The sequence below is a fragment of the Myxococcus sp. CA056 genome, from assembly GCF_013336715.1.
Classification (GTDB): Bacteria; Myxococcota; Myxococcia; order Myxococcales; family Myxococcaceae; genus Myxococcus; species Myxococcus llanfairpwllgwyngyllgogerychwyrndrobwllllantysiliogogogochensis.
Genome location: NZ_JABUMT010000015.1, coordinates 153,196 through 210,866, shown reverse-complemented (window position 1 = coordinate 210,866; position 57,671 = coordinate 153,196). Strand labels below are relative to the sequence as shown.

Annotated in this window: 44 protein-coding genes (1 of these 44 running past the window's edge); 31 read left to right on the top strand and 13 right to left on the bottom strand. The window is 67.8% G+C overall.

All coding sequences use genetic code 11. The features are described from left to right. The 4 genes from HUA76_RS37715 to HUA76_RS37700 form a co-directional block, all read left to right on the top strand. A protein-coding gene (locus HUA76_RS37715; protein ID WP_174455631.1) for a DUF1585 domain-containing protein crosses the window boundary here: on the top strand, positions 1–1,330 show its 3' portion. It extends 128 nt beyond the left edge of the window; the window shows 1,330 of its 1,458 coding nt (coding positions 129–1,458); its start codon lies beyond the left edge, outside the window; it ends in the stop codon at positions 1,328–1,330. Beyond that, the gene (locus HUA76_RS37710) at positions 1,327–2,127 is read left to right on the top strand and encodes a hypothetical protein (protein ID WP_174463615.1); all 801 of its coding nucleotides are present in this window, start codon (positions 1,327–1,329) and stop codon (positions 2,125–2,127) included. The genes HUA76_RS37715 and HUA76_RS37710 overlap by 4 nt, the downstream gene beginning before the upstream one ends. 5 nt (positions 2,128–2,132) lie before the next feature. After that, on the top strand, positions 2,133–3,473 hold the full coding sequence (locus HUA76_RS37705; RefSeq protein ID WP_174455633.1) for a DUF1501 domain-containing protein: 1,341 nt from the start codon (positions 2,133–2,135) through the stop codon (positions 3,471–3,473). A gap of 116 nt (positions 3,474–3,589) precedes the next feature. Beyond that, positions 3,590–4,507 (top strand): SDR family NAD(P)-dependent oxidoreductase, encoded by a 918-nt coding sequence (locus HUA76_RS37700; protein WP_174455634.1) that lies wholly within the window; start codon positions 3,590–3,592, stop codon positions 4,505–4,507. A gap of 54 nt (positions 4,508–4,561) precedes the next feature. Here the strand turns inward: HUA76_RS37700 and HUA76_RS37695 are convergent, their stop codons facing one another. Next, entirely contained in the window at positions 4,562–5,731 is a 1,170-nt protein-coding gene (locus HUA76_RS37695; protein ID WP_174463614.1) for an acyl-CoA dehydrogenase family protein, read from the bottom strand. Between the two features lie 220 nt (positions 5,732–5,951). On the opposite strand from HUA76_RS37695, the gene HUA76_RS37690 reads away from it, so the two are divergent. After that, positions 5,952–6,959, top strand: coding sequence for a hypothetical protein (locus HUA76_RS37690; protein ID WP_174463613.1), 1,008 nt, complete (start codon positions 5,952–5,954; stop codon positions 6,957–6,959). 170 nt (positions 6,960–7,129) lie between these two features. On the opposite strand, the gene HUA76_RS37685 is transcribed toward HUA76_RS37690, so the two are convergent. The 3 genes from HUA76_RS37685 to HUA76_RS37675 all read right to left on the bottom strand — a co-directional run bounded on the left by HUA76_RS37685 (position 7,130) and on the right by HUA76_RS37675 (position 12,691). Beyond that, positions 7,130–8,719, bottom strand: a complete 1,590-nt coding sequence (locus HUA76_RS37685; protein ID WP_174463612.1) for a DUF6119 family protein — start codon at positions 8,717–8,719, stop codon at positions 7,130–7,132. Between the two features lie 100 nt (positions 8,720–8,819). After that, positions 8,820–11,567, bottom strand: coding sequence for a hypothetical protein (locus HUA76_RS37680; protein ID WP_174463611.1), 2,748 nt, complete (start codon positions 11,565–11,567; stop codon positions 8,820–8,822). After that, entirely contained in the window at positions 11,564–12,691 is a 1,128-nt protein-coding gene (locus tag HUA76_RS37675) for a DNA repair exonuclease (RefSeq protein WP_174463610.1), read from the bottom strand. Before HUA76_RS37675 ends, HUA76_RS37680 begins: the two co-directional genes overlap by 4 nt. Positions 12,692–13,145: 454 nt before the next feature. Here HUA76_RS37675 and HUA76_RS37670 point away from each other — a divergent pair, with 454 nt between their 5' ends. Then, complete coding sequence (locus HUA76_RS37670; protein WP_174455640.1) at positions 13,146–14,240, top strand: LuxR C-terminal-related transcriptional regulator; 1,095 nt, start codon at positions 13,146–13,148, stop codon at positions 14,238–14,240. A 64-nt stretch (positions 14,241–14,304) separates the two neighbouring features. Here HUA76_RS37670 and HUA76_RS37665 read toward each other — a convergent pair whose 3' ends face one another. The 3 genes from HUA76_RS37665 to HUA76_RS37655 form a co-directional block, all read right to left on the bottom strand. Continuing rightward, positions 14,305–14,565: a DUF3892 domain-containing protein gene (locus HUA76_RS37665; RefSeq protein ID WP_174455641.1), complete on the bottom strand. Its 261-nt coding sequence runs from the start codon at positions 14,563–14,565 to the stop codon at positions 14,305–14,307. A 90-nt stretch (positions 14,566–14,655) separates the two neighbouring features. Then, a complete protein-coding gene (locus tag HUA76_RS37660) occupies positions 14,656–15,339 on the bottom strand; it encodes an iron-containing redox enzyme family protein (RefSeq protein ID WP_371745690.1) in 684 nt (227 codons plus the stop codon). A gap of 78 nt (positions 15,340–15,417) precedes the next feature. Next, positions 15,418–16,224 (bottom strand): GNAT family N-acyltransferase, encoded by an 807-nt coding sequence (locus tag HUA76_RS37655; RefSeq protein WP_174455642.1) that lies wholly within the window; start codon positions 16,222–16,224, stop codon positions 15,418–15,420. Between the two features lie 270 nt (positions 16,225–16,494). Here HUA76_RS37655 and HUA76_RS37650 point away from each other — a divergent pair, with 270 nt between their 5' ends. The 8 genes from HUA76_RS37650 to HUA76_RS37615 all read left to right on the top strand — a co-directional run bounded on the left by HUA76_RS37650 (position 16,495) and on the right by HUA76_RS37615 (position 26,634). Beyond that, positions 16,495–17,079, top strand: a complete 585-nt coding sequence (locus HUA76_RS37650) for an RNA polymerase sigma factor (RefSeq protein WP_174463609.1) — start codon at positions 16,495–16,497, stop codon at positions 17,077–17,079. A 1-nt stretch (position 17,080) separates the two neighbouring features. Next, on the top strand, positions 17,081–17,455 hold the full coding sequence (locus HUA76_RS37645; RefSeq protein ID WP_141647513.1) for a hypothetical protein: 375 nt from the start codon (positions 17,081–17,083) through the stop codon (positions 17,453–17,455). Then, positions 17,452–18,180 (top strand): ImmA/IrrE family metallo-endopeptidase, encoded by a 729-nt coding sequence (locus HUA76_RS37640; RefSeq protein ID WP_174463608.1) that lies wholly within the window; start codon positions 17,452–17,454, stop codon positions 18,178–18,180. Before HUA76_RS37645 ends, HUA76_RS37640 begins: the two co-directional genes overlap by 4 nt. Before the next feature lie 2 nt (positions 18,181–18,182). After that, positions 18,183–19,364 (top strand): hypothetical protein, encoded by a 1,182-nt coding sequence (locus HUA76_RS37635; RefSeq protein WP_141647515.1) that lies wholly within the window; start codon positions 18,183–18,185, stop codon positions 19,362–19,364. Between the two features lie 12 nt (positions 19,365–19,376). Beyond that, the gene (locus HUA76_RS37630) at positions 19,377–21,566 is read left to right on the top strand and encodes an ATP-binding protein (protein ID WP_174455643.1); all 2,190 of its coding nucleotides are present in this window, start codon (positions 19,377–19,379) and stop codon (positions 21,564–21,566) included. A 105-nt stretch (positions 21,567–21,671) separates the two neighbouring features. Further along, complete coding sequence (locus tag HUA76_RS37625; protein ID WP_174463607.1) at positions 21,672–21,959, top strand: hypothetical protein; 288 nt, start codon at positions 21,672–21,674, stop codon at positions 21,957–21,959. Between the two features lie 376 nt (positions 21,960–22,335). Then, positions 22,336–25,254: a S8 family serine peptidase gene (locus HUA76_RS37620; RefSeq protein ID WP_174463606.1), complete on the top strand. Its 2,919-nt coding sequence runs from the start codon at positions 22,336–22,338 to the stop codon at positions 25,252–25,254. Positions 25,255–25,479: 225 nt separating this feature from the next. Then, positions 25,480–26,634, top strand: coding sequence for an alkaline phosphatase PhoX (locus tag HUA76_RS37615; RefSeq protein ID WP_174463605.1), 1,155 nt, complete (start codon positions 25,480–25,482; stop codon positions 26,632–26,634). Positions 26,635–26,693: 59 nt separating this feature from the next. Here HUA76_RS37615 and HUA76_RS37610 read toward each other — a convergent pair whose 3' ends face one another. After that, a complete protein-coding gene (locus HUA76_RS37610; protein ID WP_174455646.1) occupies positions 26,694–27,395 on the bottom strand; it encodes a hypothetical protein in 702 nt (233 codons plus the stop codon). Positions 27,396–27,832: 437 nt separating this feature from the next. Between HUA76_RS37610 and HUA76_RS37605 the strand changes: the two genes are divergently transcribed. From HUA76_RS37605 to HUA76_RS37590, 4 genes are all read left to right on the top strand, one after another. Further along, a complete protein-coding gene (locus HUA76_RS37605; RefSeq protein WP_174463604.1) occupies positions 27,833–29,551 on the top strand; it encodes a radical SAM protein in 1,719 nt (572 codons plus the stop codon). An 80-nt stretch (positions 29,552–29,631) separates the two neighbouring features. Then, on the top strand, positions 29,632–30,522 hold the full coding sequence (gene folD / locus HUA76_RS37600; RefSeq protein WP_141644972.1) for a bifunctional methylenetetrahydrofolate dehydrogenase/methenyltetrahydrofolate cyclohydrolase FolD: 891 nt from the start codon (positions 29,632–29,634) through the stop codon (positions 30,520–30,522). Positions 30,523–30,699: 177 nt separating this feature from the next. After that, entirely contained in the window at positions 30,700–31,215 is a 516-nt protein-coding gene (locus HUA76_RS37595; RefSeq protein WP_174455647.1) for a hypothetical protein, read from the top strand. A 299-nt stretch (positions 31,216–31,514) separates the two neighbouring features. After that, on the top strand, positions 31,515–32,936 hold the full coding sequence (locus tag HUA76_RS37590) for a VCBS repeat-containing protein (RefSeq protein WP_174455882.1): 1,422 nt from the start codon (positions 31,515–31,517) through the stop codon (positions 32,934–32,936). A gap of 13 nt (positions 32,937–32,949) precedes the next feature. Here HUA76_RS37590 and HUA76_RS37585 read toward each other — a convergent pair whose 3' ends face one another. Further along, entirely contained in the window at positions 32,950–33,957 is a 1,008-nt protein-coding gene (locus HUA76_RS37585) for a zinc-binding alcohol dehydrogenase family protein (RefSeq protein WP_174463603.1), read from the bottom strand. 269 nt (positions 33,958–34,226) lie between these two features. On the opposite strand from HUA76_RS37585, the gene HUA76_RS37580 reads away from it, so the two are divergent. The 10 genes from HUA76_RS37580 (at position 34,227) to HUA76_RS37535 (ending at position 46,556) form a co-directional block, all read left to right on the top strand. Further along, complete coding sequence (locus HUA76_RS37580) at positions 34,227–34,643, top strand: peptidase inhibitor family I36 protein (RefSeq protein WP_174455649.1); 417 nt, start codon at positions 34,227–34,229, stop codon at positions 34,641–34,643. Positions 34,644–35,065: 422 nt separating this feature from the next. Then, a complete protein-coding gene (locus HUA76_RS37575; protein ID WP_174463602.1) occupies positions 35,066–35,908 on the top strand; it encodes an enoyl-CoA hydratase-related protein in 843 nt (280 codons plus the stop codon). Then, entirely contained in the window at positions 35,905–36,591 is a 687-nt protein-coding gene (locus tag HUA76_RS37570; protein ID WP_174463601.1) for a TetR/AcrR family transcriptional regulator, read from the top strand. Before HUA76_RS37575 ends, HUA76_RS37570 begins: the two co-directional genes overlap by 4 nt. After that, entirely contained in the window at positions 36,588–37,415 is an 828-nt protein-coding gene (locus tag HUA76_RS37565) for an NAD(P)-dependent oxidoreductase (RefSeq protein ID WP_174463600.1), read from the top strand. The genes HUA76_RS37570 and HUA76_RS37565 overlap by 4 nt, the downstream gene beginning before the upstream one ends. Before the next feature lie 49 nt (positions 37,416–37,464). Continuing rightward, positions 37,465–39,303 carry a long-chain fatty acid--CoA ligase gene (locus HUA76_RS37560; RefSeq protein WP_174463599.1) on the top strand — a complete coding sequence of 613 codons (1,839 nt, stop codon included), beginning with the start codon at positions 37,465–37,467 and terminating at the stop codon, positions 39,301–39,303. Positions 39,304–39,335: 32 nt separating this feature from the next. Beyond that, a complete protein-coding gene (locus HUA76_RS37555) occupies positions 39,336–40,475 on the top strand; it encodes an acyl-CoA dehydrogenase family protein (RefSeq protein ID WP_174463598.1) in 1,140 nt (379 codons plus the stop codon). A gap of 29 nt (positions 40,476–40,504) precedes the next feature. Then, positions 40,505–41,653 (top strand): acyl-CoA dehydrogenase family protein, encoded by a 1,149-nt coding sequence (locus HUA76_RS37550; RefSeq protein WP_174455653.1) that lies wholly within the window; start codon positions 40,505–40,507, stop codon positions 41,651–41,653. A gap of 34 nt (positions 41,654–41,687) precedes the next feature. Then, positions 41,688–42,899, top strand: a complete 1,212-nt coding sequence (locus tag HUA76_RS37545) for an acetyl-CoA C-acetyltransferase (protein WP_141644963.1) — start codon at positions 41,688–41,690, stop codon at positions 42,897–42,899. A gap of 42 nt (positions 42,900–42,941) precedes the next feature. Further along, the gene (locus tag HUA76_RS37540; protein ID WP_174463597.1) at positions 42,942–45,119 is read left to right on the top strand and encodes a 3-hydroxyacyl-CoA dehydrogenase NAD-binding domain-containing protein; all 2,178 of its coding nucleotides are present in this window, start codon (positions 42,942–42,944) and stop codon (positions 45,117–45,119) included. A gap of 30 nt (positions 45,120–45,149) precedes the next feature. Beyond that, entirely contained in the window at positions 45,150–46,556 is a 1,407-nt protein-coding gene (locus tag HUA76_RS37535) for an aldehyde dehydrogenase family protein (protein ID WP_174455655.1), read from the top strand. 92 nt (positions 46,557–46,648) lie between these two features. Here the strand turns inward: HUA76_RS37535 and HUA76_RS37530 are convergent, their stop codons facing one another. Beyond that, the gene (locus tag HUA76_RS37530) at positions 46,649–48,670 is read right to left on the bottom strand and encodes a hypothetical protein (RefSeq protein ID WP_174463596.1); all 2,022 of its coding nucleotides are present in this window, start codon (positions 48,668–48,670) and stop codon (positions 46,649–46,651) included. 260 nt (positions 48,671–48,930) lie between these two features. Here HUA76_RS37530 and HUA76_RS37525 point away from each other — a divergent pair, with 260 nt between their 5' ends. Both HUA76_RS37525 and HUA76_RS37520 read left to right on the top strand, forming a co-directional pair. Further along, complete coding sequence (locus HUA76_RS37525; RefSeq protein ID WP_371823575.1) at positions 48,931–50,055, top strand: hypothetical protein; 1,125 nt, start codon at positions 48,931–48,933, stop codon at positions 50,053–50,055. Between the two features lie 102 nt (positions 50,056–50,157). Further along, the gene (locus HUA76_RS37520) at positions 50,158–51,159 is read left to right on the top strand and encodes a cyclopropane-fatty-acyl-phospholipid synthase family protein (protein ID WP_254614740.1); all 1,002 of its coding nucleotides are present in this window, start codon (positions 50,158–50,160) and stop codon (positions 51,157–51,159) included. Between the two features lie 75 nt (positions 51,160–51,234). Here the strand turns inward: HUA76_RS37520 and HUA76_RS37515 are convergent, their stop codons facing one another. Together HUA76_RS37515 and lysW are read right to left on the bottom strand one after the other, a co-directional pair. Beyond that, positions 51,235–52,098 carry a family 3 encapsulin nanocompartment shell protein gene (locus tag HUA76_RS37515; RefSeq protein WP_174463595.1) on the bottom strand — a complete coding sequence of 288 codons (864 nt, stop codon included), beginning with the start codon at positions 52,096–52,098 and terminating at the stop codon, positions 51,235–51,237. A gap of 13 nt (positions 52,099–52,111) precedes the next feature. Continuing rightward, entirely contained in the window at positions 52,112–52,309 is a 198-nt protein-coding gene (gene lysW, locus HUA76_RS37510) for a lysine biosynthesis protein LysW (RefSeq protein ID WP_141644957.1), read from the bottom strand. A 218-nt stretch (positions 52,310–52,527) separates the two neighbouring features. Between lysW and HUA76_RS37505 the strand changes: the two genes are divergently transcribed. Beyond that, positions 52,528–53,784: an MFS transporter gene (locus HUA76_RS37505; protein ID WP_174463594.1), complete on the top strand. Its 1,257-nt coding sequence runs from the start codon at positions 52,528–52,530 to the stop codon at positions 53,782–53,784. Between the two features lie 232 nt (positions 53,785–54,016). Here HUA76_RS37505 and HUA76_RS37500 read toward each other — a convergent pair. After that, positions 54,017–57,671: amino acid adenylation domain-containing protein (locus HUA76_RS37500; RefSeq protein ID WP_174463593.1), on the bottom strand; the 3,655-nt coding region annotated here is incomplete at its 5' end.

Sequence of the window (57,671 nt, the reverse complement as noted above, 5' to 3'; positions counted from 1 at the left end):
GCTGGAGCCACAGGAGCGGCGCGACCTGGAGGAGCGACTCGCGCGCGGAGAGACTCCGTCCCGCATCTACGAGGAGGTCCTGGACCGCTGGTTGACGCGGGACTTCTACCGGAAGCTCTCGAGCGCGTTGGCGTTCACGCCTGCGGCGACGAACTTCTTCGTCGGGACGCTGTCACGCTTCCGTGAAGACGGTCAGTGGGTCTACTACCTGCCCCACACCGTGGGCGCCTCGCGTCCGGAGGGGACCGCGCCTTGTGCGCCCGCCGAACGCAAGTCGGCGCCAGCCTGGTGGGGGCGCGGACAACGCATCTCCATCTGTCAGGACAGCTACCGCCCGGAGAACGCCTTCGACGCGGTCGGCTACTGCGGTGGACAACCCGAGCCCACCATCCCCACGCCGCCCAGGCCGGGCTGCGGTTGCGGTCCCCTGCTGTTGGGCTGCCTCCCTCCGGACGAGGAGGCGCCGCGCATGGACCAGCGCTTCGTGGAGGCGATGATGAGCGAGGTGACCGAGACCGGCGCTGAGCTCATGTCGAAGGGGCGCCCCTTCGACGAGTTGATGACGACCTCCTCCACCTGGCAGTCCGGCCTGACGCGCTTCCTGTACCTGCGGCGGGAGATGCTGGCGAAGGTGTCCCAGAAGCCCTTCTCTCCCGCGCGGGAGCAGGAGCTGGTGCGGATGCTGGCCACGGTGGACCTGGAGGCCCCGGGCCAGTTCGTCGAGCGCAAGGGCGAATACCAGGGCAGTGGCCTGTTCCTGAACACGCCCGTCATGGCCGCGTTCGTGGGGACGTCCCGCGCGACGATGCAGTTGATGTTGTCGCAGTTCCTCTGCGTGGACTTCCCGGCGAACACCGTGGACAGCGAGACGCTCCTCACCGTCACCGGCGGGCAGCACGAGGGCGTGCGCTTCGAGGTGTACGAGTCCCCCATGCGCAACCAGGGCGCGTGCAGCGGATGCCACGCGCCCATGGACTCGGGCTCGGGCTTCCTGGTGGGCTTGCGTCCGCCCATCTTCGGCTCCATCCCCACCGGCAGACAGGTGGAGGGGGCGCTGTACGTCCACGGCGCCGAGGACTTCCGGGGCAAGGGCAAGGGCACCGCCGCGCTGGCCCGGCTCCTCACCCAGCAGCCGGAGTTCCCCCGCTGCGCCACCTCCCGCATGTTCACCTTCCTCGTGGGGCGACCGCCCCGGAAGACGGCCGAGGAGCGGCGGCTGCTGGAGGAGCTGACCCGGACCTTCGAGCAGAACGGACGGCGGGTCGATGTCCTCATCCGCGCCATCCTGTGGAGCAAGCCGCAGACGGAACCGATGGTGCTCGCGCAATGACCTCCCTCGGTCTGCTGTTCCTCGTCCTGGCGGCGGCGCCCGCGCGTGACGCCGCCGAGGTGCCTCCCAACGTGGCGGTCCTCCTCCAACGCCACTGCTCCGGCTGCCACGACGAGGACAGCTCGCTCGACCTGCGTCAGGTGCCCGGCCCGAGCGACCTGGAGACGTGGCGGGACATCCACAAGGCCGTCGAGACCGGCCGCATGCCTCCCTCCGCGAAGGACGCGGAGGGGCTGTGGAAGGGCCCTGGGAACTCACCCGTCCCGCTGGGGCCCGGATACCGGCAGGAGCTCGCCAGCTCCATCGCCGCGCTGCTGGAGGCCCAACAGCACCCCGCCCCGCCGCGCACGGCCATGCAATTGTCCCTGGACGACTGGCTGCTCATCGTCCGCGAGGTGGCGCATCCGTACATGAGCGCGGGCGCGCTCGAGGCCCTCGTCGCTCCTCGGCTGGAGCTCGAGCCCTCCGCACGCCATCCGCTCATCGCCATGGACGTCTGCACCCGGGTCATCGACACGGACCTGGGGCGCCCCGCCGGAAAGCGGACCCTGGTGGACGTCGCGGAGGGACCTGCCTCGGAGAAGGCGACGGAGGCCATCACGCAGCGCCTGTTCCGGCTCGTGTACCAGCAGGAGCCCAGCGCCGCGGACACGAAGGATGGACAGGCACGCTTCCGCCGCTTCCAGCGCATCGCGCCGGCGACACGCGACGCGGCGGCGGCGCTGTGCACCAGCTATCTGGCCGGCATCCGGGTGCTGCGGCTGGAACTCGCCCCCGCCCCCACGACAGCGAGATGACGACCATGGCCCGTTCCTCACGACGCGAAGTCCTCCAGGCCCTGGCTGGCGTCAGCGGGCTGGCCCTGCTCCCGGCCTGTGGCCTCCACCGCGCGGGCGCGCCCGACGTGAAGTCGACCTCCACGCCACCCGTCGCCCTCCCGCCGCCGTCCACCGCGCGGCCCCACTACTTCGTCCGCATCACCCTCGACGGTGGCTTCGACAGCGTGATGACCGTGGACGCGAAGGACCCCGCCACGGCCGGAGAGGTCGACACCGGATACCGGGCGGCCGAGCGCCTCCAGGGCACGCGCCGCCTGTTCGGGCCGCTCATCGGCGGGCTGCTGCGCCACGACGACGCGCTGTGCCTGGTCCACGGCGTCCGCTACGACACCGTCGCGCACGAGACGGGCGAGGCCATCCTGCGCGCGGGCCACCAGCGACATGGCGCCAGCACCCCGCCCTTCGGCGACGTGCTCGGAGGCCTGTTGCCGGGCAGCGCCCCCATCCCGCACCTCCACATCCAGACCGGCTTCCCGCGGCCACCGCGCCCCCTGGACGCGCTGCCGCTGCCCGGCAATCCGGAGGGCCGCGCCATCCCTTTCGCGGGAGGACTGAGCATCGACCCCGCGACGGTGGAGCTGCTCACGGGCGAGCCTCGACAGGGCCTGTTCGACACGCCCCCCTGGTTCGAGGAGATGCAGGCCCTGCGGCACGAGGAGGCCCGCCAGTGGCTCGGCGGGAGACCGGAGGAGCTCGCCGCGCACGAGCAGACGCTCCAACAGGGCCAGCACCTCCAGCGCCTGCTATCCACCGCGGACCGCCACACGGCGCTTCGTGGAAGTCCGCTGGGGCCCGGCCTCCAGCTCGCCTTCCATGCCGTGCGTGGCAATCACGCCCGCTTCGTCACCGTGCGCTCGCCCCGCGTCTGGTTGGACACGCACACCGACAACGTGGCGCTCCAGTCAGCGCGCACGCGCCCCATCTTCGACGACATCGCCGGCTTCCTGGACCTGCTCCAGCGCGAGCGCAACGCGTTCGGCACGCTCCTGGAACAGACCACCATCGTGATCGCCTCCGAGCTGGGCCGCTTCCCCAAGCTGAACATGGTGCGGGGCAAGGACCACTGGCCCGAGAACAGCTGGATTCTCCTGGGGCGTGGCATCCGCGCGGGCGCGACGGTCGGACAGACGGACGCGAGGTTCCGCGGCGTCTCCATCGACTATCGCAGCGGCAGCACCACCGAGGGGCAACGGCGCCCGCTCGAAATCGACGCGCTCTTCGCCACCCTGCTGCACCTGGCCGGAGGAGATCCGCTCCGCCACGACTACGGGCGGGACATGCTGCTGCACGGCATCCTCGCCTGACGAAGACGACGAACCCCGACAGCTCGCGCGCCCTCCCCGGTGGGTCTCGTCTTGCCTGACGTTCGCTGAACAGAGCCCGAAGTCCACCCGCTGCCCCAACCTATCCGGAGACGTTCATGCAAGGAGCCAAGCAGCCCATCGCGAAACACCTGAAGACCCTGACCGGCCGTGTCGCCGTGGTGACCGGCGCCAGCCGCGGCGCGGGTCGCGCCATCGCCCTGGTGCTCGCCGAAGCCGGCGCCACTGTCTACGTCACCGGTCGAAGCGCCTCTGCCGGACAGACCACCGAGGGGCTCCCCGGCACGGTGGAGAACGCCGCCGAGGAGGTGACGCAGCGAGGGGGGAAGGGAATCGCCGCTCGGGTGGACCACACGAACGAGCAGGACGTGGCCGCGTTCTTCGAGCGCGTCAAGCGCGAGTCCGGGCGGCTGGACCTGCTCGTCAACAACGTCTGGGGAGGTTACGAGCAGTATGACGGCCCCGACTTCGACCTGCCGTTCTGGGAGCAGCCCACGGAGAAGCGCTGGCAGGGCATGTATGTCGCCGGCCTGCGCGCGCACTTCCTGTCGAGCCGGTTCGCCGCGCCGCTGCTCATCGGGCGCAAGGCCGACGCGCCTCCGGGCCTCATCGTCAACACGGTGGGCTGGGCCTACGGCGAGTACCTGCGCAACCTGTACTACGACGTCGCCAAGTCCGCGATCATCCGCATGAGCTTTGGCATGGGGCTGGAGTTGAAGAAGCATCACGTCGCGGCGGTGGCCCTGGCACCGGGCTTCATGCGCACCGAGCGAGTGATGGCCGAGCACGCCAAGGGTCCCTTCGACCTGAGCGGCACCGAGTCACCCGAGTACGGAGGCAGGGCCGTGGCCGCGCTGGCCGGGGATCCGCGCATCATGGAGCGCAGCGGGAAGCTGTTCACCTCCGGCGACCTGGCGCGCGAGTACGGCTTCACGGACGTGGATGGCAAGCAGCCCGAGGGCTTCCGCATCCCGCCCTACGGGGAGGACGAGGCCCCCCAGAGCACGGGGACCTGAGCACTTGCTCCGTGGGCCCGCCCCGCCATGACGGGACGGGCCCGCCTCCGAGCCTCAGGACTCCAACGCGAAGTCGAACCCCAGCAAGGTGCTGCCCGCCTGCGCGAACCATCCATCCGTGGCGGAGGCGTGCTGGGTGAGCACATGGATGTCGCGGAAGCGCCGCTGGAGGGTGGAGCCGTCCCGGACGGGGCTGGTGCCGCTGGCGCGATAGCAGGCGCTCACCACCTCGGCGGCGGTGTCCACGAGCCACGCGGTGGTGCTTAGAATCTCCGGTGCGAAGCCGGAGGCGGAGTCCGGCGCCTCGACGCAGGTGGTCCAGAAGCGCCCCGAGAGTTCCTGGAGCAGGGCGCGCGCCGCGCGCAGGTCGGATTGGGCGCGCCCCAGCCGGTGCTGGAACTGGGGTGACTCGCGCAGGGTGTGGCGCGCATACAGGCGCTTCTTCCCCGCCTTCGCCAGGGCGACCACGTCGTCGAGCGCCGCCTGCGCGATTCCGACCGCCACCGCGCCGATGTGCAGGCTGATCTGGAGCGGAGGGGCCACGAAGTGGGGGCTGGGGTGGCAGGGGCGGGCCGCGGCGACGTCAAAGGCATACGCCTCCGGCACGAAGACATCCTCGACGGAGATGTCGTGACTGCCACTGCCACGCATCCCGAGGACCTGCCAGTTGTCGAGGATGCGCGCGGAGGAGGCGGGCACCAGCACGGTGCGCAGCGCGGGTTTGCCATCCGTGCCCATCACAGGCTTTCCCGATTCGTCCTTCAGGGCGCAGCTTCCGTAGAACCAATCACTGTGATGGCATCCCGTGGCGAAGTTCCACCGCCCCGTGACGCGATAGCCTCCCACCACCGTCCGCGCCTCTCCCTGCGCCGCCATGGCGCCCGCCGCGACGATGTCCGGGCTCGCCGCGTGGATGGCATCGAACTCCGAGCGTGGCAACACCGCGAACAGATGGGGGCTGCCCACGCCAATCATCGTGGTCCATCCGAGGGAGCCGTCGATTCGACCCAGCTCCTCCAGCACTTCCAGCCCCTCCAGGAGCGGCAGGTCGAGTCCGCCATGACTGCGCGGCACGAACATCCGGAACACCCCCGCTGACTTGAGCAGGCCAATCACATCGGCGGGAATCCTCCTCGCCAACTCGATTTCCGCGCCCCGCGCGGAGAGGGATGGTGCGAGTTCGCGTACCGCCTGGAGGACCGCGGACCGACTGTTCGTCTTCACGTGCGACTCCCGGGAACGAGGGACACGAGGCCTTCCACGCAGCGCACGTCAGGGACATCTCCACACCTGGCGCGTGCCTCTGACGCAACTCCTATCATAGACGTGACTAACTAGTAATTCGAACCAGACAGACAACAACAGCAAAACATTGCCATGTGGGCATAGCCCCATTCCAGATGGACAGGTCCCAACGCACTCCATTCCCGGTGCAGGATGGGGCATGCATGTCACCGAGGACGCACTCCGAAGGTTCGTCGTCTCCCTGAGGAAGGGCGCAGCCGGGACGGAGTCCTCTCCCACCGTACGGGACTTCGCCGAGCGCGCCCACAAGCTCGACCCGCGCAGCCTGGTTCGTGAAGGCACGGCGCTCCTGAAGCAGGAAGAGGACGCCGCCATCGCACGCGTGGTGCTGCGCGCACTCCGAGGCCTGCGGGGAGACATCGAAGAGCATGGCGACCACAGCGAATTCGCCGACGAGGCCTCCTTCGTGAGGCACGCTGTCTCCACCTGGGAGAAGCGGGTGGATGACGACGGGGAAGACGTGCTGCTCGCCGACAACCTCGAGTCGTACCTGGTGGCGGTGGTGCCGTCGTCCAACATCACCCCCGCGGGGGAGAAGGACTGGAAGGTGCTCGTCAAGAGCCGCCGCCTCGCCACGGCGCTCACGGCCCTCGTGAAGAAGCCCGTCACGCCGTGGTTCGCCGAGCTGGCGGCGGCGTACATCGGGCGCGAGGTGACGCACATCGCGAAGAGCTCGCGCGCCGAGTCCTGGCAGTCAAAGCTCGACGACGTGCCGGTGCTGCTCGGTCTGCTGCCCGAACTGGGCAACCCACCCATCTTCACCCCTCGCGTGCTGCGCGCCGCCAACCTCGTGGTGCTCTGTCACAAGCACGCACCGACGCGTGAGGCACTGGCCGCGATGGGCACACTCGGGGCTTCCGCCGCGGACACGGAGGGCGTCGCGCGCATCAAGCGACGGGCCGCGGTGATGGAGGCTGCCCGCGCCGCGAATGCGCGACGGACAACGAAGGCGGCGCCACCGGACAGGAAGACGACGCCACCGGCCAGGAAGACGGCGTCACGGGCCAAGAAGGCGGCGCCACCAGTCAATCAGGCGGCGTCACCGGCCAGGAAGACGGCGTCACGGGCCAAGAAGGCGGCGCCACCAGTCAATCAGGTGGCACGACGGAAGACGACTCGCTCCTCGACGCGTCCGGCGCCCCGATAAGAGTGGGCCAGCTTGCGAGGCGGGTGGCCACCGCGTGAGGAATCAGGGCGATTCGCGGCCAGCCGCTGTCGACGCCTATGGAGGACCCGTACGCCTCTCCACGGGAGCGGCGCACCGCCCTGCCGAACGGCGAGGAAGGGGTCACCCGCCTGCGATCAACCCAGCCGCTGTCAAACCTCATCAATTCTCAGCAGCGAGACTCGGTACCCCATCCGCTCCAGGCGGTCATGTGCGTAGCTCAGATTGAGCTGACTGAAGAACGGGAGGGAATGCGGCCACTTGGGGTTGCTCTTTGTGATGACCGCGAACACAACTTCAAACTCCGCCGGATTCGGGCGCTCCTGCGGGATCAGACTCTTCAACGTCGGATGGATCTTCAGTACATGATTCCGGGCGTGGTTCCTGAATTCTTGATCCATCCAGAACGCATCCGCCGAGACAACGCCTTGAGAAAAAAGATGGCTGAGTGTCGAGGACCGTGTCTTCCGCTTCACGTGCACGAACTGCCGATCCTTCGTGAGCAGGTCGCAGACCTCGATCGACGTCTTGCCCTCCGCGACATATGAGTTCTTCTTGTCCATCAAGATGAACCCTCGCGACTTGGCGACGTTGAAGTTGTAGTCGTCCTCCCGGTCCGTGCTCTTCGCGGCAGGAAGAACGAGCGTCGACTTCTTGATGGTTCCGACCCGGTCTCTCACCTCATCAGCGAAACGCTTGGCGACTCGGAACCAATCGCCCCCGGAGAGCACGAAGACCTCTCCCTTTTCCTCCGCCTCGAACACAATCGAGTCATACACACTCCACTTGGACACGGGCGCATTCGCCGCGCCAAAGTGAACCTGAACATGGTCTCGCTTGAGGTCGGCGACCGACACCGTTTCATCCTTCGTCTTGAGATAGTCCTCCATCAACAGGTCATGGCGCGGCGTCGGGTCCGCTTCCGTCGAGAACGAAAGCCCCGATGATTCACTCCAGTCGATGACCTCGGGCGTGGCCAGATGGAGGGCGTCGGCTGAGCCTGCCTGAATCTTTTCGATCAACCTGCGATTCAACTCCCCCATCACTGCCTGGTCTCGAACCGACCGGAGATGATCGAACCAGGGGAAGTGCTTCTTGTACTCCTGGCTCTGATAGGCGGCGAAGAGCTCCTCGCTCTTCTCCCCAAGCTGTTCGACCTCCACTTTGGCGCTCAGCGAAAGCGAGTCAGAACCGACTATCAACTTCGCGAACTCCTCACTCTTGGGCTTCCCCGCGATGACCCGGAGGATGTCCTGATTCAGATTGAGAGCGAATGCATCCATCGGTGAGTTTCGACTCAGTTGCTTTCGCGTCTGCGTCGTCAGGTCCTCGACCTTGCGAGCATCCACGCTCCGCAACTGGGTAGGATCGACCGAGTTCAAGACCACCTTGAGGCCGAAGTCCCGCTCGAAGCAGTCGGCTCGAAGGAGGTTGCGGCCATGTCCTTGCGTGAAGGCGACGATCCTTTTCTTCAGCCGGACAAAGAATACCCCGCACACGTTCTGGTTCTTGAGCGTCGGCAGCTTCTTCGCCACGATCGTCTCCAGGAACTCCATCCACGGAGGTGAGCGCGCCTTCTTCGCCTGGAGGTAGAAGTCAGCCGAATAGGAAAGCCGCGCTGACAACTCCACCTTCTCCACCGCGCTGACGTCCTTGAGACAGTCCTCGGGCTTCTTGAATTCGTCCTTGATCAGCAGCGCGGTCAGATGCCTGACACGTGCCCGACTCTTCTGCATAGCCATACGTCCCCCTATCTGGCGCGCCGCACCTCGACGCGCCAGTTGCACTCGTCATGAACCGAGAAGCACCACGCGGCGAACGCCACGCTCCGTCAACACGACCTCACCCGGCGGGAGTGGACTCCTGAGCCAACTCCCGCAGGTCGAACTCCTTCATCCCTCTCAGGGTGCGATAGCGCTCCGGAAACGCGGTCAGGATGAGCACCTGCAGCGACTCCCCCGCCTTCTCAATCAACTCCAGCGCGCGCCGATGGCGGACCGCGTCCGTGTTGACCAGGGCATCATCCAGGACCACGAGCTGCGGCTCCGGCTTCGTCCCTTGCTTCGACAGCATCTCCCCGAGAGCCAGGCGCAGCGCGAACAGGGTCTGCTCCTGCATTCCCCATGAGAAGCTCGCCAGCGACCTCGCCCCGTCGGGAGTCTCCATCGCCGCGTCGATGAACTCCGGCCCCAGCGAGAGCACCTCGTTCCGCCCATCTCCACGGATGTGCTCCAAGCGCGCATGAACCGCGTCCTGGATAGGTGCCACGAACGTCCGGTTCACCTGCTCCTGCCAGTGGCCCACCAACTTTCGGAGAATCTCTGCCGCCTCGGCCCGGGTCTTGAGTTGCAGGTGCTCCTCCGTCGCAAGCACCAGCCGCTCCTCCGCCTCCCCCCATCGCGAGTACACCCCTGCCTCCGCCGCCCGCCCCAGCAACGTCTCCGCGCGGATGATTCGCTCCTGGGCCTTCTTTTCCGCGCCTACGACTCGCTCCCTCGCCTCGTCGAGCTGGCGGCGCTGCGTGGCCGCCCGCTCCTCCGGACGGGGAAGCCGCGCCCTCAACCCCGTCACCATGTTCTTCAGGCGCTCCAGCTCCCCATGAGCCCGTTCGACCTCCGCCCCCAGTTGCTCCAGCGACATGCCCAGCGCATGGAGTTGGGCCTTCATTGTCAGCTCCAGCTCTCGCGCTGTCTGCATCGCGGAGTCCCGCTCCTGGGCCAGACCCCGTACCTGCCTCTCCACCTGGCGATACACCGCCTCCGCGTCGTCCTTCGCCTTCTCCCGCTCCTTCACCTCCTGCTTGCGGAGCCTCAGCTCCTCGGAGAGCACGACGAGTTCATGGGTCGGGTACGTGGCCAGGGCAGCCACCGCGAGATTGAGCTGCCCCGCCAGGGTCCCCACCTTCCCCGCCTGTTCGCGACGCTTCTCCCGGAGAGCCTCCACGCTCTCAAAGCCCGCGGCCTCCAGAAACGTCTCCAGCGCGCCTTCGTGCTTCGCCTGCTCCTGGAGTACCACTTGCTGTGATTCCCACTCCCCACGCAACCGCTGCGGACTCTCCACACCATGCTCGTGGAGCCGGCGTGTCAGCTCCTTGCGGAACTTCTCCACGTCCGCCTGGAGGTTCCCGATCTCCTCGGCCCCGGTGCGAACACGCACCTCCCCGACGCCCTTGATGCGCAGGCTTCCCGCGCTCACGCCCGCGAACAGCTTCTGCTCGGCCTTCGCCAGTTCGTGCCGCTGGACCTGTCCCTCCGCCTCCCACTCGATGCTCCGAGACCCTTCCGCCTTGAAGACGACCTCGATTCCCCGCGCCTCCAGTTTGTCCTGCGCCTGCCGCAGCTTGCGCTCGACGTCCTCCGCGCGCTTGACGTCGGATTCGGACAGCGTCTTCAACGCCGCTGTTCTTCGCCGCAATCCCTCCACGGCGGTCTCCAGCCGCTCCCCCTGCTTGAGCTGTCCATCCAGCCGCTGCTGCTCCACCAGCGCCTGCCGGGCCTTCTCCAGCAGACGTCCGCGCTCCTGCCGCTGCTCCGCCTTCTCCTGCTCTCCGAGCTGCGCCTGGAACAGCTCCCGGGCCTGTCGGAACGACGCTTCCTGGCCAATCAACCCCTCTCGCGCCTTCTGGAGGACCGGCTCCTTCTCCGCCACGACAGCCTGATGCCGAGCCACGTTCTGGCGAAGCGCGAGCAGCTCTCGCTGCTTCCCATCCAGGTGCTCCCATTCCTGGTGCTGGCGCTCCACATCCTTGTCCCGGAGAGCGATCTGCTGCTCCAACTGCGTCTCCGCCTCCACACGCGCCTGAAGCGCGGAGAACCGCGCCTCGAGGGCCCCCCGCTCCCCAGCGAGGTCGCCCAGCGCGCTCCTCGCCTCCTCCATGTCCCGGGCGTGCTCCGCGCTCGCCTCCTGCTGGGCGCGAATTCCCCGCAGCTCTTCCTCGAGAGACGCCACGAGCGCCGCCTTCAACTCCAGCTCGCTGCCGGTCACCACCTTGCCTTTCTTCAGCGTGAAAAACTGGCGATAGGCGTCCTCCACCCGCTTCAACACCCCTTGCTCCTGCTCGCTCAGCACCGCGACGCCCACCGCCTCCATGAGCCGAGCCTTCAGGGGCGTGTCCAGACCGGGCAGCACATGACGCTCGGCGGATTGACCCAGCCAGAGCAGGCGGGCCAGTCCCCACTGGCCCGGCTTCGTCGCACCGGCCTGCGCTCCTCCGGAGAAGAGGAACCCTCGCGCCATTTCGTCTGCCCGCTGCGAGTCGGCGAGCCGCTCGAACCGCGTCCCCGTCCATTCGTCCAGCAGGCTCGTGGCGTCATCCAGGAACGCCTTCTCCAACCGATAGCGCTTGCCACCGGAGTCCAGCTCCAGTGTCACCCGCGGCGACAGCGTCGTCCCCCAGGGCCGCAGGTTCTGTATCTCCCGGTCCCTCGTCGAGTTCCGGTCGAACAGTGCCCGCGCGAGGGCCAGGACGAGACTCGACTTCCCTGTCTCGTTCGGCGCATGGACGACATGGATGCCCACCCCCAGCCCGGACAGCTCCACGGGATTGCGGAAGCAACGGAAATGCTGAACTCGAAGCCTGCGCAGAATCATCGCCACGCCTCCATCACCAGCTCCGACAAGAGACACCTGGCCGCGATCCGCCCCGCTTCCGAGGCGTCGACCAGCCCGGGAGACAAGGGTCGCGACAACTCCTCCAGGAGCGAAGCCACCAGGGAGCTGGAGGCGACCACCTCGGCGAGCCGTCCCTCCACCTCCGCCTTCGGAATGTCGCGACGCTCGACGGAAACATGCAGGAACGCCCGCCCCAGCAATCCTTCCTTGAGACGGTCCACGACCGGTGTGGCGGCATCCGAGGAGGCGCCCGTGGTGCGAATCCGCAGCAGGGTCCTGGCCGGCTGGGCCGCGTCCTTCATGAGCCCCAGGACACGCGCCGCCTCCCGCTCCGGGTCCTGGCCCAGATCCAACTCCAGGGTGCGCCACACCAGCGAGCCGGTGGGAACGGGGGTCAGCCGAGGCACGTGGCCCCGCGAGGCAATCTCCACGAGCAGCGCCTGCCCCGAGCCATCCTCACCGAACTTCGTCGTCTCATGCGCCCCCGCATAGGCGGTGCGCTCCTCGTGGACGTATTGCCCGTGCCAGTGACCCAGCGCGAGATAGTCGAGCCCCACTCGCGCCACCGCATCCAGGGCAATCGGGAAGTCGTCCAGGGCGTGCTTCCCCTCGATACGAAGGGAGCCATGGGCCACGCCAACGCGGATGGCGTCCACGTCCGCGCGGGCCCGCCACTCGCCCGTTGGATCCTTCATTCCCTTCTTCTGTCGAAGCGGGGCGGCGAGCAGCACCGCCGCCGTCCCTGGAATGGGAACCGGCGCATCTCCATCCAGCATGCGGACATGCGCGGGCCGCTGCTTCCAGGAAGCGCGATGGTAGACGGCGTCAGGCGTCAGCGCGTCATGGTTGCCCGGCAGGACGAACACCGGCGCGCGCGCTCCCTCCAGCACCGCCACCACCTGATGCACGAGCCGGTCCTCGACCAGGTTGTCCTCGAAGATGTCACCCGCGAGCACGACGGCATCCACCTGATGGCTGTTCGCCGCCTGAATGACATTGCGTGCCGCCTCCAACCTCGCCTCGCGCACCGCTGACGCCACCTGGGCGACGTGTCTCGCCCGAAGCCCCATCTGCCAATCCGCGGAATGAAGAATCCTGACCATGACTCACCGATGTGCCGCGAAGTCCAGACGCGGCGGAAGGAGTGTCGCCCCGAACTCGAGCGCGCTCTCTCCACACACCGTACCGACGCACGGGATGGCCAGGACATACCTCCCGAGGAGTAGGCGCCCCGTCCCCGCGACCCACCGGATGAGTGAGGACGCACCCACCCGGGTAGTCAATATCAGACGCATCAATCCATCCTGAGGGTGTTTCATTGTCCGGTCGGCTCCGCTAGGATCGACACCCGCAAAGGCTCACCGCCAGAGTGCCTCGACTCCGACCTGTCCGGCGGAGCTCGGTCCCTTCGCGCGTCCCGAGCCTGGGAGGTAGGGCCTCGGGCAGCGAGGGCACCTACCACTGGAGTGGTAGGGACAGCGTTCTCTCTCTTGTCTATTGAGAGGGCAGACGGTCTGGGCAATCGCGGGGCGCGCTCCCGCATGCAGGGGGATGGACATGGTTTTCGACTCTCGTGAATTCCTGCTGAGGGACAAGGTCATCGCGGCGCTCAACAGCTCCCTGAACCTCTCCGAGGTCATGGAGAGGGTCCGCGGCCTCTTCCTGGAACTGATTCCCGCGGAGTACATGGGGCTGTGCATCGTCGCCCCTGGCCAGCCCATCCCCTACCGGTGGCTGGTTCCCGGCCCTCGCGTTCCGCTCCTGGAGCAGTCCGAATACGACAAGGTGGCCGACGACGACTTCGTGCGCAGGGCGCTGTTGCGCCAGCTCGACACCGTCCTCCGGGACTCGGAGATGGTGTCGCGCAGGGAGCTGGAAGCAAGCCAGCTCTACCAGCGCAGCCAAGAGCTGGAACTGCGACTGGAACACGTCATGGCCGTTCTCATGAACGTGCGCCCGGGCGTCTTCGGCGGCTTCACGCTCTACCGCGACCGCCGACACCCGTTCTCCGAGCGCGCCGTCGCCCTGCTCACCAGCCTCACGCCGCACCTGGCCAACACGGTGCGCAACTGCGGCGAGATGTGGGTGGCCTCCACGGGCGTGCGCCTCCTGGAGCAAATCCACGAGAATGACCGCTCCGCGTTCATCGTGGTGGACCCGCCCGCCCTCGAACGACTGCGCTCACCCCGGGCCACCACGCTGCTCGAGCAGTGGTTCACCCGCTCCGACCTCCACGGTTCCGGCCTGCCCGAGGTCCTCGTGGACCGGCTGGTCGCCCTGACTCGCATGTCCCCGGACGAGCGGCTTCAGGCGAACGTCTGGGTGAGGTCACTCGATGACTCGCACCGGGTGGTGAAGTTCATCGAGCTCCCCGAGCCCCAGGGCCCCAGCCCCTGGGCGCTCATCCTTCACGAGATTCCCCACTCGATTCCGCTCCCCGAGCAGATGAAGCGGCGGCTCACCAGTCGCCAGGTCACCATCGCCCAGGCGCTGCTCAGGAACTGGTCCAACGAGCAGATTGCCCGTGAATACGGCCTCTCCATCGACACGGTGAAGACACACATCCGGGACATCTTCAGCACGGACCGGCTGAACTGCGACAGCCGCGCCGACTTCCTCTACCAGGCCGCCCGCCTGATGAAGCCCATCTGACCCACCACGGGCGGACCCGGCCCTTCCTCCGGACCCGCCCGTGGCGCCCCGTGTCCCTGGCGGCTCAGAACTCCGGCAGGGACAGCAGATTGTCGAAACGACTGCCGTTCGGCACCGACCGCAGATAGGGCGGTCGCGCATTGACGACCTCTACCCGCGCCTCCACGGGCAGGGCCTGAACCCTCGCGTCCCCACCGTCATCAATCCATTCCACCATCTGCTGCCGCGTACTCGTCCCCGTCATGAGGCCCTCACGCCAGCGAACCAGCGCGATGTGCTCGAGTCGTCTGCCGCCCTCGAGGTGGATGTGAGTGATGTAACGCATGAAGCGCCCCCTGGTGTGGATGCCTTGTGTCGACTGGGAGAATGGCGCTGGCCAGGAGGGTCGTCTCTACCTCGCCAGGGGTATGGGAGTTCACCGCTCGCGGAAGAAACCTGGATACACGACGCGCGTCGTGCGAGCAGACAACAGCACGGCGGACTGTTCCTCCACATCCGTCAGCGTCCGGAGCACGGACGTCAGCTCCGCCACATGGTCTTCATCCAGACCTCCGTGGCCGCGCAGGAACGTCACCGCCTTGCCGATGTTCGCAATGGCATCCGCCTGAATCAGGTGCTCCGCGGCCCCGGTCGCGCGCGTCACGGAGAGGTATTCCAGGACATACGCCGTGCCCAGGAACGCGGTGGGAATGCCCGCCCGGGAGGTGAAGAAGTTCCAGCTGGTATAGGCCTCCACCGCCGGAGACGGGCCCGTGGACAGGACCCGCTCCTCCGAGCACCCCAGGTTCTTCAGGTCCGTCAGCAACCAGCGCTCGTGGCCGCGCTCCTCCTCGGCCTTCTGGAGCAGCAGGTCCGCCAGCCTCGGGTGCCGCCCCAGGTGCTTCAGGCGCGTCCCCGCGCCCTTCAGCAGCGGCAGGCTCCAGCGGACGTAGTGATACGTCTGCACCAGGTAGTGGACATAGCCCTCCCGGTCGAGCGTGCCGGCGAACAGGCGGCTTGCGTCAGGATGCGCATCCAGCGCCGCCACGAGCGCGCGGCCCTCCTGCTCCAGCAGGTCCACCCAATCCATCGACTTCGGGCTCTCCATCGTCGTCTGCACGGACGTCTCCTGTCCGGGGCGTGGGCTCCCGGCTGTTGCGCGTTGAAGGTGAAGGAAGAAAAGCGGGTCGCCCTGGGGCTAGCCGGCGCGACGCACGATGCCGTCGAGCGCGCGGAACCGCTCCAGGGTGCTGGCGGGAATCTCGTCGAGCGCGGCGAGGAGCGGCAGGGTGAAGCGGCGGAAGCTCGCGTCGTAGAGTGGCTCCGCGATGAACCGCGCGCCCATCTTCCTGGCGAACAACGAGGGCGCCCTCGGCATCCGCAGCCCGCCCAGGTTTCCCTGTCCCGCGCGCTCACGCTCCATGGGCGTATAGAAGGGGCTGCTGGGGAGGACCGGAGACTCCGAGGGCTCGGAGACCCTCACCCGCCAGCGAGGGCTCACCCAGCCCCGGTGCGCCGCCACCCGGGCGATGAGACTCGCGTCCTCCCTCGAATCCGTGTCCAGGTTCGCCGCGGCGATCCAGTGCGTCACGCCGCGTCCGCGGCTCTCCGCGTAGATGCCCGCCTGCAGGTGCGCCACCGCCTCGGAGTGCCTCCAACGCTCGAGCACACAGAAGCGCGCGGTCTCCGCGAACACCATCCCAGGTCCGCCCAGACCCGACAGGTCCAGCTTCTGCTCCAGTTCGATACCCAGCCGGCCCCCCGTGGCGAGCGCCACCTCCGGGCTCGTCATCAACATCCGCAACGTCGCCACCGGCTCGCGGTCCGCGTAGACCACCAGATGCACCGTGGTCTCCAGCGTGTCGAAACAGCTCACCTCCCGCCTCGACGGCGGCGCCTTTCCGGAAATCAACCTCAGTTCCCCCCCAAAGACAGCCCAGCGGACACGAAGCGCGTCATCGAGCTCTCGCTGGGTGGTGGCTACTCGGCAGTGCATGGACGTCATGGGCTCCCTCTCGAACTCGGGTCGGTCGCGGCGACTCACCGTCTCCTGTCCATTCATTCGTTGCCGGGATCCAAAGTGCGCGGGGCGTTCATTTTCTCCTCTCGCGCGCGGCGGCATACCACCTGGGAGGTACAGACTGACGGACTGATCTCCAGCAACCTTTCATGGAGATGCACAAACCCGCCTCCGTCGAACTCGCCAGGGTGGGAACGAACATACATGTCGCAGTCAACCCGAGAGCGGGCAGGAGTTTCCCGGTGAGGAGTGGGGATGAGTTTTCCATCACAAGCGGAGGAACAGGCACTTCATGAGCGCGTCCTTCAAAAGAATGAGTCACTGGCCTCCCAGGACGTCTTCAGGGTCTTCATGGCCCCCATCACCCGAGTGCTTTGCCGCAACCGGAGAAAAACCAAAGAGGAGGCGCACGACGCGGTCTGCGACGTCCTCATGGAGTATTTGGAGAATCCCGAACGGTACCTGGCCCACAAGAGCAAGCTGTCCTCGTATTTGACCCGGAACGCCGAAATGCAGGTCCGGGACATGTACCGCTCCCAGGAGGCCCGCCAGCGCCGAGAAAGGGAATTCGGGGAGGCAATCGAACTTCGCGCGACGGCTCCGAATAGAAGCCTGGAGATCATCGTGGAGGCACGACACCTCGTGGGACAACTCGAACAGGCCATTCAGGAGCAGGACCGGGCCGCCCTCGGGCTCATCCTCCAAGGTGAGCGCTCCACCGACGCCCTGGCCAAGGCCATGAACCTGCCGCAGCTGTCGGAGAAAGAGCTCCGCCGCGAGGTGAAACGGAACCGGGACCGCCTCATGAAGACCCTGGGACGGATCGGGAAGGAGGAGTGAGATGTCGAACCCTGATTGGCTCGAACGGGCCGCCCTGCGTGCCCAGCGCGCGTCCTGGACGCTTGCCTATACACTCGAGAGGTATCGCCAACTGGAGGATCGGACCGAGGCTGAACTCGCGCGGGATCTGGGCTGCACGCGGGAAGTGCTCTACTGGCTGTGTCTGTGCCGCAAACCCGAGGGCCCGGACTTCGATACCCAGGTCACCGCCATCACCGAACGTCATGAAGTGGATCTCCGGGCGCTCGTCGACGTGATTCGACACGTCGAAATCGTGGATGCCCTGTCCGAGCGGGTCGCGGACTCCAACGGAGAGGAACGTCCCATCCAGATGGCCGCGAGAGACCGCGTCCCGGGCGAGAAGACGAGTCCATGACGCCGCTCTGGCTCGAGGAGGCCGTGGAGGAGTGTGGCTTCACGGCCCCCTTGCGCTTCCCACGAAACCTGTCGACGGAGATTCCCTCGCGGCTCTCCGTCAAGGTGGTGGCCCTGCCCCACCTGACGCCGCAAGCCGTGCGGGACTGGCTCTTGCGCCGGGGTATCCGTCAGCCCGTCGAGGGTGACGCCAGTGATTTCCATGGCTGCATGGTGGCGAAAGCCGGACACGGATTCCTGTTCGTGGACAGGTCCGAGGAGAACGCCGAGCAACGCTTCACCGTCGCGCACGAGCTGTCGCACTTCATCCTGGACCAATGGCTTCCACGTCAGCGGGCCCTGCGGGTGTTTGGCGAGCAGATACTGCCGGTGCTCGACGGTCTGCGTAAGCCCACGCCGGACGAGGCCATGACGGCCCTCTTCGAGAAGCTCTCGCTGGGGCCTCCGGTGGACCTCATGGCTCGCGATGCCTCCGGACACTACGCCCGTCGAGCGGTGATGGACTCCGAGTGGCGCGCGGACCTGCTGGGCCTGGAGCTGCTGGCTCCGGCGAAGCTCGTGGTGCCACTGGTGATGGACCTCCCCGCCGAGGAGGCCACGGGCCTGCTGTTCTTCCGGTACGGGCTCCCCCGGGAGAAGGCGGACACCTACGTCCAGGAGTTGCACCGCCGCATGCGCACTCCGCGATTTTCAATCGAGCAGTTCCTGGGAGTGGAGGGAGGGTAGACATGTCGAGCAGGATTCCGCCGGAAGAGATGGGTGAGTTGTTTGGGGATGACGACTATCGGGAGGCATTCGGGGAGGACATGGCCTCCACGCTGGACCTCGACCGATGGTCCACGGGGCTCGACCTGGACAAGGTCATGGAGCGCTTCCGGAGCGAGATTGCCGGCGCCCTGCACAAGGAAGGGCGGCTGCGCACCCTCGTCCGCAACGAGATTCTCCCCCGACTGTCTACCCGCAGCGGCATGCTTCCCGAGGCGGGAGTCTACAAAGTCACGCCAGAAGAGCTGACACTCATCCACGAGCGGCTGCTCTTCCAAGGCAAGGTTGACGCCGTGGCCGGCAGCCATGCGAGCCATGACAGCCTGCCCATCGGCATCTCCCAGATTGGGGTCGGCATCGTCGGCTACCAGGGGAACTCCGGCGCCTTTTCAAAGCGGCTGTTCCGCAAGGAGATGGCCGCGCGGAACGCGAATCCCGCCCAGGAGGCGATGGATTACATCAACATGCGCCAGAACCGCTTCCAGGGGCACAAAGACACCCTGTCCCGGATGGCGCGGCGGGGCATCCGGACCTATGCGGAGCGGGCCGCGCTCTTGAGCAAGTCCTCGGCGGAGTGGCGGATGGGCATCGGGAATCCCTGCGCGCACGAGCTGCTCTCCGGCTCTGGGTACATGACCCTGCTGGAGCGCTCGCTGTCCGTGCTCCAGCGGGTCATCCATGAACACAAGAAGTTCGTCTTCGTCTCCGGCTCACTCCAGGACCGGGGCTTCCTGACGATGGGCTTCGCGCTCGACGCGGGCGAGTACGCGCTCCTCGAGACGCTCCAGAGCGATGGCGAGCACATCGTCAGGGGCTGGGAGTACGGAGGACGCAGCAAGCGCATGGCCTGGGACTTCGTGCGCGACTCGAGTTCGTGCGTCGTGAAGGGGCTGTTCCGAATTTCAGACCACTCCCCTCCCCGCCTGTTCTACGCGCACCGTGAGCACGTGCACGAGGCCGCCTGGGTGGCCATGGCCGACAGCGTGCTGCGTCCCGAGCGGGGCTTCCCCCTGCTGCTCGACGTCGCGGAGATGTCCTGCCGCAGTGCCTTTGGCGACGACGGCTTCCTGGGGCTGGTCCATGACGCCTACGCCCAGGCGGGAGCCAACCTCCAGTTCTTCAGTGAGCGCGGGATGCGCCGGTAGGGGGAGACAACCATGTCCAATGATGGCAAGGGACCAAGGCCACCAGGTCCGGGGCTGTTCGAGAACATTCCGAGTCGTCCACCGCACGGACTGAACGGACACACGGCGCCACTCCCGTCGCTCGGAGGACCTCGGGGTGAGTCGCCACATCAGACTCCGCTGCCCTCGGGCGGTGAGGACAGAAGACTTGTGCCTCCAGGTCAACCGTCACGCGCGGCCCCCACGACGGTGCGCAGGCCCGCTTCGCCCCCGGAGACGCCACCGGCGTCCGCGCGGGAGGGGCGCGGCGACGTCGTCCGTTCGACGCCACCCGAGGCCCGTGCCGCGCTCGAGGAGCTGAGGAACGACACGACGGCGTCGCAGCTCGACCCCGAACTGGAGCTGGCCGCGGGCTTCACCCACTTCGACACCGCGTCCAGCGAGGACAACCTCGTGACCATCCTGCTGGCCCGCGACGACCTCCACCTGCTCGCCTCGCAGACGCTGGTACGGGTGAAGTCGCGCGAGGACAAGCGCACCTATCTGGGTGTCGTCGTCCGAGGCCCCTTCACGGAACCCAACGCCGTTCCCGCCAACTCGACGATGGCCATCGGCGTGGTGACGCACGGAAAGAAGCTCACCTACACGTTCGACTATCACGGCCGCGCGGAGGTGGAGCTGTTGGGTGAGGAAGTGGAGGGAGTCCTGAAGCCTCCCCGCTTCCGGCCACGTCCCCAGAGCCCCGTGTTCGTGCTGGATGACAAGGAGAGCGAGCGCGTTCTCGGTGTGGGCGGAGACCTGTGCCTGGGCGTCGTCGTGGGCTACGAGCGCATGGAGGCCCGCCTCAATGCGCGCGACAAGTCCGTGCTGCCGCGGCACACCGGCATCATCGGGACGACGGGCGGCGGCAAGTCCACCACCGTGGCCACGCTCATCCACCGCGCCCAGGCAGAGGGCATCGCCACCGTCGTCTTCGACGTGGAGGGCGAATACACGCATGTGGATGAGCCCACGGACCACGCCGCCATGCTGGAGGCCCTCAAGCGAAGGGGCCTGCGACCTCAGGGCGTCAGGGACCTGCACCTCCACCATCTGACGGGCCGATCCAGCCGCAACCCGCGCCACAAGAACCTGCACCGCTTCGCCCTGAACTTCTCCAGCCTGTCGCCCTATGCCCTGGCCGAAATCCTGGACATGTCGGACGCGCAGCAGGAGCGCTTCCTCAAGGCCTATGACGTCACCAAGCTGCTCCTGGAGGACTTCAAGATCTTCCCGCTGAGCGACCAGGAGAAACAACAGGCGCTGGACGTGGACGAGCTGTCGACCGGCTACCCCCGGATGACCATCCAGCACGTGCTGGACGTCGTGAGCGCCTACATCTACAGCCTCAGTGACGAGGGCCGCGCAGAGGCAAAGCCCCGTGCTCGTGCCTCGTCACGACGCAAGGAGCCGCTACTGGAGGCGCTCGAGGGACTGGACCCGGCGCCCGAAGAGGACTCGCCTCCGCCAAGCCACGCGCTCTCGCTCCACAGCGAGTTCAAGAGCAACCCGGGGATGGTCATGCGCCGGGTGATGGCCCAGAGCAGCAGGGCCGAAATCAGTTGGAAGGCCCTGGCCAGCAAGCTCCACCGCCTGCGACGGCTCAACATCTTCGACGTGGGCACCGCGCCGGGCGTGGCCTACAACTCGATGCTCGCGCCGGGACGCGTGTCGGTCATCGACCTGTCGGACACGGACTCGCCCCAGCTCAACAACCTGGTCATCGCGGACATCCTGCGAGGACTCCAGGAGGCGCAGGAGGCACGCTACGAGAAGGCGAACAATCAGGACCAGGCCGTCACCCCGGTGCTCATCATCATCGAGGAGGCGCACGAGTTCCTGTCGGCCAGCCGCATCAGCCAGATGCCCGTCCTCTTCGAGCAGGTCGCCCGCATCGCCAAGCGCGGACGCAAGCGTTGGCTCGGGCTCGTCTTCGTCACGCAGCTGCCTCAACACCTCCCCAATGAGGTGCTGGGCCTGCTCAACAACTTCATCATCCACAAGATGACCGACAGCTCCGTCATCTCCCGCATGCAACGCACAGTGGGAAGCATCGACGAGAGCCTCTGGAATCGGGTGACCCGGCTCGCCCCAGGGCAGGCGCTGGTCTCCTTCAGCAATTTCGCCCGTCCGCTGATGGTGGCAGTCGACCCCGCCCCCGTGAAGCGCCTGCTCGTCGACTGAGCAGCGCGAGGGAAACGCAGTCGACGAAGTTCAATCATCATCAACCAGGTCGCAGCCAGCGACCGTAACAGCCCTCGGACACCGGATCCCCGAGAGGCAACAGAGATGATTCACCTTCGAAACATTCCACTGGCGGACGACCGTGAGGCCAGTTGGGGGCGCGCCTCCAGGCTCCTCGCGAGCCTGGGGCCCGCCGTAGCCGCGCCCCGCTCCGAGCGCGGCGGCCTCCAGTCCACGTCTCTGGCCGACAGTCCTTTCCCCATCGCCGCGACGCCGAAACCGTTCCGCTCGCTCGTCACCGACGAAGCGTCGATGGCCACCGGCCCCCCGCAGATGATGGTCGACCAACTCGTGAGCCAAGCCGACAACACCGGCCTCACCTCCAATCGTTGACCATCACCTGCGCCCCGCCGCTCTCGTGCGGCTCCTGAGTGCCCGGGCTCGCCTTCGAGAACAACATCGTTCCCCAGGCCGAGGAGCCATCAGCACTTTCTTCTACCCGTTGCCACACCACCTCCACCGCTGTCCTCCCCAGGAAACATCTGTGCCCTCATCCCGACTCTTGCGCTGCCTTCAAGCCTGTCTATTCCTCGCCCTCGGGGCCCATTGCGGCGAACCGCCCGCGCCCCCGACAGAGGACTCCCCTCCGCCCGCGTCCCTTTCGAAGCTGGAAGAGGAGCCCACCACCCGCCCCCGCTTCGTCCCGGGCCGCGTCCTCGTGAAGTTCCGGCCAGCCCCGCAGGGCAAGGCCTCTTCCGTCAGCGCGCCCATGACGCTCCATGGCCTGACGTTCCAGCAGGCGGACGTCCTTTCCGGGGGCACGGAGCTCTGGACGCTCGCGTCCAACGAAGCGCTGACGAACAAGTCCGTGGCCGAGCAGGAGTCCCTCACCACGGCCGCCGTGGAGGAGCTCCGCCTGCGCTCCGACGTGGAATACGCGCACGTGGACCCCTACATGGACTACCTGTCCGAGCCCGTCGACCCGTACTACGGCCTGCAATGGCACTACCCCGCCATCCACCTGCCAGAGGCCTGGCAGACCGTCACCGGCAACGTGAAGATCGCCGTCCTGGACTCCGGGCGGCTCGCGCACCCGGACCTCGATGATCGCTGGGGGCAAGGCCACGACTTCGGCTACGAGCAGCCGAATGTCTCCGACCCGGACCCGACCTCCGACGGCCGATGGCACCACGGCCTGGCGGTGGCCGGAATCCTGGGCGCGAAGTGGGACAACTACGGCGTCGCGGGAGTCTGCAGGGATTGCCCTCTCATGCCCGTGAAGATCTCCTCGACCGCCGACCGCCCCATCATGAGCAACGTGACCAAGGCCATCAACTGGGCCGTCCTGAACGGGGCCAAGGTCATCAACATGAGCTTCGGAACCCTGGAGCCCACTGAAGAGCGCTGCGTCGACTTTCCGTTGTTGCAGCAAGCCGTCACCAATGCCATCCAGGCCGGCGTGGTGGTGGTCGCCGCGGCGGGCAATGACAATCGCGACCCCAGCGTGGTGATACCCGCGTCCTGTCAGGGGGTCATCACCGTGGCCGCGACCATGCCGAACGGGCACCTGGCCCCCTACAGCAACAGGGGTCCCCGAGTGACCATCACCGCGCCCGGCGGAGGCCCGGATGTCTACGGCAATGGGCTGCTCTGCGACGACCCCACTCCGATGGGGCCCTATAATGGGCTGGGTGGAAGCGTGACGGCCTGGGCCGTGTCCAAGCCCGGCCCCACGGTGTTCGGGGCGGACTTCTGCCACCGCTACATCTCCGGCACGTCCTTCGCCGCGCCCCACGTCGCGGGGGTCGCCGCGCTCATCATGACCCAGCGCCCCCACTGGACCGTCGCCCAGGTGACCCAGCGGCTCCTCCAGTCCGTGAATGCCGTCCCCGGATGCCCGGCGAACACGTGCGGCGCCGGCATGCTGGATGCCTCCAAGGCGGTCATCACGCCCCTCCTGATTCCCTCCCCCACGTGTGAGTCGATTCCCGGCACGGCGACGAACACGAGCACCTTCTCCTGCACCGTCCCCTGGCCCTTTGGAGGAGTCACGCCCTACACCCAGTCCTGGTCCAGCATCGCCAACCTCACCATCGAGAACTCCACCTCCATCTCGGTGGCGGGCACGTGCACGCCGGGCACTGACGCGACGGTGAGATTCACCGTCAGCGACAGTGAGGCAACCACCCTCTCACGAGATGTCAGCTTCCGCTGCGCCACGCCCGCCCTGGACGCGAGGATTGTGTTCCAGCGGGTCGACTCCACCATGCAGGCTGACCGCATCTACAACATCACCGTGATGATACAGAACACGGGGACCGAGCCCTGGACCGCCGCGACAGGATTCCGGCTCCAGGCTGTCGAGCCCGTCCAGAACACGTCGTTCTGGGGACTGGACCGCGTCCAGTTGGAGCCCGGTGAGGTCATCAGGCGCTTCGAGACCAAGACCTTCCTGTTCGCCATCAGGACGCCGTACGAGTTGGGCACCTATCCCTTCCAGTGGCGGATGATGAAGGAGGGACATGGCCTGTTCGGTGCGCCCTCGTTCTTGACTCAAATCAACGTCACGGTGCCGTTCCGGGACTCGGCCTTCGTCCGTCAGTCCGTGCCCACCTCGGTGGTGGCGGGGAGCACCTTCCACGCCACCTTCACGATGAAGAACACGGGCAGCGACACCTGGACCATGGCCACGTTCTATCGGCTGGGCTCCCAGCCGGCGACGAGCAGCGTGTGGGGACACCAGCGCATCTACCTCAACCCGACGGACTCGGCGGCTCGCGGTCAGGAGCTGACCTTCTCCACGATGCTCACCGCGCCCACCACGCCCGGTCCCTACACGATGTACTGGCGGATGGTTCAGGATGGGTTCGACACCCCGGTCTACTTCGGCGCATTCACCGAACCCATCACCATCAACGTCACGCTGCCGCCGCGGGACGCGGTCGTCGTCAGCCAGTCCGGCCCCACCACCGTGATGGCGGGCACTTCCTTCGTCTACGACGTCACGTTGCGCAACACGGGCACCCTGCCCTGGCGCGCCGACACCGGCTTCTCCCTCCGCAACCTGTTCCCCGAATGGAGCAACTCCAACGGAGCCCTGGCCCCCGGCGAAGAGGTGGCGCCCGGCGCGGAGAAGACGTTCCACGTCACCGTCAACGCGCCCACGCAGGTCCGCTCCTACGCGCTGCGGTGGCAGATGTGGCAGACCCAGGCCGGAGGCTTCGGGCAGGCCTCGCCGCTGACCTTCATCCAGGTCATTCCTCGCACCGACGCGACGTTCGTCGGGCAGACGGTCCCCGCTCGCGTGGAGCCTGGGCAGAGCTTCCCCGTCACCGTCACGATGAAGAACTCGGGCGACACGACCTGGGGTGACAGCGCCATCGTCCACCTGGCCCCGCTCCCCAATCTCCAGGGCAACAACTGGGGGCACGTGTCCGTCACCCTGGAGCCGGGGGACCGCGTCAAACCCGGCGAGGAGCGGACCTTCAGCTTCACGGCCACCGCGCCCACCACGACCCAGGGCCCTCATGCCTTCCAGTGGCGGATGCGCATGCAGACCGCACCGGGGACCTTCAGTCACATGGGTGAGTCCTCGGCCCTGGTGAACATCCTCGTGGCGGACCGCTGCTACTGCCCGCCCGGTGATGTCTGCCAGGACGTCAACTGCACGCCGCCGGTGGAGATGTAGCCCCGAGCGCGCAAGCGAAGCCCGAAGAACCCCGCCGCGCGCGCCCTTTCACACAGGGACGCGCGCGGCGCGGCGCGAGAGACACTCCGCTCACGGGAGTTCTCCCGAGCCACGCGGTCGGAGTCGGGCGTCGTGAGGTGGACAGGACCACGCCCTCGGGGCGCGATGGGCGCCGTGCCTCGCACGCACCAGTCTCCTGGGCCTGTCCACGAATGGAGCAGGCCCATGCAGCGCAGGAACTTCCTTCGACTCACCGCGGTGAGCAGCGGACTGCTCGTCCTCGGGCCCGGCTTCTGGCGTGCGGCCTATGCGGCCCCCTCGCGGCCCGGCCCCGGTCCCTATGGCGCCCTCTCCGGGACACCGGATGCACAGGGCCTGCGACTTCCCGCGGGCTTCACCTCTCGCATCGTCGCGCGCACGAACGAGGTCGTCCCCGGCACGGACTACACCTGGCATGGCAGCCCCGATGGTGGCACCTGCTTTCCCACCGGTGACGGAGGCTGGGTCTACACCTCCAACAGCGAATTGCCCCTGCTCGGCGGTGCCTCCGCGCTGCGCTTCGACGGTGGCGGGGGCGTGGTGGGCGCGTACCGCATCCTCGGTGGGACGATCGCCAACTGCGCGGGAGGGCCAACGCCTTGGAGCACGTGGCTGTCCTGTGAGGAATGGGATGGCGGACACGTGTGGGAATGCGACCCGCTGAATCCCTCGCAGGGCCAGCGTCGCGCCGCGCTGGGCACCTTCGCGCATGAGGCCGTGGCGGTGGACCCCGTGGGACGCCGGCTGTACCTGACGGAGGACCGCCCCCATGGGCGCTTCTACCGCTTCACGCCGTCCCAGTGGCCGTCGCTCGCGGCGGGCACGCTCGAGGCCGCGCGATTGTCCGGCAACGCGCTGGAAGGCACGGCGTCCTTCAGCTGGACGAAGGTCTCCGCGTCGAGCCCCGCGTGGCTCCAGACCGCGCGGTTCTGGACCACCGCGTTCGATGGCGGCGAGGGCTGCTGGTACGACAGCGGCACCGTCTACTTCACCACCAAGGGCGACAACCGCGTCTGGGCCCACACGCCCTCCACCGGACAGGTGGAGATCCTCTACGACGACAACCTCTTCCCGGACTCACCCCTGCACGGCGTGGACAACGTCACCGTGTCTCGCTCGGGGGACCTCTACGTGGCCGAGGACGGGGATGACCTCCAGCTCTGCCTCATCACCCCTCAGCCGGAGCGCGTGGTCTCGCCCTTTCTCCAGCTCGAAGGCCATGGAGGCTCGGAGCTCACCGGTCCCGCGTTCAGTCCGGATGGGCACCGGCTGTACTTCAGCTCGCAGCGCGGCACGAACGGCCAGGGCGTCACCTTCGAGGTGCGTGGGCCCTTCCGCTGAAGACACACCCGCGCGGCGCGGTCATTCCTCGCCGCGCGGGGCCGTCACGACGGGGTTCGTCAGGGCGAGTAGTAGAACGCCGAGCCCCAGAAGAAGCCCGACTTCCCACTGGGAGGCGTGCCGAGGTAGCAGTTGGCGCCGTCGAACCAGCCCGCCTCACACACGTTGTTCGGGCCGCGCGTCATGTAATAGTTGTTGGCGTGCATGAAGGGCGAGCCGTCACCCGCCGGCATCGAAGCCACGTAGCAGTTGGCGCCATCGAAGGTCGCGTCGACAGTGGTCCCGTTCCAGACAACGTCGCCCGGGCACGCGTCCCCGGCCACGAACACCACGAAGCTGGACGAGCAGACCGTCTGGCCCGCGGTGTTGGCGACATTCATGGTGACGGTCGACCAGCGGCCCGGGAGCGCCCCGGGGGCCATGATGAAGCTCATATACATCGTCGTCGAGGAGCCGATGAAGCCCTTCGTGCCATTGCTCCAGCTCACGCCAGGCACCGCGCTGAACGCCATGTTGATGAGTCCCGCGCTCCCCGAGAAGGACGCGGTGATGATGTACGTCCCGTAGGCCAGCCCCGAGACATTGATGGTGTCGGAGTACGCCGCGCCAGGGGTGACGGTGGTGTTGGTCGGCCAGCTCGTACACTGGGCGTCCGCGCGACCGGGGGTAGCTACGACGAGCGCCATGGCCACGGCGGCCCCGAACAGCCAACCGCGAGACACACCACTGCGCGAGAGCAACGCTGAGGATGCAACGGACATACGGCCTCCTGGTGAAGTGAGACCCGCACTCTGCTGTGATTGAGCCGCCAAAGACAAGCCTGAATACAAATCATTCACGATGAGCCATCCAGGCCCTGTGACATGCCATGCTACAAGTCTGGCGTCGGCGTCGGGAATGAACAACAAAGACACTGTCTCTGTAGCACCCGACGCTACAACCAAGACATGTCCGTCAGACGGCGTGCGTCCCAGGCTCGCGAGAAGGTGTCGACGACACGGAGCTGACACACGCAAGCCCCGGCCGCCGCGAGAGACCGTCCTCGAGACTTCCCGGGAGGAGGTAGGGCCGGGCCTTCACGTACGGGCGGCCCCCGCGACGCTCGGACGCCCGCTCGGCGGGTGCCCACCATTCCCGAGCCGGCGGCGGCCTGGATCGTCTACTCTGCCCCTTCCTCGGAAAGGTCGGTGCTTGTCGCATGGGTGGTGGTCGTGAGCTCTCGCCAGTTCTCCTCGTGGGCGCCGGAACCGGCGAAGCCACGTGCGGCATCCTCTACCTGGCAAGCTACCTGCGACGCGGCGGCATCGAGGCCTTCGTGCGGCTGTACGACGGCGATGAGACGGACGCGGAGGTGGTGGCCTCGTTCGAGCGCCTCGTCGCCCGGGTCCGCCCACGACTGGTGGGCATCAGCCTCAAGTGGTTCCACCACGTGGACCGCGCGCTGCTCATCGCCCGGACGCTCCGGAAGATCGACCCCGGGATTCGCATCGTCGTGGGCGGCAACTCCGCGTCGTACTGGTGGAGGGAGCTGCACGCGTTCGACTTCATCGACCATGTCGTCCTGGGCGATGGCGAGGTGCCGCTGCTGGCCATCTGCCAGGGCGACCCCTCCCCGCCCAACTGCGTGACGCGCTCCCCCTCGGGAACGTCTCGCAGGCTGCCCCTGTCGTACATCCAGGGGGCCACCAACACCGAGGACATCTACTACTCGCACTTCAACGAGCTCTTCCTGAGCCAGCTGGACCGCAACTCGTTCTCCGGTTGGGTCGCGCCGGGCAAGGGCTGCGGAGAGAACTGCCTCTACTGCGGCGGGGCCCGAGGCAACCAGAAGGCGGCCTTCGGGCGCGCGAAGCCGTTCCTGCGCTCCGAGCAGAGCGTGCGTCGGGACCACCAGGAGATCGCCCCCCAGACGTGGCAGATGCGCTACGACTTCGCGGGCAGCACCGCGGAGTTCCTGGGGAGCACCTGGGCGGGCGTGGACCTCTCCAAGCACTGCTGCACGTACTTCCTGTGGGGCGTGCCTCGCCTGGAGCTCGTCGCCGAGCTGGCCCGGACCTTCAAGCGCGTCTACATGGTCATCGACATCGGCTGCTTCTCCGAACAACAGCGCCTGGAGCAGATGGGCAAGGGCCTGCTCAAGCCGTGCGCGAAGGACCGGGAGCTGCTCGACGTCATCGACGCCTGTCACCGCCATCCGAACCTGGACATGGAGATCTCCGGCATCGGAGGCCTGCCCTTCACCAGCAAGGCCGCGCTGGCGGAGGAGCTGCGACTGGTGGAGCGCGTCATCAGCCTCGACTGCGTGGTGGGCTATCAACGGCTCGAGGCGCAGCCCGGCGCCCTGGTCACCGAACATCCCGCGCGCTTCGACATGGTGACCGAAGCGAAGACGTTCACGGAGTTCCTCGACTACTTCGAGCAGCGCGAGCCCGGCGACGTGTCGGTGCCGATGATTCGCTTCCGGGACGCGGAGCTGGAGGCCGCCGTGCAGCGCAACTCCGACCAGGTGGACGCGCTCGCCTGGAAGCACCGCGACACGCGGCGCAGCGTCGCCGTCAATGGACGGACGCGGCTGCTGAACACCTCGCCTTCGACTCAGCGATTCACGCTGGGGGACTGGCTGGGACACCACCGTGCTCCCGCCAAGGTGGCCCAGGAGCCCGTGACGGTCCTCCGCTCGGTCGACGGCATCACCCTGACGTGCGCGCCGACGGTGAGCCCTCGCAAGTTCTCCGACCCGACACTCGTCCAGGGACAGGACGGGGCCATCCTGCTCGCCGCCCTGGCCGCCTTCGAGCAGCCCGCGACGGTCTCCAGCGCCGTGACACAACTGGGGACGAAGGCGCGGCTGGACCCGCACTCCGCGCGCGAAGTGATTGACCACCTGGTGGACGGCCGCTTCCTCCAGCCGGCGTAGCCGCGACGGGTCAACATCCGAGCCGCCCACGCCCCAGAAAGGGCGCGTCGACGCCAGGAATCTGGCGTATGGAGCCACCCATGGCGCGGAACATCGATGGAACCGAGATCAGCCGGGTGATGCGGGCCGAGATGGCCCAGCAAGTCGCGGAGCTCCAAGCCGCGGGAGTCACCCCTGGCCTCTCCGTGGTGCTGGTGGGCAACAACCCCGCGAGCCAGGCCTATGTCGCGAGCAAGACGCGCGCCTGTGAGACGCTCGGGATGAAGGGCCAGACGCTGAACCTGCCCGAGGACGTGTCCAAGGAAGAGCTGTTCGCGGTCATCGACCGGCTGAACTCGGACGCGACGGTCCACGGCATCCTCGTCCAGCTCCCCCTCCCCGCGCACCTCCCCTACAAGGCCGTCCTGGAGCACATCCACCCGGACAAGGACGTGGATGGCTTCCATCCCCAGAACGCCGGACTGGCGTTCGTGGGCGACCCGCGCGCCTTCATCCCCTGCACCCCCGCGGGCATCCTGGAGATGCTGCGTCGCGAGAACATCCCGACCCGGGGCAAGCACGTGGTCATCGTGGGACGCAGCCTCATCGTCAGCAAGCCGCTGGCCTCGCTCCTGATGGCCCCCGGCCCGGACGCCACCGTCACCATCACCCACCGGCACACCCCCGACCTCGCCGCGTTCACCCGGCAGGCCGACATCCTCATCGTCGCGGTGGGCAAGCAGAACCTCATCACCGCGGACATGGTGAAGCCCGGCGTGGTGGTCATCGACGTGGGGCAGAACCGCGTCCCCGATGCCAGCTCGGCGCGAGGCTTCAAGATGGTCGGCGACGTGGACTTCGACGCCGTCAGCCAGGTCGCCGAGGCCATCACCCCCGTGCCGGGGGGCGTCGGCCCGATGACCATCACCATGCTGCTCGCGAACACCCTCCAGGCCGCGCGGGCCCGCGTGACGCGAAGCCAGCCGTCGTAGGGCGGGAGTCCGCGACCGGGAGCCAGCAGGAGACACGGGGGCGCGCCACGTCCTCGGAGGCCACGGAAGAAACCCGGTCTCCGGGTGAATATCCGCCCGCGCATTTCGTCGGGAAGCGCACAAAAGCTCGCTCCCTGGCACGCCGGGCCGGCCTGTGCCTCCTCGTGAAACTCCCCCATGAAGAACCCTGTCCTCGCCGCTGTCGGGCTGTGCCTCTGGCTTGTCACTCCTGGCACCGTCCTCGCCGCACCCCGCGCCTTCGACTTCTCCTCCCGTGGACGCTCCACCCGAGTGACGGAGTCCCGGCCCTTCTTCGGGCAGCGCCTCATGGCGGAGGGCAACCGCCTGCGCGCCCTCTCCGTCGATGGACACACGTCGAGCAGCGATGTGATTCCCACCCATGTCTGGCTGGTGCCCTTGATTCTCACCGGCGCGGGGCTCGCCGCCGGCATCGCTGTCTGCGCCGCGCACGACGCGGGCGGCGAGGGCTGTGGGACCAGCTTGCTGACGGGCATCATGTTGGGACTGTCGCTCGGAGCGGGCTATCTCAGACTCGTCACCGGGTCCGACTGGGACTGGGAGGACGACGAAGCCGCCGCCACCCGCACCCGGCTCAGCCTCCCCCTGAAGCTCACGCCTTCGCTGGGTGTCATCAATGACCGGGCGGTGCTCGGACTCGGGGGACACTTCTGACCTCGGGAATCCGTCACATTTCTGTTTCGGCGTTGTTCTTGTATCGCCTGATGCCACAGTGGCCACGCCACCGTAGCCCAAGACGACACAGCCTCCACGACTCCGGGCCTTGACGCCATTCACTGGCATGACCGGTGCTTGTTCGGCGCCTCGCTACAATCCCTCGCGAGGCCCACATGATCAGCGCTCCGTCTCCCGTCGTGACGCGTCATCCTCCAATTCCCCCACCGCGCCGTGTCGAATCGCGCGGCCAAGGGCTTCGACTCACCGTCATCGCCCTGGTCGCCACACTCATCCTGATGCCGCCGGCGGAGTCCTTCGCGGCGACCGTGACCTTCTGCACGCCCGCCATCGTCCCTCCCGGTGGCAACTTCGTGAGCTACAACGGCATCTACTCGGGCGCCCTGCCGGCGGGCAGATACCGCATGAGCGCCTCCCAGTCGGGGACCTTCGCCATCAACAACCTTCTGGTCACCTGGAATGGCCTCTCCATCGGAACCCTTCAAGACATCGCGGGCAGCTCGAGGGTGTATTTCAGCGGCAATCTCCCTCCGAATGCGCCTCGCGGCCAGACGGCGACGGTGACGCTCCGCATCCACGACGCGAGCGGCCAGGAGGTGGATACCAGCACGACGACGGTGACCGTCGAAGGGCAGAACGACGGTTGGCGGAAGGTCTGGACCGCCACGAACCAGTCGGGACCCGCGGGCTACGCGAAGCACTACATCGGCGACTTCAACGGCGACGGCGCAGAGGACCTCCTGGGCGTCTCCACGACGTGGATGACGCTGTTCCACTTCCGCAACAACGATTGGGAATGGGGCTGGACCAACCAGGGTAACCCGGCGGTGGGCAATGGCATCTTCGCCGTCAAGGACAACCTCATCGTGGGCGACTTCGACGGGGACGGAAAGGACGAGGTGCTGGGCATCGGCGCGGGCGTGACGCTGTTCAACTTCGACAACGGCAACTGGAGCCCGAGTTGGAGCAACAATGGCAGCACCACGGACCCCATCTACCAGTCCTCACGCAACGGCAACTACCTCGTCGCCGGCAACTTCGACCTCTCGGGGAACAGCGGGAGCTCGCTGGCCAACAAGGATGAGCTCGTCAGCGTGGCCGTGACTGGACTGGTCAGCATCTTCCGACTCAACTCGAACGGCCTCGGCTGGGATTGGGTCTGGATGTCGGGCTCCAACCCCACGGCCTCCGCCCTCTATCCCTATCGGGCGAACCTGCGAAACGGCGGCGACACCAACGGAGATGGTCAGGACGAGCTGCTCGGGCTGTCGAGCTGGGCGACGCTCTTCAACTACCGGAACAGCACCTTCGAGTGGATGTGGAGCACGGCCAACGCGACCCACATCGGCGGCGCGGCCTATCCCCAGGGCCCGAATGACGTGTGGCTGGCGGGCAACATCGACCACGTCGACGCCAAGGACGAGTGGTTCTTCATCCAGAACGGCCCCACGGCGGACTGGGCCGTCACCGAGGACTTCGAGGCCGGCCAGCCCACCTGGAACTGGTCGAACCACAACTTCTCGCCCTCCTCGGCCTCCATCGGAGACTGGCCCCTCACCAGCGTGGGAGGGAGCCTGGCCCGATATCAGCTCATCCGCACCGTCGCGGGCCAGCCCAAGCTCCTCATCGCACGCCGGACGGTCTGCCAGAACACGGACATGGGCCTGTACGCCATGTCCAATGTCTTCGCTGACTACTGACGGAGAGGCCTCCTCAGAAGCCGTCCAGCACCAACTTGCCCTTGGATTTGTGTGACTCCAGGAGCTGGTGGGCGCGACGCAGGTTCGCGGCATCGATGCGACCGAAGTGCTCGCCCACCGTGGTCCGCAGCGTGCCCGCGTCCACCAGCTTCGACACCCGCTCCAACATGTCGTGCTGCGCCTGCATGTCCGGGGTGCCGAACATCGAGCGGGTGAACATCAGCTCCCAGTGGAGCGACGCGCTCTTGCGCTTCAGCTCGCGCACGTCGATGGGTCCCGGGTCGTCGATGACGCCGAGCCGGCCCTGGGGCGCCAGCGCCTCCACCAACTGCGCGTAGTGCCGGTCCGTCTGGTTCAGGCTGGCGATGAACTCCACCTGCGGCACGCCGATTCGCTTCAGCTCCTTCGCCAGCGGCTGATGGTGGTCGATGACGTGGTGCGCCCCCAGCTCGCGAACCCAGTCCTGCGTCTCCGGCCTCGAGGCCGTGCCAACCACCGTCAGCCCCGTGAGGCGCCGCGCAAGCTGCACCAGGATGGAGCCCACTCCACCCGCCGCGCCCACCACGAGCAAGGCACCTGTGCCCTTGCCTTCTGGAACCTGGAGCCGGTCGAAGAGCAGCTCCCACGCGGTGACGGCCGTCAGCGGCAGCGCCGCCGCATCAGCGAAGCCCAGCGACGCCGGCATGTGGCCCACGATGCGCTCGTCCACCACGTGAAGCTCACTGTCCGTTCCTGGCCGGGTGATGGTGCCCGCGTACCAGACGCGCTCCCCAGGCTTGAACAGCTTCACCCCGGCCCCCACCGCGCGAACCACGCCCGCGGCATCCCAGCCCAACACCTTCACCTCTCCCGGAGGCGGAGACGCGCTCGCGCGCACCTTCACGTCCACGGGGTTGACGGAGATGGCGCGAACCTCGACCAGCAGGTCTCTCTCACCGGGGACAGGGTCTGGCAGCTCCACGTCGAGCAGCGCTTGGGGGTCCGACGCGGGAAGAGGCTGGCGATAACCGACGGCTCGCATGGAGGCTCCTGAAGGCTTGTCGAACAATTCAACGCCATTGAACGTCCGGTGTCTCGGTCAACCCGCAGCCGAACTTCACGAGGGCAGCCCTTTGCGTCCAATCAAAGACACTCATTCCAGGCACACGGGACTTCTCCCGACATGTGAACGCAAACAGTCCGCCAGCGGATGGACCGCCTCTGGGGAATCCGTCTCCAGGGCACCTCTCCCGTCGCAATGCCACCATCCCCACGCCACATGCGCCCGGGACGGGCAGAGGAGACAATCCCATGCAATCGCACACGTTCGGCCGGAATCCCCGTCGTTTCATCCGCTCAGGGCTGCTGGGCCTGGGCTCCTTCCTGGTGCTCGGGCTCGCGACGGCGACAGTGCTGCTGACCCCCTCCGAGGCCTCGGCCGAGGACACCGCCGCGTGTCCCTGGTCGGGTGTCCTCTGCCTGTTCGACGGGCCTGACTTCACCGGCGCCGTCTGGAATGTCATGGCCTGGCCGCCGGGTGGGGCGGGGACGTGCGTGGGCCTGCCCGAGCACGGCTGGGAGGACCGGGCCGTCTCCGCCATCAACACGAACGACGAGGCCGCGGCGCTGTTCCCCCACGAGAACTGCGAGGGTTATCCCCAGATGATTGAACCGGGCGCGCAGGTCAGCCCGCTCGACTTCGCGCCCAAGAGCGTCTGGGTCTACTGAGTCACCCGGCGCGCCGCGAGCCACGCCCTCGGCTCGCGGCGCACCCGCACTGCGTGGGCTCCAGCGTTCCAGTGCCAGTCCTCCCGCGCCAGGTCTCGAAATCGAGCCGGCCGGCCCACACCACACGCCAGGATGCGAGGGGCGCGCACGGAGACTTCCGTCACGTCGCGCCCCCGTCCGAACCTCCGAATAGACAGACACCCCGCGAGGCGCCGTCCTTCGCCGCGAGTCACCGCGGAGGTGCATTGGCCCCAGCCCGGCTCTAGGCTCGGTCCCACGTGACTCCTCTTCGCACCCGAAGGACAGCCTCCCGGATGACGCAACACGTCGAAAGGCATGCAGGACTTCGCAGGCCTCTTGTTGTTGACACTCCGCCAACAAGTTCCCATCATCACCGTCACAGGAGCAATGAGGCCCCAGCCATGAGCTACCAACACATCCGGTTCTCGGTCGCGGATCGGATCGCCACCCTCGAGCTGAACCGACCCGAAGCGCGCAATGGCTTCACGGTGACCATGGCGGACGAGCTGGCGGACGCGCTGTCCCAGGCGAACGCCAATGAGGCCGTGCGCGTCGTCGTCCTCACGGGGGCCGGCAAGGACTTCTGTGTGGGGGCGGACCTGAGCGGGCTGTCGTTCGAGGTCGCCAACAGCGCCCCTCCGGAGAACGGCTGGGTGGAGCCGGCGACGCGCGTGACGCGCCAGTTGTTCGCGCTGCGAAAGCCGGTCATCGCCGCCGTGCGGGGCGCCGCGGTGGGCGTGGGCTCCACCATGTTGCTGCCGGCGGACTTCCGCCTCGCCTCCAAGGACAGCCGCTTCGGCTTCGTGTTCAGCCGGCGGGGCATCTATCCGGAGGCGGGCTCCAGCTGGTTCCTGCCCCGGCTGGTGGGCATGGGCCGCGCGCTCGACTGGATGGTGAGCGGCCGGCTCATCCCCGCCGAGGAGGCGCTGAGCGCGGGGCTGGTGCGCTCGCTCCATGAGCCCGACGCGGTGCTGGACGCCGCGTACACGCTGGCGCGCGAGCTGGTGGAGACCACCGCGCCCGTGTCCGTGGCCGTCATCCGTCAATCCCTCTACCGGATGAGCGCCCTGCCCTCCCCCGAGCAGGCCTTCGCGCTGGACAGCCAGCTCATCGCGACGCTGGGCCAGAGCCCGGATGCCATGGAGGGCGTCATGGCCTTCCTCCAGAAGCGGCCGCCGTCCTTCGCCCGCACCGTGGAGGAGGACCTGCCCACGTTCCTTCCGTGGCGGGAGCGTGAGTCATGAGTCCCGCGCCCGCGCCTCGCTGGAAGCGACTGGAACCGGACGCGCGCAGGGAGCAGATCCTCGAGTGCGCGATGCGCCTGTTCGGCGAGCGGCCCTACGCGGACGTCTCCACCACGGACATCGCCAAGGAAGCCGGCGTCGCCCGGGGGCTGCTCAACCACTACTTCGGGCAGAAGCGGGACCTCTACCTGAAGGTCGTGAAGAGGATGCTGCTCATGCCCGGCCTCGAAGAGAAAGTCAGCCCGACGGGAACCCTGCGCCAACGCGTGGAGCGCAGCGTCGAGTGGTACCTGGACACGGTGGCGACGCACGGAAAGACGTACGTCGCCGTCACCGGCGCCGGCAGCATCGCGGACCCGGAGGTCGAACGCATCATCTCCGCGGCGGACGACGTGGCCGCGGCGAAGACGCTCGAGTTCCTCGGCATGAAGGTGGAGGTCGGCAGCGACGTCCGGCATCGCGCGATGATGCGCTCCTACGCAGGCATGGTGAAGGCCACCATCCGCGAGTGGATTCGCGGTGGCACCCTCTCCCGCGAGGAGGCGCACCTGCTCCTGAGCGAGTCGCTCATCACCATCGTCCGCGACGTCCTCCCCGAACTCACCTCACCCCCAGGTCGCGCCGAGCGGGGTGACGCTCCCGCCGTCAAGCCGGGAGCCCCGCGCGAAAAGGACGAAGGATGACCCAGAAACCACTCGCGGGACGCACGCTGCTGATGTCCGGAGGAAGCCGTGGAATCGGGCTGGCCATCGGCATCGCCGCGGGCCGGCTGGGCGCCAATGTCGTGCTCCTGGCGAAGACCGACACGCCGGACCCCCGGCTGCCGGGCACCGTGCACACGGCCGCGGACGAAATCCGCGCCGCGGGTGGCCATGCGCTCGCCGTGGTGGGCGACGTGCGCGAAGAGGCCGACGTGCAGCGCGCCGTGGACGAAGCCGTGGCGCGCTTCGGTGGCATCGACTTCTGCGTGAACAACGCGAGCGCGCTCGCGCCGCTGAAGACAGACGAACTGCCGCTCAAGCGCTTCGACCTGATGCAACAGATTCAGGTCCGGGGCACGTTCCTCCTGACGCGCACCGCGCTGCCGCACCTGCACCGCTCCCCTCACCCGCACATCCTCTCGCTGTCGCCCCCCGTCAACCTGGCGCCGCACTGGCTGGGCAAGCACCCGGCGTACACCATGGCCAAGTACGGCATGACGCTGCTCACGCTCGGGTGGGCGGCGGAGTTCGCCGAGGCCGGCATCGCCGCCAACGCGCTCTGGCCCCGGACGCTCATCGCCACCGCCGCCGTGAAGAACCTGCTCGGGGGCGACTCGTCCATGCAGCGGGCCCGCGCGCCGGAAATCATGGCGGACGCGGCCGTGGCCATCCTCCAGCGCCGGCCCCGTGACTGCACCGGGCACACGTTCATCGATGAGGACGTCCTGCGCGCCGAAGGCATCACCGACTTCAGCCGCTACGGCGGCGGCCCCGACGTGATGTTGGACCTGTACGTCGACCCTTGAAGTGGAAGTCCGCTGAGAGTCGTTGGCCATCGCAGTGCTGGAGGTGCCCATGGGTACGTCGCTCGCAGACCTGGAGGCGCAGTGCCAATCCCTGGCGAACAAGCTCACCCTGCCGCTGTTGCTCAAGCGCAACGCGGAGGAGTTCGCGGACGCCCCCGCCCTCAGCGCCGGTGACTCCACGCACACGTGGGTCCAGTTGCGTGCGCGCACCGCCGCGCTGTCTCGCGGGCTGGGCGCGCTCGGCCTCCAGCGCGGCGAGCGGATGATGATCATGATGTCGAGCCGGCCCGAGCACTGGCTCATCGACTATGCCGCCGTCCACCTGGGCGCCATCCCCTGTACCGCGTACCAGACGCTGAGCAGCGAGCAGGTAGGCTACGTCGCCCAACACAGCGCGGCCACCGTCGTGGTGCTGGAGGGCGCGGAGGAGGTCGCCCGCTGGCGGCCCATCCTCAAGTCGCTCTTCGCGCTCAAGCGCGTCATCGTCATCGACGCGGCGGCGGTGCCCGCGGGCGACGCCCGCTACGTCTCCTTCGCGCAGTTGGAGGCCGACGGAGGACGGCTGCATCAGGAGGACCCCAGGGTCTTCGAGGAGAGCTGGCAGAGCATCCGCCCCGAGGACCCCATCGCGATGATGTACACCTCCGGCACCACCGGAGACCCCAAGGGCGTGGTGCTCAGCCACCGCAACGCCTTCTATGAAGCCGTCGCCGTGGACGTCGTGGTGCCCACGCCGATGCAGGTGCCGTCCATCGCCTACCTGCCGCTGGCGCACATCGCCGAGCGCGAGCTGGGCCTGTACCGCCTGCTCTACAAGGCGATGCACGTACACATCTGCGCGGACCCCGCGGGCGTGGTGCCGCTGATGGCCAAGGTGCGGCCCCCCGCGTTCTTCGGCGTGCCACGCGTCTGGGAGAAGCTCGCCGGCGGCCTCAAGGCGAAGCTGTCCACGCTGGAGGCGCCCCGACGCGACGCCATCCTCGCCGCGCACGCGACGGCGCTGGAGGCCTTCCGGCTGGAGGGCTCCGGAAAGAGCGTGCCGCCGGAGCTGGCGCAGAAGGTCGCCCTGATGGAAGAGAAGGTCCTCAAGCCCCTGCGCGCGACGCTGGGCCTGGACGCGCTGACGTGGGCGAGCAGCGGCTCGGCGCCCATCCCCGTGGAGGTGCTCGAGTACCTGGGCGGCTTCGGCATCAAGGTGCTGGAGGTCTGGGGCATGAGCGAGACGACGGGCTGCGCCACCATCAACACGCCCTCGGAGTTCCGCGTGGGCGCGGTGGGCCGCCCCATCCCCGGGCTTCAAGTCCGGCTGGCGGCGGACGGGGAAATCTTCGTGCGAGGGCCCGTGCTGTTCCTGGGATACCTGAGCGCGGACGGGCGGATTGAGAGCCCGGCGGACTCGGACGGCTGGCTCGCCACGGGCGACATCGGCACCGTCGATGACGAGGGCTACCTCACCATCACCGACCGCAAGAAGGAGCTCATCATCACCTCGAGCGGGAAGAACATCGCCCCGTCCCGCATCGAGGGAATGCTGCGCGCCCACCCGCTCGTCGGTCAGGCCATCGCCATTGGCGACGGCTGGCCGTTTGTGACGGCGCTCATCTGCCTGGACGCGGACGTCGCGCCCACGTGGGCCAAGGCGCGGGGCCTGCCGCCCCAGTCGCTCCTGGAGCTCACCCGCGAGCCGGCGGTCCGCTCCGAACTGGAAGCGCTCGTGGCCTCCATCAATGGCCGGCTCTCCCGCGCCGAACAGGTCAAGCGCTTCGAGGTCGTCACGGAGGCCTGGGGTCCCGCGACGGGCGAACTCACACCGACGCTGAAGCTCAAGCGCCGCGTGATTCTCAAGCAGTACGCGGAGCGCATCGCCACGTTCTACGAGAACGCCTGACACACCACCCGCCGCCTCCCTCACGAGTCCCCATGCATGCGAGAACTCCGGAGCAAGCGTCCTTCGCTGCTTCCATCGACGCGTTTTGTCGCGCCAAGACGGGCACCCGCGCGCAGCGCGACGCGCTGACCCAGCACGGCGTCGAGGCCCACAATCCGCGGCTGTATGCCGAGATGGCCGAACTGGGCTGGCTCGGCGTGGGCATCTCCCCGAAGTACGGCGGCTCCGACGGCGGCATGGCCGAGATGTGCCTGTTCGCCGAGCGCACCTCGTACGGACTCGCCCCCGTCGGCGGCTACATCACCACGGCCGTCGCCGCGAGCCCCTACGCGAAGTTCGGCAGCGACGCGCAGAAGGAGAAGGTGCTCACCGGCATCACCCGGGGCCGCGTGGAGGCCATCTCCATCTCCGAGCCCGACGCGGGCTCGGACGCCGCCGCCATCACCTGCCGCGCGACGCGCACGAGCGGAGGCTTCCTCATCAACGGGCAGAAGACGTGGTGCTCCAACGCGCACTTCGCCGACCACCTGCTGCTCGTCGCGCGCACGCAGTCCTCGGGCTCGCGGCACGAGGGGCTCACCATGTTCTGCGTCCCCACGGGCACGCCGGGCGTGGAGATTCGCGGCATCCCCACGCTCAACGGCAAGGAGGTCAACGACGTCTTCTTCACCGACTGCTTCCTGCCGGAGGACTCCGTCGTGGGCAGGCTGGACCAGGCCTGGCCCCAGCTCATGTCGGGCCTCAACAGCGAGCGGCTCCTGCTCGCCGCGTCCATGCTGGGCCGGGGCCGGCGCGCGTTCGACGACGCCGTCACGTACGTCAAGGAGCGCAAGCAGTTCGGCAAGCCCATCGGCTCTTTTCAAGCGCTCAAGCACCGCATCGCCGACCTGGCCACGGAGCTGGAGTGCTGCGAGCTGCTCATCTACCGCGTGGCGCAGATGGCGGACGAAGCGCCCGACCGGATGCTTCCCCGCGAGGCGTCCATGGCCAAGCTGAAGACGACGGAGACCGCCAAGCGCGTGGCGCTCGAGGGTGTTCAGATGATGGGCGGCTACGGCTACGCGACCGAGTACGACATGGAGTCGCACCTGCGCGCCACGGTCATCTCCACCGTCTTCGGCGGCACCAGCGAAATCCAGCGCGACATCATCGGCAAGACGTTCGGACTGTAAGAGCGACTCACGACGGAGCGAGACAGACAATGACGGCACGTCCTCGATGGAGCTCTGACGAGCTCGAGCAGGTGCGTGGCCTGGCGGCCACCTATTTCACCAAGGAAGTCCTCCCCAACGTCCCCAAGCACGTGGCCCAGGGCCACCCGGACAAGGCGCTCTACCGCCGGGCGGGCGAGCTGGGCCTTTTGTGCATGTCCATCCCCGAGGCGTACGGCGGCGGCGGTGGCACGTTCGCCCACGAGGCGGTGCTCACCGAGGAGCAGGTGCGCGCCGGAGACCCGACCATGGGCTTCGCCGTGCACTGCTCCATCGTCGCGCACTACGTGCTCGCGTACGCGTCCGAAGCCCAGAAACAGAAGTGGCTGCCCAGGCTCGCCAGCGGCGAGTGGGTGGGCGCCATCGCGATGACGGAGCCCGGCGCCGGTTCCGACCTGCAGGCCATCTCCACCCGCGCCGTGCGTGAGGGAGACTTCTACCGGGTGAGCGGCTCCAAGACGTTCATCTCCAACGGCCGCGTGTGTGACTTCCTCATCATCGCGGTGCGCACCAGCGACGTGAAGGGCCATGCGGGCATCTCCCTGGTGTGCGCCGAGGTCTCCGACACCACGCCCGGCTTCGGGCGGGGCCGCATCCTCGAGAAGCTCGGCGGCCATGGCCAGGACACCACGGAGCTGTTCTTCGACGACCTGCGCGTACCCGCCGTCAACCTGCTCGGAGACGAGGAGGGCAAGGGCTTCGCGCAGCTCATGTCTCAGCTTCCCCAGGAGCGGCTGAGCACCGCCATCCTCGCGCAGGCGAGCATCGACCGGGCCGTGGACCTCACCGTCGAGTACACCAAGCAGCGCCAGGTGTTCGGTAAGCCGCTTTTCGCTCTGCAGAACACGCGCTTCGAACTGGCGGAATGCGCGACGTTGCGGAGGGTTGGCCGGGCGTTCCTCGACGAGTGCATCGAGCGGCACCTGGCGGGCGAACTGGACGTGGCGTCCGCGGCCATGGCCAAGTACTGGCTCACGGACCAGGCGTGTATCGTCGCGGACCGTTGCCTTCAGCTTTTCGGAGGGTATGGGTACATGAAGGAATACCCCATCGCCCACCTGTTCGCGGATACTCGCGTCATGCGCATCTTCGCCGGCGCCAACGAGGTCATGAAAGAGCTCGTCGCCCGTTCGCTGTAGCCCACTCCCACACCAAATCCCAAGGAGGCTCCCGGTGAGCCAGGAAGCATTCATCTTCGACGCGGTCCGTACTCCTCGCGGCAAGGGCAAGAAAGGCGCGCTGCACGGCACCAAGCCGCTGTCGCTGCTCGTCGGGCTGGTGGACGCGCTCAAGAAGCGCCACCCGAACCTGGACCCCAAGCGCATCGACGACGTGGTGCTCGGCATCGTCTCGCCCGTGGGAGACCAGGGCGCGGACATCGCCCGCACGCTGGTGCTCGCGGCGGGGCTGCCGGAGACGGTGGGCGGCGTGCAGCTCAACCGCTTCTGTGCCTCCGGCCTGACGGCGGTGAACATGGCCGCGCAGCAGGTGCGCTCGGGCTGGGAGCAGCTGGTCATCGCGGGCGGCGTGGAGAGCATGTCGCGCGTGCCCATGGGCTCCGACGGCGGCGCCTGGGCCATGGACCCGGCCACCAACTACGACACGTACTTCGTGCCGCAGGGCATCTCCGCGGACCTCATCGCGACGATTGAAGGCTTCACCCGCGAGGACGTGGACCGCTACGCCGCGCAGTCGCAGGAGCGCGCCGCCAAGGCCTGGGCCGGCGGCTACTTCAAGAACTCCGTCATCCCCGTCACGGACCAGAACGGCCTCACCATCCTGGACCGCGACGAGCACATGCGGCCGGAGTCCACGGTGGCCTCGCTCGGCCAGCTCAACGCGTCCTTCGTCGGCATCGGTGAGATGGGCGGCTTCGACGCGGTGGCGCTGCAGAAGTACCACGAGGTGGAGCGCATCGAGCACGTGCACACCCCGGGCAACTCCTCCGGCATCGTGGACGGCGCGGCCCTGGTGCTCATCGGCTCGGAGAAGGTGGGCAAGGAGCTGGGCCTGACGCCGCGCGCGCGCATCGCCTCCGTGGCGACGTCCGGCGCGGACCCGACCATCATGCTCACCGGCCCCCTGCCGGCCACGCGCAAGCTGCTCGACCTGGCGGGCCTGTCCGTGAAGGACATCGACCTGTTCGAGCTCAACGAGGCCTTCGCCTCCGTGGTGCTCAAGTACCAGAAGGATTTGGGCATCCCGAGCGACAAGCTCAACGTCAACGGTGGCTCCATCGCCATGGGCCACCCGCTGGGCGCCACGGGCGCGATGATCCTCGGCACCATGGTGGACGAGCTGGAGCGCCGCAAGGCGCGCCGCGCCGTCATCACCCTGTGCGTCGGCGGTGGCATGGGCGTGGCCACCCTCATCGAGCGCGTCTGAACCCCCTTTGACTCACCTTTCGACAAGATTCGAGCGAACCCCATGAGCGAGCAGAACACCATCCGCTGGGACAAGGATGCCGACGGCATCGTCATCTTGACGCTGGATGACCCCAACCAGTCCGCCAACACCATGAACGCCGCGTACATGAAGTCCATGCGCGCGACGGTGGACCGGCTGGCCAAGGAGAAGGCCGACATCACCGGCGTCATCCTCACCTCCGCCAAGAAGACCTTCTTCGCCGGCGGCGACCTGAACGACCTGCAGCGCATCCGCAAGGAGGACGCGAAGCAGGCGTTCGAGTTCGGCCAGGAAATCAAGGCGCACCTGCGCACGCTGGAGACCCTGGGCAAGCCCGTGGTCGCCGCCATCAACGGCGCGGCGCTGGGCGGAGGGCTGGAGATTGCCCTGGCCTGTCACCGCCGCATCGTCGCGGACGTGAAGGGCGCGCAGGTGGGCCTGCCGGAAGTCACGCTGGGCCTGTTGCCCGGTGGCGGCGGCGTGGTGCGCACGGTGCGCATGCTGGGCATCGTGGACGCGCTGATGAAGGTGCTGCTCCAGGGCCAGCGCTACCGCCCGCAGGAGGCCAAGGAGGTGGGCCTGGTGCACGAGGTGGTGGACTCCGTGGAGGCGCTGCTGCCCGCGGCCAAGGCGTGGATCAAGGCAAACCCGACGGCGCAGCAGCCGTGGGACGCGAAGGGCTACAAGATTCCGGGCGGCACGCCGTCCAACCCCGGCCTCGCGGCGAACCTGCCCGCCTTCCCCGCCAACCTGCGCAAGCAGATCAAGGGCGCGAACATGCCCGCGCCGCGCGCCATCATGGCGGTGGCCGTGGAAGGCACGCAGGTGGACATCGACACCGCGTTCACCATCGAGTCGCGCTACTTCACCGAGCTGGCCACCGGCCAGGTCGCGAAGAACATGATTCAGGCGTTCTTCTTCGACATGCAGCACATCAACTCCGGTGGCGGCCGGCCCAAGGGCTACCCGCAGCACACGGCGAAGAAGGTCGGCATCCTCGGCGCCGGGATGATGGGCGCGGGCATCGCCTACGTCTGCGCCAAGGCGGGCATCGACGTGGTGCTCAAGGACGTGAGCCAGGAGTCCGCGGAGAAGGGCAAGCAGTACTCCGTGAAGCTCGTGGAGAAGGCCGTCCAGAAGGGCAAGTCCACCAAGGAGAAGGGCGACGCGCTCCTGGCGCGAATCACCCCGACGGCGGACCCCGCCGCGCTCAAGGGCTGCGACCTGGTCATCGAGGCCGTGTTCGAGGGCGTGGAGCTCAAGCACAAGGTCTTCCAGGAGGTGCAGGACGTCGTAGCCCCCGACGCGGTGCTGGCGTCCAACACGTCCACGCTCCCCATCACCCTGCTGGCGGAGGGCGTGAAGCGCACGGAGGACTTCGTGGGCATGCACTTCTTCTCCCCCGTGGACAAGATGCCGCTGCTGGAGCTCATCGCCGGCAAGAAGACGAGCGACGCGACGCTGGCGAAGGCCATCGACATCGCGGTGCAGATTGGCAAGACGCCCATCGTCGTCAACGACAGCCGGGGCTTCTTCACCAGCCGCGTCATCGGCACGTTCCTCAACGAGGCCATCGCCATGGTGGGCGAGGGCATCTCCCCGGCGTCGATTGAACAGGCGGGCCTGCAGGCGGGCTACCCCGCGGCGCCCCTGGCGCTGATGGACGAGCTCACGCTGACCCTGCCGCGCAAGATCCGCCTGGAGACGAAGGCGGCCGCGGAGGCCGCGGGCCAGACGTGGGTGGAGCACGGCAGCTACGCCGTGGTGGACGCGCTCATCGACAAGCACGGGCGCAAGGGCCGCTCCACCGGGTCGGGCTTCTACGACTACGTGGATGGCAAGCGCGCGAACCTGTGGCCGGGGCTCGCCCAGCACTACACGAAGCCGGGCCACACCATCCCCTTCGAGGACATGAAGGAGCGCATGCTGTTCGCGGAGGCCATCGACACGGTGCGCTGCTTCGATGAAGGCGTGCTGCGCTCGGCGGCGGACGCCAACATCGGCTCCATCCTGGGCATCGGCTTCCCGGCCTGGACGGGCGGCGTGGCCCAGTTCATCAACGGCTACGAGGGCCCCGCTGGCACGGGTCCGCGTGGCTTCATCACCCGCGCTCGCGAGCTCGCGCAGCGCTACGGGAAGCACTTCCTGCCGCCCGCGTCGCTCGTCGAAAAGGCCGAGCGGGGCGAGTTCCTGAAGTAGCCGCGCGAATCTCACGCAAGGAGAAGTCCCATGGCCCAGGGTTCCACCCGCCTCGCCGCTGTCCCGTCTTCGTTCGATGCGAAGGCGCTCGTCGAAAAGCAGCGTGCCTACTTCGAATCCCGCGTCACGCTCCCGCTCGCGTGGCGGCGGGCGCAGTTGGAGACCCTGGGCCAGACGGTGCGCAAGTACGAGGCGGAGATTCTCTCCGCCCTCAAGTCGGACCTGAACAAGAGCGCGGAGGAGGCGTATCTCACCGAGGTCGGCAGCATCTACGGGGAGATCAAGAGCGCGCTCAAGCACGTGAAGTCGTGGATGAAGCCCCGCAGGGGCTCGGCACCCATCGTCATCCAGCCGGCGCGGGCCTATCAGTACTCGGACCCGCTCGGCGTGACGCTGGTCATCGCGCCCTGGAACTACCCCTATCAACTGTCGATAGCGCCGCTCATCGGGGCGCTCGCCGCGGGCTGCACCGCCGTGCTCAAGCCCAGCGAGTTGGCCCCTGCCACGTCGAGCGTGCTCTCCCGGCTGCTGTCGGAGGCGTTTCCGGAAGAAGTCGTCGCCGTCGTGGAGGGGGACGCGGAGACCAGCCGCGCCCTGCTCGCGGAGCGGTGGGACCTCATCTTCTTCACCGGCGGCACCCAGGTGGGCCGCGTGGTGGCCGAAGCCGCGGCCAAACACCTGACGCCCACCGTCCTGGAGCTGGGCGGCAAGAGCCCCTGCATCGTGGACCGGAGCGCGGACCTGGAGGTCACCGCGCGCCGCATCGCCTGGGGCAAGTACCTCAACGCGGGCCAGACGTGCATCGCTCCGGACTACGTGCTCATCCCGCCCGAGCTCAAGGAGCGCTTCACCGCGCTGGTCCAGAAGGCCGTCACCGGCTTCTACGGCGCCGACGCGCGCACCAGCAATGACTACGGCCGCATCATCAACCCCCGGCACTTCGAGCGGGTCTCCGCGCTCGCGGGGCACGGGAAGGTGGTCTTCGGCGGCGAGCGCGAGGCGTCCTCACGCTTCTTCGCGCCCACCGTCATCACCGACGTCCCCCTGTCCAGTCCGCTGATGCAGGACGAGATTTTTGGTCCCCTCCTCCCGCTGGTGGACTGCCCGAGCATCGACGAGGCCATCCGCTTCGTGCGCTCGCGGCCCAAGCCGCTCGCCCTCTACAGCTTCGCCAAGGACTCGGCCGTCAACGAGCGGGTCCTCACGGAGACGTCGAGCGGCGGCGCCGTGGTCAACGACGTCTGCGTCCACTTCGCGGCGGAGGGCCTGCCCTTCGGCGGCGTGGGAGAGTCCGGCGTGGGCGGCTACCACGGCCAGGCGAGCTTCGATGCCTTCAGCCACAAGAAGAGCGTCGTGAAGCGGCCCTTCCTGCTGGACCTGGCCATGCGCTACCCGCCGTACGTGGGCAAGCTCGGCCTCTTCAAGCGCCTGATGTAGCCACGGCCCCCCGGGGGTGTCCTCCCGGAGGGCCGCCGTGCTTCACCACTCACCCGTGACAGGCTGAAAGGCCCGTCACGGGTGAGTCGTTTTCAGAGCGTCTTCATGTACTCGATGAGGGCCCAGCGCTCGCTGTCGGTGAGCGACTGGGTGAAGTCGTGACCCTCGTTGCCGAGCCCGTACAGGTGCGAGTTGAAGATCATGCGGGAGCGAATCTGCTTCTGGGTGATGGGCGGCGGCGACTGGTACGCCAGCGAGTTGTAGTTGGCGACGACGTTCGCGATGTTGGCGAACAGCACGTCCAGCGTGGCCATCTCATGGCTGCACGGGATGAAGGGGTCATTGGCCGGGCGATCTCCACAGGCCAGCGCCGTCACCTTCCAGCCGAGCTTGTTGAAGTCGTAGGAGGCGTGGCTCGGGTCGAAGCCCGCGTTGGTGCCCAGGTTGTTGGTGGAGGTCTGCTGGCGCTTCCACACCTTGGGACGGTCCGACGGCTTCAGCACGTCCCAGAGGGTGGGCACGCTGGAGTTGTGGAAGTACGGGGCGGAGGCCCACGCACCGTAGAGCGGCGTGGCCACATAGCCGAACGGCTTGATCCACGCGTTGGGCCCCTCGGGCGAGTACACGGGCCCCATGCCGTTGTCATACGCGGCGCGCGGCACCCGGCGCAGGGCGCTGCTGATGGGGTCGTCGTAGAACGGGCCGTGGTTGGGGTGCTCGTCGTTGTAGGCGAGGAAGGACGTGTTCCACGCCCTGCGCTTGCGCTCGTCCGCCATCAAATCCTTGCGGGCCGGGTCCGTGCGGATGGTTTCAATGGGGGTGATGACGCCGGAGATGCCCTTGAGGCGCGGGTCGGGCAGGTACGCGGGGTTGACCGCGTAGCGCGGCGAGTAGACGCCGTGGCAGCTCGCGCAGGAGCCGTTGCCCGGAGTCTTCGGAATGGTGGCGTTGGCGCCATTGGCCCACAAGTCACGCTCGTGGAAGAGGACCGCGCCCTGCTCGGCCAGCGCGGTGTTGATGGCCTTCGGGTAGGCGGGGGGCGACATCGAGACGAAGAAGTTGTCGTTGTCCTCGAACTCGGCGGTCAGCGCGCGGCGCTCGGCCGCGTTGCGCCCCAGGTTGGCGACGGCGAACGCCATCTCCGAGCGGACGTTGTCGGACGTCAGCGCGCCATCCCAGAACTGGCGCGTCTTGAACGCGCGGTACCACCAGTTGGGAGCGCGGGACATGCCACCGGCATGGGTGGGGAAGTACTCGAGCAGGCTGGGCACCATCGCCAGCGAGTCCATGTCGAAGAGCGCGGGCAGCAGGTCGACGATGCCAATGGCGTCGCTCATGCCTCGGCCCACGCTCCAGGGCACGGGGGCAATCTGGAAGATGTTGCCCACCACGGTGGAGCGGAACATGTCGGACTGGATGAGGCCCGCGTCCAGGGCGTCGTTGGAGCGGCCCCACACAAAGCCGGCTTCCGACTCGGTGCCCAGCCGCGAGTCATGGCAGCCCGAGCAGGTGGAGGCGATGGCGCCCGTCCAGCGGCCGTTGGAGTCGCGCTCCTGCACCAGGCCGAGCGGGAGCTGACCGCTGCCGCCGTTGGTGAGGTTGGGGTTCTCCCAGGGCATCGGATAGGGATTGCGGAACGGGGCCTTCGACATCCCGTAGCGCTTGATGACCTGCTCGTCGAAGTCCGAGGGGCGGAACAGATATCCCCACAGCGTGTACATGCCGTAGTACGCGGTCGCCGTCGAGAAGGGCTGGAAGTACGCCCGCGTCTCGATGTTCTTCTTTCCGCGGGCGACGCTCGCGCGGAACTCTCCACAGTTCGTCGGGTTTGGCGCCAGCGTCGTCACGAACGGCGGCGGCGGGTTGTGCAGGTCCACCCAGTACGCGTTGAACTGCACCGCGGCCCCCGGCTTGTTGATGCCCGGGACAACGAGGGTTCGGGGGTCCACCGGCAACGGCGTGGAATCCGGCTGACCCTGGCACGCCGACCCGAACGGAGAGCGGTTGGCCGTCACATCCAACAACGGCGGGTCCGCGGCCTCCGCCCGGGTGACGACCAGGGCCAGGAGCAAGGAACTCGAAAAAGCCCACTGACGACTTCGGTGCAGTCGCATGCGCGCAGCCCTCCACTACTTATTGGCACTCTGACAACAGCGCGATACTTAGGCCCCGGAGTGAAGGCGCACAATACGCAGCGCGTCAGCGAATCCGGGATTGGGGGGTTTTTGACGACCTGTCGCCTCAAGGCAGGGCCGCCCCACTTCAGCCTCAATCACAAACTCATCATCCGCCAGCGAGATATTCCGTGTTGCGGAATATCTGAAGTCCGTCGTATCAATGAGGTCACACCGCCCCCTCACCGGGGAAGACCTCCGTGCACCTCGACGCTCGCTCCTCGCCCCCTGTCCTCCCCTCGCTGGAAACCGGGTCCTCCCGGAGCGCCGACGCCGCGAGGCCTCCTTCCACCGGGAGCATCCCGTCGTGGCGGCGCTGGGTCTGGCTGCTCATCCTGCTGGGCCTGGCGCCGGGAGCGGAGGCGAGTTCACGCTTCGAACTGGACGCGCCGTTCAACGTCGGGCTGGACCGCTCCTACGTCTTCTTCTCGCCCAACCGGATCCGCCGGGTGGGAGACCCGGAGCCCTCGCACCTGGTGTTCGAGGCCCAGGTCGCACCCAATCTCTTCCTGCCCCAGCTCCACATCGGCCACGCCACCCCCACGCTGGGTGAGTACATCCTGAGCGCGGTGGTGACGCCGAACATCCGGCTGCGCATGCTGGCGCAGGAGTCCAGCCCCGTCATTCCGCCGTCCTTCATGCCCAAGCTGACGCTCCAGGCGGCGCACTTGTGGAAGCCCTGGCTGGATGACCAGGGCAAACCCAGGCGAATGGCCTTGTCGTTCATCAACGTCTCGGTGGGGCATTACTCCAATGGACAGGCGGGGTGCTTCTACGCCAACCAGAGCGAGGCCGAGGGAGGCTGCGCGTCCGTCGAGGGCGAGCTGCCACTCAATGAGACCAGCGGCGACTTCTCCACCAACTTCATCCGGCTGGAAGCCCAGTTCCGGCTCATCGAGAACATCGACCTGGCCCGTCGCTCCGCCTGGAGCTTCGGCGTGGGGGCCTTCATCGAACGCAATTCCTCACTCGCCTTCGGCGGCATCACCCCGGAGATGCGCGAAGTGTATGGCGATGGCCATGTCGGCTTTGGCCTCCTGGTGGAGCGGCTGTGGTTCGAGCACCGCTTCCGCGTGGAGGGCAACGTCAACGGCCCCTTTGGAGAGACACCTGGCCAGCGGTGGACCTTCAACGTGGAAGCCGCCGCCCTCCCCCGCTGGGGCGCGGGCTTCGGCGCGTTCGTCCGGTACGTGCACGGCCAGGACTACCTCAACATCCTCTTCCTGGAGCCGGTGAGTCTGGTCCAGTTCGGCCTCATCTTCGAGCTGGGCCCTGGCCTGCGCGCCAGGAGCGGCCCGTCCGGAGACCCGCTGGGTCCGACATGAGCACGCGGGGCGTCAATTCCTCCCACCTTGCCAGACCTACCCCCACGCTTGCCTTTGGCATTTATGTGTCCTGACAGCTCCTCAATCCCTGCATTCCGCGCCATGATGCCAACATCGCTGTCGGGGAGGCTCGCGATGTTCAACGTCATGCAGGTCGCAAGGCAGCTCAAGAGCGCGGTGCTGGCGGACCCTGAGCGCTTCTATACGAACGAGACGGGCGCCTGGGTGACAGGGCTTCCAACGCCACAAGAGATTCGCGTCAGCACCGGACGGGAGCCGTTCTGGATCAACCTGGGCTACTGGCGTGACGTAGAGCGGGTGGACGAGACGAACTGCGAGCGCGTGGGAGAGCTGTTCATGGCGGCCCAGGCGCAGATGGCGCACCTGCTCGCCCGCACGGCGCGGCTGGGCGAGCGCGACTCGGTGCTGGACTGCGGCTTCGGCTATGCGGACCAGGACATCCTCTGGGCGGAGACGTATCGCCCCGCGCGCATCGTCGGCGTCAACGTCACTCCCAAGCAGGTCGACATCGGACGGGAGCGCCTCAGGCTCACCGGGCTGGACGGCGTCGTGAAGCTGGAATTGGGCTCGGCGACGCAGCTGCCCTTCGGCGCGGGCGAGTTCGACGTCGTCTTCGCCCTGGAGTCCGCGATGCACTTCCGGACGCGCGGCGACTTCCTGCGCGAGGCATTCCGGGTGCTGCGCCCGGGGGGCCGGCTGGTGATGGCGGACATGTGTCAGAAGACGGACCGCGAGTCGGGCGCGGGGCTGCGTCGCCGCCTGCGTCACCGCTACTGGCGGGGCCGGATTGCCTTTCCCGAGGCCAACGTCTGGACGACGCAGCGCTATGTCTCCGAGCTGCGACACGCGGGCTTCCAGCTGGCCCGGTTGGACTCCATCGCGTCGGATGTCTACCCGGCGGTCAACACCGCGCTGGCCGCGCTGCGAGGGATGACGGCCGCCGAGCGACAGCCCGGCAGTGTCACCGTCGCCAAGGTCCGCGAGGACGTGCGGCGCGCGCGGCAGATGGAGTTCGAGCAACTCCAATGGCTCACGCTGTTCAACTGCGACGAGTACGCGGTGGTCTACGCGGAGAAGCCCTGAGCCGAGCATGTCGGCCGCCGCCGTCCGGAATCGAGTGACTCCGGACGGTGTGGCCGCGCTCCGACCCGACGTCCGTCAGACGAACGAGGCGACGTAGAAGTGCGTCGGCAGGTGGACGACGAGCGCGGTGTGAATCTCGCCGCATACCGCCAGGCCCTCTCGCGGGAAGATTCCCGGGGGCGCCTCGGCGAAGCGGATGGAGGAGCGACCGCTGTCGAAGATGGTGGCCGCCGCGGTGAAGTCCCCGACGATGACCTGCCCGGGGTCCACCATGCGCGCCCGAGCGATGCGCACGCCCATGCTCGTCAGGTCCGCCAGCAGTCCGCCGCGTCCCACGAAGTACCGGTAGTAGTCCGCGGGGTTGACGAGGATGCCGTCGGCGCTGCCACCCATCTGCTCGACCCTGTCACACGCGGCCAGCAGCGAGGAGACAGGGTCCGAGCGTGCGGGGAGGCGGGCAATCCCCGGCGTCTCCAGGAGCCCGCGCACGCGGTCTCCTCCGCGTCCGCGAGCGAGGGCCTGGTTCTCCGCCGTGCACAGCCGCACCAGCAGCCGGAAGTCGATGAAGGTCGCCAGCGTCTCCGGGTCGTCGAGCAGCGCCGGGGGCACTTGAATCCAGGCCGTCGTCGGCTTGAGCGTCGCCAGGTCCGTGTGGAACTCGAAGGCGGCCTCGGGGCGCAGACCCACATCCTCCACCGCCACCGTCGGCGCTGTCTGGGGAGGCGTCTCGTGCCAGTACTTCACCTTGGCGCCGTCCGCCTTCGCGACCTTGAACAGGGCACGCACCGCGATGCGCGGCCGTCGCTTGAAGCCCGGGAAGGCCTCGGTGATGGTGTGAGAGAAATCCACCGAGGCCTTCGCGCCCTGCGTGACGACCGCCTGGGCGAAGAGCTTTCCGGGGGAGAGAACGGGCTGTTCCACTGTCTCGTTCGCGCTCATGTCGACCTCGGGCCTACTCGCCCCAGTCCTCCTCTACCTCGGGCGCCTCTTCGAGCCGCAGTGGGTTGAGGCCCACCACCTCCAGCTCGCCGTCACACCCCGAGCACGTGAGGACTTCGCCCTGCACACGGCCCTCACCATCGATGGGCTGAGAACACGTGGGACACAGAGCCTGCCCGGTCGCTTCCGACTGCTTCGTCAGTGCATGCATGCCCTTGCTCCTTCTTCAACCGCCGTCGCTGTCGCTGACGGCAACGGGTTCATGGGGCGCGATGTTTCACACCCTCCCTGAGTCCCAGGCGCGTGCAGTCTGGGAGCCTTCTCCGCCCTCGTCAAGACAAGCCACGAAAGGCGCGCGAGTGCAGCAAGGTGGCATTTCTCAGCTGTCTCGGCACGAAGGATTTCTGTGCTCCACTGTCGCCACGTCCCATGTCCATTCGGCGACTTTCGAGTCATCCGTCGTTTCGAGCCTTCAGCCACCCGGCCTACGTGAAGGTCTGGTGGGGTGGGCTCATCTCCACGTTGGGGACGTGGATGGAGCTGGTCGCGCTCGGCATCTACGTGACGGAGACGACGGGACGCGCGGAGTGGATGGGCCGCATCACCGCGCTGGCGTTCCTGCCCTCCATCGTCCTCGTTCCGCTCGCGGGAACACTGGCGGACCGGTTTGACCGGCGCGCGTATCTGGCGGTGTGCACGCTGGGTCAGGCGCTGATAGCCGGGGCGCTCGCGGCGCTGGCGGCCACGGGGCAGCTCACGCTCACGCCCCTGGCCATCCTCTGCGTCCTGCACGGCTGCATGAGCGCGCTGACCCTGCCAGTCTTCTCGGCGATGACGGCCGTGATTCTCCCGCCCGAGCAGCTTCACAGCGGCCTCAGTCTGGACCTGGCGCAGGCCAACCTGGGGCGCATCTTCGGCCCGGCGCTCGCGGCCATCGTCCTCACGCGAGGCGGCGTGGCGTGGGCATTTCTCATCAACACGATTTCCTTCGTGGCCGTGCTGGTGGCGCTGGCGTGGATGGGGCCGGTGAGTCGAGGGAGCACGAGGCCCGGTGAGGGCCTGTGGAGTGGCGTGAAGCGCGGGCTGCTCGCGGCGCGTGAGGACGTGGGCATCGCCGCGGCGCTGGGTGGAACGCTGGGGGTGGCCGCGCTCATCTCCCCCTTCATCGCGCTGGTGCCGGTGCTCGCGCTGCGGGTGCTCCATGGAGACGCGGCCACGGCGTCGCTGCTCACGACTGTGCAGGGCGTGGGAGCGGTCACCGCCGCCGTACTGGCGGGGACACTGGCCGAGCGTTGGGGACGCGGTCCTCTGCTGGAAAGGACGCTGCTCCTGCTGGGGCCCGTGGCCGCCGCGTACTGGCTGTCGCCGACCGTGGCCTTCGCCGGTGTCTCGCTCTTCATCCTTGGCGCGTTGTATCTGCTTGCCGTGGGGGGATTGAGGACGCTGTGCCAGGGTCGCGCCAGCGCGGAGCTCCAGGTGCGCGTGAGCGGCCTGTTCAATCTGGTCCTCAACCTCGGGTACTCGGGCGGGGTGTGGTTGCAGGGAGCGCTGGGAGACCGACTGGGACTGCGCGCCGTCACCGCATGCGCGGCACTGCTCTTCTTCGCGCTGGCCCTGGGCGTTCGCGTCCTGCTGCCGGGCCGGCTCGCGTCACTGGAGGCGCGATTGCCTCCTCCTTCGACCTGAGTGTCGCGCATGCGGCCATGCTCCGAGGTCCGCTCGCTTCGATGGAGGTCTCGATTGCCAAGTCCTTCGCGCTGAGCGCGGCTCACGCGGACATCCTCCAGGGTTGGCACGCTTCGAGGGAGGCCTCGCTCGCCACGTCCTTCGCGCTGAGCGCGGCTCATGCGGACACACTCTGGGGTCGGCTCGCTTCGAGGGAGGTCTCGCTCGCCACGTCCTTCGCGCTGAGCGCGGCTCATGCGGACACACTCCGGGGCTGGGTCTTCGCCTGGGCTTGCGCGAGCGCGTCGCGCAGAATCGCGGCGAGCTGCTGCACTCCCGGAAGCCGCAGCAGTGCGTAGTGGTCTCCGGGCAGTGTGTGGACCTCCACGCCACCCCTGGCCAGCAGCTCCCATTCGTGAGCACGGGGCGACTCGCCCGACTCGATGGAGAGCAACGTGCCGGTGTACGGCCGGGGCACATACCGCCAGGCAGCCCGGAGATTCGACTCGAACACCTCGCGCAGCGCGCTGAGGCCCGACTCGGGCAGGGCCGCCGCCTTGCGACCGGCCTCTTCCAGGAGATGCAGTGCTTCCTCCGGAGCGAGCTGTGAAAGCGCGGCCTCGGAGCACGGAAGGTCCGCGCCCGCCGCGCGCAGCAGGTCCCTGAAGAAGAGCGCGCCCAACCTCGTGGGCTCCAGCCACTCCCGGTCCACCGCACCTCCGGGATGGGCTCGCGCATAGGTGTCGATGAGCACCAGCAGGTCCACCTGTTCGCCCTGCTCCTGGAGTTGCTGCGCCAGTTCGAACGCGATCGTGCCGCCCAAGGACCATCCACCGAGCAGGTAGGGCCCACGAGGCTGGACGGTACGAATGGCGCGCAGGTAGTGGGCCGCCAGGGACTCCACGCTGTCGAGGGTCGGCGCCTCGCCGTCGAGCCCCGGTGCCTGCAAACCATAGAAGGGCTGGTCGGGCCCCAACAGGTGCGCGAGCTCCGCGTACGCGAGCACCGTTCCACCCACGGGGTGGATGCAGAAGAAGGGCCGCTTCGTTCTTCCACTCCGCAGTTCGACCAGCGACGACGTCGGCCCCTGGTCCTGGTGCAACAGGCCCGCGATGCGCTCCACCGTCGCCCCCTGGAACAAGGTCGCCACCGGAAGCGACCGCCCCGTCAGCCCGCGAATCCGCCCGAGCAGCCGCACGGCCAACAACGAGTGCCCACCCAGCTCGAAGAAGTCCTCGCGGATGCCCACGGGAGGCAGGCCCAGCGTCTCCTCCCATGCGCGGACAAGCTGAAGCTCCAACGACGTTCGCGGCGGGACTCGCTCCACCAATCGGGCAGCCACCTCTCCCTCCGGAGCAGGCAGCGCGCGGCGGTTCACCTTGCCGCTGGGCGTGAGCGGCAACATGTCCAACGGCACGAAGTGGCCGGGCACCATGTACTCGGGCAGTCGTTGCTTGAGGAAGCTCCGCAGCTCAGGGGCCGCTGGCGGACCGCCCTCCCCGCCCACGACATAGGCCACCAGTCGCGTGAGACCAGAGCCATCCGCGCGCGCCTCCACCACGCAGTCCTTCAGCGCCGGGTGGCGCGCGAGCACCGCCTCGATTTCGGCCAGCTCGATGCGATAGCCACGCACCTTCACCTGCGCGTCGCGTCGACCGAGGAACTCGAGCGTCCCGTCCTGCCGGTACCGCGCGAAGTCACCCGTGCGGTACAGCCGTGCACCGGGAGAGAGGTCGAGTGGGTCCGGAACGAAGCGCTCCAGCGTCAGGTCCGGCCGGTGGAGATAGCCACGCGCCAGCGCGTCACCTCCGAGGTACATCTCCCCAGGAACACCGAGGGGAACAGGTGCCTGTCGCGCGTCCAGCAGATGGACCCGGGTGTTCGCGATGGGGCGTCCGATGGAGGGCAGGTCGGGCCATGACTCGGGGTCCCCGGCCAGCGTGTGGGCCGTCACCACGTGCGACTCCGTGGGCCCGTAGTGGTTGTGCAGGACACACCCAGGCAATCTCCGCGCGAAGCGACGCAGGGCCGGCGTCACCCGAAGCTGTTCTCCCGCCGTCACGATTTCGCGGAGCCGTCGCGGCACGAAGTCTTCGCGGTCCGCCACCTCCGCCAGGTTCTGGAGCGCGACGAAGGGCAGGAAGAGGCGCTCGACTTCACACCGGTCCATCAGCTCCAGCAGGGCGTGCGCATCCAGGCGCAGGTCCTCGGTGATGAGCACCAGCTCCCCTCCCGCCGCCCAGGTGGAGAACAGCTCCTGGAAGCTCACGTCGAAGCTCAGCGGGGAGAACTGGAGCGTCCTCCCCCTGGGAAGCGTGGACGCGCCGAGCTGCCACTGCACGAGATTGAGCAGAGGCCCGTGAGGCATGGCCACCCCCTTGGGCGTACCGGTGGAGCCCGAGGTGTAGATGACGTAGGCGAGCGACTCCGGGCCCGCGAGCGGCTCCAGGTCCGCCGAGCGCTCCTCCGCGAAACGCGCCGCCTCCGTGTCGAGGTCGAGCCTGCGCGCCACGCCGTCCGGCAACACGTCGGAGAGCGTGGACTGCGTGAGCAACCATGTGGCACCCGAGGAGCGGAGCATCCACTCCAGGCGCTCCCGTGGATAGGAGGGGTCCAGCGGGACATACGCGCCGCCCGCCTTGAGGACTCCGAGCACTCCCACAGCCAGGTCGAGCGAACGTCGGACACACAGGGCCACCGGAACGTCAGCGCCCACACCACCCCGGCGGAGGAATCGCGCGAGTCGGTTCGCCTGCCGGTTCAGCTCGCCATAGGTGAGCGAGTGTTCGCCAAAGCGGACAGCGACCGCATCGGGCGTGCGCGCGGCGTGCGCCTCGAAGAGCGCATTCACACAGGACGCCGAGGACCGGGGAGCCTCGGTGGCGTTCCAATCGACGAGCAAGCGGCGTCGCTCGGCCTCCCCCAGCAACGGCAGCGCCTCCACGTCCTGTCCAGGCTGGGAGAGCGCGGCCTGGAGCAGTCGCGTGTAGTGGCCCGCCATCCGAGACACCGTCTCCTCGTCGAAGAGGTCCGTGTTGTATTCCCAGTACGTCACGAGCGACTGAGGGAGCTCGCGCACGAAGAGCGTGAGGTCGAACTTCGCCATGCCCGGCTCGAAGCTCAGCTCCTCCACGGCGAGGCCGGACAGGGCCAGCGGAGCCGTGGGCCCAGGCATGACGAACATGACCTGGAAGAGTGGCGAGCGACTCAGGTCCCGACTCGGCTGGAGCGCGTCCACCAACTGCTCGAACGGAAGGTCCTGATGCGCGAACGCTCCCAGACATGCGCGCCTCACCCTCCTCAACAGCTCCCGGAAGCTCGCCCCTTGCGTCTGCGTCCTCAGCACCAGCGTGTTCACGAAGAACCCCACCAGCGCCTCCACCTGCCTCCAGTTCCTCCCGGAGATCGGCGTCCCCACCACCACATCCGTCTGTCCGCTGTAGCGCGAGAGCAACGCCTGGAACCCCGCCAGCAGCGTCATGTACAGCGTCACCCCCTCCTTCCTGCTCAGCTCGCGCAGCGCCCCCGCCAGCTCCGGAGGCAGTCGCACCGCGAGATGGCCCCCGTTGAATGACTGCATGGCGGGCCGTGGCCTGTCGGTGGGCAGCTCCAACACGGGCGGCGCGCCGGCGAGCTGCTGCTTCCACCACGTCAGCTGCTTCTCCAGCACCTCCCCCTTCAGCCACTCTCGCTGCCACCTCGCGTAGTCCGCGTACCGCACCTCCGGGCGCCGTTCGTCGACGGCCGTCCCTCTCATCTTGGCCTCGTACGCTTCGCTCAGCTCCCTCTCCAGCACTCCCACCGACCACCCGTCGAACACGATGTGATGCACCACCCACACCAACACGTGCTCCGCCTCCCCCACCTTCAGCACCTTCGCCCTCAGCAGCGGCCCTCGCTCCAGGTCG

Bases quoted from the DNA above. Each gene is read 5' to 3' on its own strand.
- HUA76_RS37555 (WP_174463598.1), top strand. From the start codon at position 39,336: ATGCATGCGAGAACTCCGGAGCAAGCGTCCTTCGCTGCTTCCATCGAC.
- HUA76_RS37515 (WP_174463595.1), bottom strand. From the start codon at position 52,098: ATGAGCGCGAACGAGACAGTGGAACAGCCCGTTCTCTCCCCCGGAAAG.
- HUA76_RS37585 (WP_174463603.1), bottom strand. From the start codon at position 33,957: ATGCGAGCCGTCGGTTATCGCCAGCCTCTTCCCGCGTCGGACCCCCAA.
- HUA76_RS37710 (WP_174463615.1), top strand. From the start codon at position 1,327: ATGACCTCCCTCGGTCTGCTGTTCCTCGTCCTGGCGGCGGCGCCCGCG.
- HUA76_RS37530 (WP_174463596.1), bottom strand. From the start codon at position 48,670: ATGCGACTGCACCGAAGTCGTCAGTGGGCTTTTTCGAGTTCCTTGCTC.
- HUA76_RS37670 (WP_174455640.1), top strand. From the start codon at position 13,146: ATGGTTTTCGACTCTCGTGAATTCCTGCTGAGGGACAAGGTCATCGCG.
- HUA76_RS37700 (WP_174455634.1), top strand. From the start codon at position 3,590: ATGCAAGGAGCCAAGCAGCCCATCGCGAAACACCTGAAGACCCTGACC.
- HUA76_RS37595 (WP_174455647.1), top strand. From the start codon at position 30,700: ATGAAGAACCCTGTCCTCGCCGCTGTCGGGCTGTGCCTCTGGCTTGTC.
- HUA76_RS37680 (WP_174463611.1), bottom strand. From the start codon at position 11,567: ATGATTCTGCGCAGGCTTCGAGTTCAGCATTTCCGTTGCTTCCGCAAT.
- HUA76_RS37565 (WP_174463600.1), top strand. From the start codon at position 36,588: ATGACCCAGAAACCACTCGCGGGACGCACGCTGCTGATGTCCGGAGGA.
- HUA76_RS37605 (WP_174463604.1), top strand. From the start codon at position 27,833: ATGGGTGGTGGTCGTGAGCTCTCGCCAGTTCTCCTCGTGGGCGCCGGA.
- HUA76_RS37655 (WP_174455642.1), bottom strand. From the start codon at position 16,224: ATGACGTCCATGCACTGCCGAGTAGCCACCACCCAGCGAGAGCTCGAT.
- HUA76_RS37675 (WP_174463610.1), bottom strand. From the start codon at position 12,691: ATGGTCAGGATTCTTCATTCCGCGGATTGGCAGATGGGGCTTCGGGCG.
- HUA76_RS37640 (WP_174463608.1), top strand. From the start codon at position 17,452: ATGACGCCGCTCTGGCTCGAGGAGGCCGTGGAGGAGTGTGGCTTCACG.
- HUA76_RS37635 (WP_141647515.1), top strand. From the start codon at position 18,183: ATGTCGAGCAGGATTCCGCCGGAAGAGATGGGTGAGTTGTTTGGGGAT.
- folD (WP_141644972.1), top strand. From the start codon at position 29,632: ATGGCGCGGAACATCGATGGAACCGAGATCAGCCGGGTGATGCGGGCC.
- HUA76_RS37520 (WP_254614740.1), top strand. From the start codon at position 50,158: ATGATGCCAACATCGCTGTCGGGGAGGCTCGCGATGTTCAACGTCATG.
- HUA76_RS37560 (WP_174463599.1), top strand. From the start codon at position 37,465: ATGGGTACGTCGCTCGCAGACCTGGAGGCGCAGTGCCAATCCCTGGCG.
- HUA76_RS37610 (WP_174455646.1), bottom strand. From the start codon at position 27,395: ATGTCCGTTGCATCCTCAGCGTTGCTCTCGCGCAGTGGTGTGTCTCGC.
- lysW (WP_141644957.1), bottom strand. From the start codon at position 52,309: ATGCATGCACTGACGAAGCAGTCGGAAGCGACCGGGCAGGCTCTGTGT.
- HUA76_RS37540 (WP_174463597.1), top strand. From the start codon at position 42,942: ATGAGCGAGCAGAACACCATCCGCTGGGACAAGGATGCCGACGGCATC.
- HUA76_RS37570 (WP_174463601.1), top strand. From the start codon at position 35,905: ATGAGTCCCGCGCCCGCGCCTCGCTGGAAGCGACTGGAACCGGACGCG.
- HUA76_RS37590 (WP_174455882.1), top strand. From the start codon at position 31,515: ATGCCGCCGGCGGAGTCCTTCGCGGCGACCGTGACCTTCTGCACGCCC.
- HUA76_RS37650 (WP_174463609.1), top strand. From the start codon at position 16,495: ATGAGTTTTCCATCACAAGCGGAGGAACAGGCACTTCATGAGCGCGTC.
- HUA76_RS37550 (WP_174455653.1), top strand. From the start codon at position 40,505: ATGACGGCACGTCCTCGATGGAGCTCTGACGAGCTCGAGCAGGTGCGT.
- HUA76_RS37580 (WP_174455649.1), top strand. From the start codon at position 34,227: ATGCAATCGCACACGTTCGGCCGGAATCCCCGTCGTTTCATCCGCTCA.
- HUA76_RS37615 (WP_174463605.1), top strand. From the start codon at position 25,480: ATGCAGCGCAGGAACTTCCTTCGACTCACCGCGGTGAGCAGCGGACTG.
- HUA76_RS37625 (WP_174463607.1), top strand. From the start codon at position 21,672: ATGATTCACCTTCGAAACATTCCACTGGCGGACGACCGTGAGGCCAGT.
- HUA76_RS37705 (WP_174455633.1), top strand. From the start codon at position 2,133: ATGGCCCGTTCCTCACGACGCGAAGTCCTCCAGGCCCTGGCTGGCGTC.
- HUA76_RS37535 (WP_174455655.1), top strand. From the start codon at position 45,150: ATGGCCCAGGGTTCCACCCGCCTCGCCGCTGTCCCGTCTTCGTTCGAT.
- HUA76_RS37665 (WP_174455641.1), bottom strand. From the start codon at position 14,565: ATGCGTTACATCACTCACATCCACCTCGAGGGCGGCAGACGACTCGAG.
- HUA76_RS37505 (WP_174463594.1), top strand. From the start codon at position 52,528: ATGTCCATTCGGCGACTTTCGAGTCATCCGTCGTTTCGAGCCTTCAGC.
- HUA76_RS37575 (WP_174463602.1), top strand. From the start codon at position 35,066: ATGAGCTACCAACACATCCGGTTCTCGGTCGCGGATCGGATCGCCACC.
- HUA76_RS37685 (WP_174463612.1), bottom strand. From the start codon at position 8,719: ATGGCTATGCAGAAGAGTCGGGCACGTGTCAGGCATCTGACCGCGCTG.
- HUA76_RS37620 (WP_174463606.1), top strand. From the start codon at position 22,336: ATGACGCTCCATGGCCTGACGTTCCAGCAGGCGGACGTCCTTTCCGGG.
- HUA76_RS37690 (WP_174463613.1), top strand. From the start codon at position 5,952: ATGCATGTCACCGAGGACGCACTCCGAAGGTTCGTCGTCTCCCTGAGG.
- HUA76_RS37630 (WP_174455643.1), top strand. From the start codon at position 19,377: ATGTCCAATGATGGCAAGGGACCAAGGCCACCAGGTCCGGGGCTGTTC.
- HUA76_RS37645 (WP_141647513.1), top strand. From the start codon at position 17,081: ATGTCGAACCCTGATTGGCTCGAACGGGCCGCCCTGCGTGCCCAGCGC.